We start from the raw sequence: 56738 nt of genomic DNA on the forward strand, positions 1-56738 counted from the left end.
GCGGCGTCTTCGTCGTGCCGTGGCCGGGATAATCCACATCGAAGACATGAAACGACTTGGCGAGTTGCGGCAGCACGCGGCTGTAGCTGAACCAGTCGAGGAACTGCGCATGCAGCAGCACCAGCGGCGGCCCATTGTCCGGTCCTTCCGCATAGCTCAGCTTGACGCCGTTGACCTCCGCCTCCTTGTGCACATAGCCGGCCTCCGCCACCCTCAGGTGATAGGGGTCCACATAGGTGGCGGTCCGCACCAGAAGCACGATCACGGTCGCCCCGATCGCCATCGCCGCAATGGCGACGATCCATCCCAGAATATGCAATGATTTTCGTCCCATGCTGCGTAGTGCGGGAGCCCCGCCATGCCTTGAAATCAATAGGAGTAAAGAATGCCTAAAGCTGCGCCGGCCTGTCGGTTCGCGCACTCCAGACATATCGGGGCTTTCAGGCTTTTCAATGCCCGTCGAGCAAACGCCGCAGGCCCACACCGCAAGCCGGCTGGCAACCCGATCGCTTGTACGGATCTGACTGCGACCCTACATTGGCCCGGCAATCCGCCGTAGACCCCAGGGGCCGAAACTCAATGATCCTTGATGCCACCCGCCTTGCCCTCGTCAACCTCCTCGCTCCCGAAACGCGCTCGGCCTTCTGGAAGACGCTGGGGCTGACGCTGTTGATCCTTGTCGGCCTGTGGGTGGCTCTCCGCGAAACCTTTGCCTTCTACATCTGGCCCTGGTTTGCCGATTTCTTCCCCGCCATGCCGGAATGGACCGGATGGCTGACACTGATCGGCGCAGTTGCGGCGAGTATCGGCCTGGCCCTTGGTCTCGCATTATTGATCGCCCCGATCACCGCGCTGATTGCCGGCCTCTTTCTCGATGATGTCGCAAAAGTGGTCGAGACCCGTGATTATCCCGCCGATCCGCCGGGACACGAATTGCCGCTCGGCAAGGCGATGATCGGCTCGATCAAGTTTCTGGGCGTCGTCATCGTCGGCAACATCATCGCGCTGATCCTGCTCCTGATCCCCGGCGTCAACCTCGTCGCGTTCTTCCTCGTCAACGGCTACCTGCTCGGACGGGAATTCTTCGAATTCGCTGCCATGCGCTTCCGCTCGCCGGAAGAGGCACGCTCGCTGCGCTCGAAATATTCCTCCACCGTCTTCATCGCCGGCCTCGTCATCGCCTGTTTCCTGGCGATCCCGATCGTCAATCTCCTGACGCCGCTGTTTGCAGCCGGCCTGATGGTGCATCTGCACAAGGCGGTGTCGAAACGCGATCCTAACTTTCAGGCTTATCCTTCGGCGCCCCCGATCACCTGAGGCGGCAATTCGACCAGCGGCGCCGGGATGTCGAATGTCTTTTCCGGCGAGCAACAGAGATCGGCGATGACGCAATGCTCGCATTCCGGCTTGCGCGCCTTGCAGGTATAGCGCCCATGCAGAATCAGCCAGTGATGCGCGTGGAAGAGATACTGTTCCGGGATTACCCTGAGGAACTGTTCTTCCACCTCGTCCGGCGTCTTGCCCGGCGCCATCAGGCAGCGGTTGCCGATGCGGAAGACATGCGTGTCGACAGCAAGAGTGGGAATGCCGAAAGCCATCGACATCACCACATTGGCAGTCTTGCGCCCCACGCCCGGCAGGCGCGTCAGCTCCTCGCGCGTCTTCGGCACTTCGGATCCGAACTCGTCGATCAGCATGCGACAGAGCGCGATGACATTCTTCGCCTTGTTGCGGTAAAGCCCGATCGTCTTGATATGGGCAATCACACCCTCTTCGCCGAGCGCCAGCATCTTTTCCGGCGTGTCGGCGATTTTAAACAGCGCCCGCGTCGCCTTGTTGACCCCCGCATCGGTCGCCTGCGCCGACAGCGCCACCGCCACGACCAGCGTGAACGGGTTCACATGCTCAAGCTCGCCCTTCGGCTCCGGTCGCTGGATCGAGAAGCGGCGAAAGATCTCCACCATTTCCTCATGGGAATAAGCGGGCTTGTAGCGCTTCGTCCTGCGGGCAGCGGCGGGTTTTGCCGCCGTCTTCGCCGCGATGCGCGTTGACTTTTTCGTGACGGAAGCGCTGGATTTGAGTTTGGGAATGGCCATCAGATTGTATAGTCACGCTCCATGACGGAAAGCAACGCGCAGATGCCGCAAGACGCCCCTGTCTTTGCCGCCGAACTCACCCCCTACCGGTCACTCGGAAAGACCGGCTTCAAGCTCGTGCTGGCGCTTGCCGGCGTGGTCTGCGCCTTCTACGGCATATTCTTCGCTGCAACCGGCGCATGGCCGATCGGCCTGTTCTTCGGGCTCGATTTCCTCGGCCTCTATATCGCGCTGAAACTCAGCTATCGCTCCAGCCGTCAGCGCGAGGAAGTCACCGTGTCGCGCAGCAATGTCTCGATCCGCAAGTTCTCGGCCCGCGGCCGGATGATCGAATACCGCTTCAACCCCTTCTGGGCACGCTTCAGCGTCGACCGGCACGCGGAATTCGGCATCACCGCCATGCATGTGACGGGCCAGGGCCGCCGCACCGATATCGGCTCCTTCCTCAACTCCGATGATCGCGAGAGTTTTGCCAGGGCATTCCGCAACGCGCTTTCAAGCGTCACGCGACGGCTGTGATCCTGTCGCGGGTCAAGCAAGAAACGGGTGGCATCGGCAGCATGAAAAGGCCAGATATGAGCGAAAGGAGAACCCCAATGGACGCCATCGCTCAGTTTGCCACGCCCGCAGTCGACGTTACCCCCGAAGGGTCCGATTACGAGACCGTGCGCAAGGTGATCGAGATGATCACGCTCGATTACCGCGACCAGCCCTCTCTCGACACGATTGCCGCCGAAATCGGCCAGTCGCCGACGCAGCTGCAGAAGCTTTTCACCCGCTGGGCGGGACTTTCCCCCAAAGCCTTCCTGCAGGCGGTCACGATAGACCATGCCAAGCGTCTGCTCGGCCAGGAGGGCCTGCCGCTGCTGGAGACCTCCTATGAGGTTGGCCTCTCGGGTCCCGGACGTCTGCACGATCTCTTCGTCACCCACGAAGCCATGTCGCCCGGCGAGTGGAAGGCGAAGGGCGGCGGCCTGACGATCCGCTACGGTTTTCATCCCTCCCCCTTCGGTATCGCCCTCGTCATGGCGACCGACCGCGGCCTGTCCGGCCTCGCCTTTGCCGATCAGGGTGGCGAACAGGAAGCGCTCGACGACATGACCCGCCGCTGGCCGAACGCCACCTACGTCGAGGACAGGGCTGCGACCGAACCCTATGTCGCCCGCGTCTTCGATCGCTCGAAATGGCTCTGCGACCGGCCGCTGCGCGTCGTGCTGATCGGCACCGATTTCCAGGTCCGGGTCTGGCAGAGCCTGTTGAAGATCCCCTATGGCAAGGCCGTCACCTATTCGGACGTCGCAAACGACATCGGCCAGCCGACCGCAAATCGCGCGGTCGGAGCAGCCGTCGGTGCCAACCCGATCTCCTTCGTCGTTCCCTGCCACCGGGCGGTCGCCAGAAACGGTGCACTGACCGGTTACCACTGGGGCCTTACCCGCAAGCGCGCCATGCTCGGTTGGGAAACCGGCGACTGAGCGGCGAGAACCCCCTCCGCCAACCCGAAAAGTGACAGGCTCGTTTGCGGGATTTCCTCTCCGCTGCCAAAAACGTTAGACTCTCTCCGATTTGACAGGTTTCAATTGAGTCCAATAAATTGCAGCAGCAGCGCAGATTTCCGCGATCGAAAGCCTTCCTCGGCGCCAAGATCTTATTCAATGATCACAACTCGGCCTTCGATGGCATCGTCAAGGAATTGTCCGAAGGCGGCGCGATGATCAAGGTCGAAAATGCCCTTGTCATCCCCGAAAGCTTCACGCTCGAACTCTCGGACGGCCGCCGTTTCGAATGCGATATCCGCTGGCGCCGCATGAATGCCATAGGCGTCGAGTTCCGCTCGCCGTGAACGCGATGGCCGATATCGGCCAGCCACTGTGTTGATGCCACCACCTCGGCCGTTCAGGTGGATGTCAGTTTAAAAGCCGATGCCTCGTGACAAGCGGCAGGGAAACCTGCCTTGTCCAACAAGGTGAAACGGCAAGATGGCATATACCGGCATGAAGAAATGGCTCCTTCGCGGAGCCGCTGCATTCGGCATCGCAACACTCGGACTTGGCGGCTATCTCGGCTACCTGCAACTGTCCGGCAATTTCCACACCGTCATCGCCGGAGAGCTCTATCGCTCCGCCCAGCCGAGCCCGCAGCAGATCGCCGAATATGCCAGGCAATACGGCATCCGCACCATCGTCAACCTGCGCGGCGAAGCTGAGGATTCGCGCTGGTATGACGATGAGGTGGCGGCAGCCGGCAAGCTCGGCATCAAGCATATCGATTTCGCCATGCTGGCTTCGAGACAGTTGACCGCAGCCCAGGCGGATGAACTGGTGGCAATCCTCAGGGATGCGCCAAAGCCGATCCTCATTCATTGCCGCAGCGGTGCAGACCGCACCGGCCTTGTCTCGGTCATCTACAGCCAGCAGATTGCCGGCATCCCCACCCATCAGGCGGAAAAGCAGCTGTCGATCTTTTTCGGCCATATCGGCCTGCCGGTCATCTCCGCGACCTATGCAATGGACGAGACCTGGGAAATGCTCGAGCGCCATTACGGCCTGTCGCGCAAGCACGTCGCCACCGCAAGCGAGCCCGCCCCGCTCTCCTGAAGACGGCAGGGCTGATCGCGGCGCATAGCGCTATCGCCAGATGACATAAGGCAGAAGCGCTTACCCCACCTGCACGATATGTCCGGAGGAAACCTCGCGATATTCACGCACCGGCGGCACGTAATCGACGGCGCGGACCGGGCTCTTGATCTCGTCGGTCGACATGTTGCGCTTGATCGACCGGCGCGACGGATCCGGTACCGGCACCGCCGCCATCAGCTTTTTCGTATAGGGATGCTGCGGGTTTTCGAACACCGCCGCCCGTGGCCCGATCTCGACGATCTCCCCGAGATACATGACCGCCACCCGGTGGCTGACACGTTCCACCACCGCCATGTCATGCGAAATGAACAGATAGGCGAGCTTCAGGCTCTGCTGCAGGTCGAGCAGAAGATTGCAGACCTGCGCCTTGATCGATACGTCGAGCGCCGAAACGGCCTCGTCGGCGACAATCACCTTCGGATCGAGCATCAGCGCCCTGGCAATCGCGATACGTTGCCGCTGGCCGCCGGAAAATTCGTGCGGAAAGCGCTTCATCATATCGGCGGAAAGGCCGACCTTTTCAAGAAACGCCGCCGCCTTGTCGCGCGCCTGGGCCTTCGTGCCGAGCCCATGCTCGATAAACGGCTCCATCACCGCCGAGCCGATGCTCATGCGCGGATTGAGCGAAGCGAACGGATCCTGGAAAATCATCTGGATCGACCGGCGCATGCGCCGCAGCGACGACTGGTCGAGCTTCATCACCTCGTAACCGTCGAGCACCACATTGCCGCTAGTGGGCGTGATCAGCCGCGTGACGGAACGTCCGGTCGTCGACTTGCCGCAGCCCGATTCGCCGACAAGCGACAGCGTTTCGCCTTCATGCAGCGTGAAGGACACCTTCTCCACCGCATGCACGGCTCCGCTCTTGCGACCGAACAGACCGGAATGGATATCGAAGCGCGTCGTCAGGTCCTTGACGTCGAGGATCGGCGTCTTCTGTTTTGCCACCGTATCCGTCACGTCGACGAGCGGCTGCTGCTCGCCGGTCTTGATGTCGATGACCGGGAAACGCAGCGGCAGCTTGCGATCGCCCATCGACCCGAGCCGCGGCACGGCCGACAGAAGCGCCCGCGTATAGGGATGCTTGCCGCGATGGAAGATGTCGTCGGTCGCACCCGCCTCGACCTGGTCGCCGCGGAACATCACGATCGTCCGGTCCGCGACTTCCGCCACCACGCCCATGTCATGGGTGATGAACAGGACGGACATGCCCTCCTCTTCCTGCAATTGCTTGATCAGGTCGAGGATCTGTCCCTGGATCGTCACGTCGAGCGCCGTGGTCGGCTCGTCGGCGATCAGAAGCTTCGGGCGCGAGGCGAGCGCCATGGCAATCATCACGCGCTGTCGCATGCCGCCGGAAAACTGGTGCGGATATTCGTCGAACCGGCCCTTGGCGTTCGGGATGCGTACCTTTTCGAGAAGCCGTATGACCTCTGCCTTGGCCTCCGCCTTGGAAATGTCCTTGTGGACGGTCAGCGCCTCGGAAATCTGCTTCCCGATCGGAAAGATCGGATTGAGCGAGGTCATCGGCTCCTGGAAGATCATCGAGATGTCGTTGCCACGCACCCGACGCATCTGCTCTTCCGGGAGAGAGACAAGCTCCTTGCCCTGCAGGAAGACCTGGCCTTCGAGCCGGCTGGTCTTCTTCGGCAGAAGTCGCATGATCGACAGCGAGGTGACGGATTTGCCCGAACCCGATTCGCCGACGATCGCCACCGTCTCGCGCGGTGCCACATCGAAGGAGATGTTGCGCACCACCGTCTTCCACTCGTCCCCGACCCGGAAGGACGTCGACAGGTTCTTCACCGAGAGAACGGGCGGGACCGAGCCGCCACCCTCTTCCATTGCATTTCCGGAAAGCAGCATCGGCCTCTCCCTGGTTCTCTGGATCGGATATGGGTGGATCAGGCCGCAAGCGCGGTTTCGGCAAGCGTTACCCAGTAGCTTATGCCAAAGGGAATAGCTTCGTCATTGAAATCATAGGCTGCGTTATGCAGGTTGGCGGTGTCGCCGTTGCCGATGAAAATGAAGGCACCCGGCCGCTTTTCCAGCATGTAGGAAAAGTCTTCGGCCCCCATATGCGGCGCAGTGTCGCCTTCGACTGCCTTGGGTCCGACCACCTTGCTGGCGACCTCGACAGCGAACTCGGTTTCCGCCGCATGGTTCATCGTTACCGGATAACCCCGGCGATAGACGACATCGGCCGTGGCACCATGGACAAGTGCGGTCGCCTGCGCCACAGCCGTCAGCCGCTTCTCGGCAAAATCGCGGGTTTCCGGCAGGAGCGTGCGCACCGTCCCGACCAGTTTGACGCTGTCGGGGATGACATTGTTGGCATCACCCCCATGAACGGACGCCACCGTCACCACCAGCGATTTCAGCGGGTTGGTCTCGCGCGAGACGATCGACTGCAATGCAATCACGATATGGGACGCGGTCAGCACCGGATCGATCGCGTTATGCGGCTCGGCGGCATGGCTGCCGCGCCCGTTGATGGTGATCTCGAACACATCGGCCGCCGCCATGATGCCACCTTTGCAGATGGCGAAATTGCCGACCGGCAAATGCGGCTCATTGTGCATGCCATAGACCTGCCGGATGTCGAACTTGTCCATGAAGCCATCATTGATCATCGCGAGCGCACCTGCACCGCCTTCTTCCGCCGGCTGGAAGATCAGCGCCACCGACCCCTTGAAGTTGCGCGTCTCGGCCAGATATTGCGCCGCGCCAAGCAGCATGGACGTATGCCCGTCATGACCGCAGGAATGCGCCTTGCCGGGCGTCTTGGACGCCCAGGGCTTGCCGGAGGTTTCGAAGATCGGCAGCGCATCCATGTCGGCGCGAAAACCGATCACCGGACCATCGCCGTGACGACCCTTGATGATCGCCACCACACCGGTTTTGCCGATACCCGTCTCGACCACATCGCAACCGAAGGATTTGAGCTTGTCGGCCACGAACTGCGACGTCTGTGGAAGGTCGTAATCGAGTTCCGGATTCTGGTGCAGGTGGCGACGCCACTCGGCGACCTGATCCTGCATCTCAGCTACTCGGTTGATCACGGGCATTACGGCACCTCTTTGATTTTTAACAACTTCCCACTCTGGTAGAAGGGATATTGCGACGCTTATGCGGCCTTTTGCAAGCTTCAATTTTGGCTCTTGAACGAAAAATAGGCCTATGCTTAGATGGCTCAAAATTTGGTCATACACGCCTGACGTGAAGGGATGGACGTGTCTTAGAGCGACTGAACTATTGATCACGGGCCGCTAAATTATGCCCGGCGGAGGAGCCTCATCAAGCGGAAAACCGCAAGGCTCCGGGAGACCGCCCGGCAGAGACCCGCAACCAATCACAAAACTCGTCAAGAGAACCACGAAGGGGAAAGTCAGCATGCATAAACTGAAACTTCTGTTGGCCGGAGCGGCCACTGCGCTGGCGCTTTCGGGCGCAACGGCGCACGCGGCGCGCGGCACGGACGGAGACCTGAAGATCCTGTTTTGGCAGGCGGTATCCACCATGAACCCGTTCCTGTCCGGCGGCACGAAGGAAGTATTCGCTTCCTCCATGGTCATCGAGCCGCTGGCTCGTACCGACGAAAAGGGCGAATTGGTGCCCTTCCTCGCGAGCGAAATTCCCACGCTGGCAAATGGCGGACTGTCCAAGGACCTGCTCAGCCTTACCTGGAAACTGAAGCCCGACGTCAAGTGGTCGGACGGCTCTCCCTTCACTGCCGACGACGTCATCTTCACCTGGAAATACTGCACGGCGCCTGACGGCGGCTGCGCCCAGAAGGCCCAGTATGAAGGCGTCAAGAATGTCGAGGCCATTGACCCGCATACGGTCAAGATCACCTTCTCTGAACCGAAGCCCTATCCTTACTCCGCTTTCGTCGGCGCCCAGTCGCCGATCATCCAGGCCAAGCAGTTCAAGGATTGCGTCGGCGCCAAGGCTCCCGGCTGCACCGCGGCCAATTTCGGCCCGATCGGTACCGGTCCCTTCGTCGTCGCAGACTTCAAGCCGAACGACGTGATCACCTTCAAGGCCAACCCGAACTATCGCGATCCGAACAAGCCGGCCTTCGCCTCGGCCACCCTGAAGGGCGGCGGTGACGCAGCCTCTGCCGCCCGCGCCGTTCTCGAAACCGGCGAATACGATTACGCCTGGAACACCATGGTCGAGCCGGAAGTGCTCGCCACCATGATGAAGGCCGGCAAGGGCAGGCTCGAATCCTCCTTCGGCACCAATGTCGAGCGTATCAACTTGAACTGGACCAACCCGGATCCGGCTCTCGGCGACAAGCGCTCCACCACGGCAGCAGGCCCTCACCCGGCCCTCAAGGATCCGGCAGTTCGCCGCGCCCTGTCGCTCGCTATCGACCGCGACGTCATCGTCGAGGCAGGCTACGGTGCAGCCGGCAAGCCGACCTGCGACATCGTTCCCGCCCCTGAAGCCGTCGCGTCCCACAAGAACGACAGCTGGTGCCTGAAGCAGGACATCGCCGGCGCCAACAAGCTGCTCGACGATGCCGGCTGGAAGATGGGGCCGGATGGCATCCGCGCCAAGGATGGCGTCAAGCTCTCCTTCCTCTATTCCACCTCGACCAACTCGGTGCGTCAGGCAACCCAGGAACTGGTGAAGGCCATGTGGGCCGAGATCGGCGTCGGCGCCGAACTGCGCAACGCATCCGCCTCGGTCTTCTTCGGGGGCGATCCGGCAAGCCCGGACACGTTCCAGAAGTTCTATGCCGACGTCGAAATGTACACCAACAACTTCGACGGTACCGACCCGGAGAAATACCTGGCCGAATGGCTGTGCGACCAGATGCCCGGCCCGTCCAACGGCTGGCAGGGCCAGAACATTCCGCGTTACTGCAACCCGGCATATGACAAGCTCGTCGGCACCCTCTCCAAGACCGCCGAGCCGGGCAAGCGCGCAGAGATTGCCAAGCAGCTGAACGACATGCTGACCGAAGACGGCGCCCATATCGCGCTCGTCCACCGCGGCGACCTGTCTGCTTTCGCCGTCTCGCTCCAGGGCGTCAAGATGAACTCCTGGGACAGCCAGCTCTGGAACGTCGCCGACTGGTATCGCCAGAAGTGATCCGGCCGTCGGGCCACAGGAACCTGTGGCCCGACACCTGCCTGCGATCCTGACATGATCGGCCCCGCTGTCCGGGCGGGGCTGGCTCATTGGCAATTATGCATCCTGCGTCGCCGTCCGGTCGAAGCCATCCTCTTGAGGCGGTCAAGGTCCAGGGCAATCGGGCAGACGCAGTCCGGAGAAAGTCCCATATGTTCACATACACGCTGCGACGATTGTTCTTCGCAATTCCGACGCTGCTCATTATCAGTTTCGTGATCTTTGCCCTTCTCGATCTCGCGCCGAACGACCCGACCGGCGAACTGCCGCTGACCATTCCCCCCGAAGTGAGGGAACAGATCCGCGCCTCGCTCGGCCTCGATCAACCCTTCTTCTTCCGCTATCTGGCCTGGCTGCACCAGTTCTTCATCAACGAGCCGCTCAACATCCTGGAAAGCCTGACCGGTTGGAAATTCGGTGACGGCGAGCGGCTGCGTGTACTGTCCTGGGCCACCCGCAGCCCGGTCGTCGATCTCATCGTCCAGCGCCTGCCGCAGACGCTCTGGGTCGTCGGCCTCTCCTATGTTTTTGGCGTCCTCATCGCCATCCCGATCGGCGTCATCTCGGCCTACAAGCAATATTCGATCTTCGATCAGGTCGGCACCTTCGTCTCGATGGTCGGCTATTCGGTTCCGACCTTCTTCACCGGCGTGCTGCTGGTCGTCATCTTCTCCTCCTATCTGCAATGGTTCCCATCGGTTTACGACACCAATCTCAAGGTGACGAACTTCACCACCTTCGTCGAACAGATAAGACAGATGGTGCTTCCGGTTGCGGTCCTGTCGCTCTATAACGCATCGCAAATCGCCCGCTTCGTGCGCGCCTCGATGCTCGACAACCTGCACCAGGACTATGTTCGCACCGCCCGCGCCAAGGGCGTCAAGGAAAAGGCCGTGCTGCTCGTCCACGTGCTGCGCAACAGCCTGATCCCGGTCGTCACCGTCATCGCGCTCGGCGTGCCGACGATCTTTTCCGGCGCCATCATCACCGAACAGATCTTCCGCGTGAACGGCCTTGGCCAATTGCTGATCACCGCCGTACAGGGCGCCGACATCCCGCTGGTGCAAACGCTCACCTTCATCTTCGCGGTGCTGATCGTTCTCTTCAACCTGATCGCCGACGTACTCTACGGCATTCTTGACCCGAGGATCCGTTATGACTGATGCGACCGCAACCTCGGCACCTGCTGTCGCGTCCACCCCGACGCGATCGGCCTTCAGCGACGTCTGGCGCCAGTTCCGCGCCCACAAGGGCGGCGTCGCCGGCCTCGTCGTCTTCGTCTTCATCGTCCTGTCCGTCTATGTCGGCCCCTATATCCACCGGGTGGCGCCCAATGCCATCAACATCAAGGACAAGAACCAGTGGCCGTCGCTGGCCCACCCGTTCGGCACCGACAATCTCGGCAAGGACATGCTGGCACAGGTTCTGGCCGGCGGCCGCATCTCGCTGGCCGTCGGCATCACCGCCATGCTGCTGGCGCTCTTCCTCGGCACGCTGGTCGGTGTCCTGTCGGGCTATTTCCGCAGGCTCGACGGCCCGCTGATGCGCATCACCGACCTGTTCCTGGCGCTGCCGCTGCTGCCGCTGCTGCTCGTCATCCTGCTTCTGTTTCGGGATACGCTGCGGGCGGCCTTCGGACCGGAAACCGGCATCTTCATCCTGATCGTCGTCGTCATCGGCATCACCAGCTGGATGCATACGGCCCGCATCGTTCGCGGCGACGTGCTGGCGGTCAAGAGCCAGGAATTCGTGCTGGCGGCCAAATCGAGCGGCATGCGGGAATACCGCATCGTGCTGAGGCATATCCTGCCCAACGTGCTGTCCTCGATCATGGTCTCGGCAACGCTCGGCATCGCCTCGGCGATCATCACGGAATCCTCGCTCTCCTTCCTCGGCCTCGGCTTCCCCTCCGACTTCCCGACCTGGGGACGCCTGCTGTTCGACGGCGCCAACTTCCTGCAATTGACGCCCTCGCGCGTGCTGTGGCCGGGGCTCGCTATCTCGCTCACCGTCCTCAGCGTCAACTATATAGGCGACGCCATTCGCGATGCGCTCGACCCGCGCGCCGTCAAACGGTGAGCCGCAGCGAACGATCATCGAGAAAACGGCGGCGAAAGCCGCCGTTTACATGTCCAGACTCGGAAAATCCGCCTCAAAACTTTTTTCGATAAAACGATGGAACCTTCTTCCGGACCGCTCGTTATCACAGTGTTCGAAGGCGCCCCCCCGTCCCCCGCCCTACAAAAGCCTTCGAACAACTCTTCAATCCCCCTCGAAGAGACGAGCCGGCTCGGTTCCAGCAGGAACCGAGCCGGATCTGTTTTATGGCTATGGAAAATGCGGGCGCTCTGGAAATAGCAGTCAGGCCGGCCGCAAGGCGGGCGAAAAGCTATTCGCCGCCGGCCTCGAGCGGGAACCGCAGGTGATAGCTGATCCCCTCATTGGAAATCGTATATTGAGCCTTGCCGTTGACCGAGGCAGGCACGACGCGTTCCAGCACCGTACTGCCGAAATGGGCCTTAAGCCCCTCTTCCGCCGCCTCGGTCTTCGCGGTTCCGACCAGCCGCTCGTCCCAGCTCATCTCCAGATAGTCATGCCCGTCGGCATGCAGCCGCGTACAGACGATCTCGACCGGCCGGGCGCCGCGCAAGAGCGAGCCGTGGCTGACCGCATTGACGATCAGTTCATGCAGGGCAAGGCCGAGATGCAGCGAAGCATTCGGCGTCAGCAGCACATTGTCACCCGAAACCTTGACCAGATGCCGGTTGTCGGGGAGGTATTTTTCCGTTTGCTGCTGCACCAGGTCGTTGAAATAGGCGCCGCGCCAGCTGGAATCGGTGATCAGGTCCTGGGATTGCGACAGCGAATAAAGCCTGCCCCGGAACTTGTGCAGGAAGAGATCGAGCGAGCCGGAATAACGCGCCGTCTGCAGCGCGATACTCTGGATGACGGCGAGCAGGTTCTTCGAACGATGGCTGACTTCTCTTAAAAGCGCGCGCAGCAGCCGCTCGCGATGCCGCTCCTCCGACCGGTCTATGATTGTCGTGACGAGATGCACGCCGCCCGACTGGAACTCCACCGCCTGGACGCGAAACTCGAAGATCTGGTCGGAGCCGACTGTCACTTCGACATGGCCCTTCTTGCCGCTCTCGCGGATACCTTGTTTCAGCGCCAGAAGCTTGCCGGCCACCTCTTCGCCGAACAGCCTCTCGTCCGTCGGATCGATGGCCTGTTCCACCGACCAGACGTCCGGCAGGTTGGCAAAATACAGATAATCGAGCTTTTCGTTCTGGATGATGATGCTGGCGCCGAGGTCGATGAGCGCGGGCATGAAAAACTCCCGCAGCCTGTCATCACTCTGACCAGCTTGCTGCCATGTCAGCGGACGCGCCAATGTGACCACTCCATCTACCGGCTCATCCGAGGATGAGAGATGCACCGCAAGACGCCCCGATGGCGACGCCGGATGCACATGTTGCTCTTGTGGGATCACCCGGCTGCATCGCAACCGGGCGGATCCGAAATACGCGGCGTGATGGAGACGGCCGCAAGCTCTTGCTTGGGACGCCCCGGCTGCGGCAAGTGAATGCCGAAACCCGCTGTGTCAGACCACCTTTAAGGATAGGCTCAAGACGATAAAGACAAGGGGTGACATGCCGCATCAACCGACATGCCACAACCTTGTGTGTGGAACATTGTTCCCGCCGCATCAAGGTGAGGGCCGAACCGCTCACGCGGCAGCCTTCACCGCCTCGTTGAAGAACAGCGCCTGGCTAATCAGCGCCTTGACCATATCCGGATTGAACGGCTTGGTCACCAAGAACGCCGGCTCGGGACGTTCGCCGGTCAAAAGCCGCTCGGGGAAGGCGGTGATGAAGATCACCGGCACGCTGGAGCTCTTCAGGATCTCGTTGACGGCATCGATGCCCGAGCTTCCATCGGCAAGCTGAATATCCGCCAGCACCATTTTCGGATGCGAAGACTGGAACAGCGAGATCGCTTCCTTGTGGGTGCGGGCGATGCCGGTGACCCGATGCCCGAGGTCCTGCACCATCTGCTCGATATCGAGCGCGATCAGCGGCTCATCCTCGATGATCATGATCTCGGTGGCGACCTGCCGCGAAATTTCGCGCGATGCTTCGTCGAGCAGCTTGTTCACGTCCGCGACGCTGACATCCAGCACTTCGGCGGCTTCCTCGGGGGTAAAGCCTTCGACCGAGATCAGCAGGAACGCATGCCGCGCCTGCGATGGAATGGACGACAGATTGGCCGACGCGCGCTGCTCCCATGCGAAAGGAGATTCGATCGGACGGATCTCGATCGCGGTGGAACCAAAAATTGCGACAAAGAGTTTATACAGCGAAACGCGATCCTTCGAGCTTTCCGGAAAGATGGAAACATCGGCAATCAGCGCTTCGAGAACGGCCGCCACATAAGCGTCTCCTGACGTCTGCGATCCGGTGACCGCACGGGCATACCGGCGCAGGTACGGAAGGTGTGACGCAACGCGCGTGGTGAGTGACATACAAATTCTCCCCTGGGCCCGACTGGGCATTGACGCTGGATTAACGTGGGTGAGCAAAATAAGTTCCGCAAGACGGAACTTTTTTTAATCTCATGCATTTTCCAACCGACAATTCGTAAGCAGGCGCCCGCGTGATGAGTGACGAGACCAGAAAAAAGCAGGATATGACGACACTTCAGCAACAAAAACCTGGCTCCATGGCGCCGAACGCTTCCATCTCGCGGAAGCTGAAGGAATTCTATGACGCGGTTCAGGAAGAAGGCATTCCCGACCGCTTCCTCGATCTGCTCGAACGGCTGGAAGAGGCCGAAAACGCCCAGAAGGCGCGGACCAAGGCGGTGGATGCAAAATGAGCAGCCAGGCCGAGCCCCCCAAGGCAGACACGGACGACCGCATCTTCAAGCGCGACCTGCTCGCGTCGCTGCCGAACCTGCGCGCCTTCGCCGTATCGCTCACCGGCCGCCACGACAAGGCGGACGATCTGGTGCAGGATACGATCATGAAGGCCTGGGCCAACCAGAAGAGCTTTACCGCCGGAACCAATATGCGTGCCTGGCTCTTCACCATCCTGCGCAACGAATTCTACAGCCAGATGCGCAAGCGCGGCCGTGAAGTACAGGATAGCGACGGCCTGTTCTCCGAGCGCTTTTCCGTTCACCCGGAACAATATGGCCGCCTCGACCTGCAGGATTTCCGCGAGGCGCTCGACAAGCTGCCGGAAGACCAGCGCGAGGCGATCGTCCTCGTCGGCGCTGCCGGTTTTGCCTATGAGGAAGCCGCCGAGATCTGCGGCTGCGCCGTCGGCACGATCAAGAGCCGCGTCTCGCGCGCCCGTACCCGCCTGCAGGAACTGCTCGGCGTTTCCGGCGAAAGCGACTACGGCCCCGATGCCGGCGATGCCGCCATCACCGCGAGAGCCTTCGGCAGTTGAGTTATCCAGATTAGCTCTACAAGAAAGGCCGCCTCCGGGCGGCCTTTCCGTTTGAATTCTAGAATGCCTCATCAAGAAGGCCCCTCATCCGCCTGCTCGCACCTTCTACGAGCCTTGTGACAAGCAGGTACTTGCCGAGACACCCCCTTCTGGCCTGCCGGGCATCTCCCCCACAAGGGGGAGAAGAACTGTGGCACTCACTCCGCCTCAAATGAATGACGGGCGGTTCGGCCGGGTTAAGCCCTCCCCCTTGTGGGGAGGGTTGGGAGGGGTTTTCCTTGATATATGCGCTCGCTTCCCAGTCTCTGTGCGCGACCCGCACACGCAAAAAAGCCGCCCGGACCCCGAGCGGCTTTCACCCTTCAAAACTGCTGCGGAAATCACTCTGCCGGTGGCGGTCCCTGTCGCGGTCCCTTGCCGCCCTGCATCATCAGGAAGCCGAGCCCGCCGGCTGCGGCGAGCAGCATCAGCGGCTTGGATTTCATCAGCAATGGCAAGGCGGAAAGTGCGGCCGTGGCGGCCAGCGCCTTCTGGCCGTTGATCGCCGCCTCACGCTTCCTGCGCCGCTCCTCCACGGCATTGAGGATCATCACAATGGCGATGATGACGAGTGCCATGACGATCATCCCGCCGGCAATCACCAGCATCGCAACCGGCAGGCCCCAGCGCTCACCCAGATAGATGGCAAGTGCAGCGACCAGCAATCCATAGGCGGTCCACAAAAACGCGGCCGCGATCCCGTAAAGGATCGCGTTCCGTTTGATTTTGCTTTTCAGCGCTGCCACATCCGTCGCGATGAAGGATGCGAGCAGCGGCCCCAATGTTGTCAGCATCGATGATCAGCGACGCGTCAGGAGCGCGAGAACGAATCCAAGACCGGCAGCGATCGCCACGGACTGGATCGGGTTCGCCCGGATCTGGCGTTCCAGATCCTGCTCCAGGCTGATCGCCTGGTTCTTGGCGGCCTCGGCAATCTGGTAGGATGCATCGGTCGCTTCGGCGGCGGCGCGCTTGGCCTTGCCCTTCACTTCGGATGCCTTTTCATTGCCGACTGCGGCAACGGTCTTGGCAAGAGATGCGATATCCTCACGCAGCTGTTCGAGCTGGAGCTCGATATCCTTGGTCGAGGCAGCCGATGCGCTGCGCGGAAATTCGGTCGTCGTGGAAGTCGATGCAGGCATGACGTTCTCCTGTTTGATCATGGTCGATTTGACTGCGGGCGATGCTTTGGTCTTGCGCGCGCTTACCTTGGTCCCATCCGTAGAGGAACGTTTCGGCGCGGCCTTGGACGAAGTCGTCGTGGCGGATGCCGAAGCCTGCGAAACCGGCTTTTTCCGGGCTCTCGTAGCCCTGGGCTTTTCTGCGACGTCGTTCAATGAATAACTCCCCTACCCGTCCGTAGCGTCAAGACAAAACCTGCATGCCAATGGCTGCGGTCTGTCAACGGCAAAGACCCGAGATTGTTCCAATCCTGCACGGTAAAAACCGAGAATGGCTCAGTCTGATCTCGAACGCGGGTCGAGAAGGTCGCGCAACCCGTCGCCCAGCATGTTGAGGCCGAGCACCGCCAGCGCAATCGCCAGCCCCGGCAGTATGGCAAGCCACGGTGCCTGGCCGAAAAACGTCTGGCTGTCGGCCAGCATCCGCCCCCAGGTCGGCGCCGGCGGCGGCATGCCGAGCCCGAGAAAGGAAAGGCCGGCTTCGGTGAGGATAGCCAGCCCGAGCTGGATCGTCACCTGCACGATGATCTGGTTGGCGATATTCGGCAGGACATGCACGAGCGTGATCCTTGCCCGCGAACGGCCGATGCCGATCGCCGCCGTGACATAGTCGCGCGCCCATATCTGCTTGGCGGCGGCAAGCGTCAGCCGCGCAAACACCGGCACCATGAACACCGCAATCGCGATGACGGCGGTAAACCGCCCCGAACCGATGAAAGCGCCGAGCATCATAGCCGACAAGATCGGCGGCACGGCAAAGATGATGTCGCAGAAGCGCATCACGACGAGTTCCAGAAAACCCCGCCGCATCGCCACGATGACGCCGACAGCCGAACCGACCGTAGCCCCGATCGCCACCGCCATGAACGAGGTGGAAAGCGAATTCCACGCCCCCACCATCAGCATCGAGGCAAGGTCGCGGCCGAACTGGTCGGTACCGAGAAACCCGCCCGGACCGAACGGTGGCTTCAGCCGCTGCAGGATGTTGATCTTCGACGGCGCCGCTGGTGTCCAGATCAGCGACAGCAGCGCCAATGCAATGAGAGCGAGCGTGATGACAACCCCGATGACGAAGACCGGTCGGCGCAAGGCTGACTTCATCCTGCCGCCCTCAGCCGCGGATCGATCGCCAGATAGGCAAGATCGACGAGGAAGTTCATGATGATCACCATGGCCGAGAAGAACAGCACCACGTCCTGCATGACGACGACATCACGCTGCGACAGCGCCTGATAGGCAAGCCGTCCGAGGCCGGGCAGGTTGAACACATTTTCCACCAGCACCGCGCCGGCGATGAGAAAGGTGAATTGCAATCCGATCATGGTGACGACCGGAATGAGCGCATTCGGCAGCGCATGGCCCCAGATCGCCGCCCGGTCGCTTAAGCCCTTGGCCCGCGCGGTACGGACGAAATCCTCGCTCATCACCTCCAGCACCGAGGTGCGCGCCACCCGTGTCAGCACGCCTGCCTGCGACAGCGCCAGCGCCACGGCCGGCATGATCAGCGCCTTGAACCCTGCCCAGAGCCCTGCATCCCAGCCAGGAAAGCCACCCGCCGGCATGAGGCCAAGCTTGGTTGAAAAGCCGATGATCAGCAGCAGGCCCACCCAGAAAGCGGGCACCGCGATCGACAGGTAGGAAAATAGCCCGGCAACAAAGTCGACAATGCCATTATGCCGCCTGGCGGCCGCAACACCGAGCGGCACGGCAATGACGATCGACAGCACCACCGCCATCAGCGCCAATGGCAGCGTCACGGAAAGCCGCTCGCCGATCAGCCCGGCCACCGGCACGCCATAGGTATAGGATTGCCCGAGATCGCCGTGCAGCACGCCGAACAGCCAGGCGAGGTAACGAAAAGCCAGCGGCTGGTCGAGCCCCATCTGGCTCCTCAGTGCCGCAAGCGTCTCCGGCGTCGCCGAAGTGCCCAGCATCACCGCCGCCGGATCACCGGGCAGAAGATCCATCACCACGAAGATCAACAAAGACACAACGATGAGCGTGACGATGAGGCTTGCGATACGGCGAGAGAGGATGGAGATCATGGGACGCGGGCTCCAGCGCATTCCTCATGCGGGCTAGCCGAATGACGCATCAAGAAAGACCCCTCCCAACCCTCCCCACAAGGGGGAGGGCTTAACCCAGCCTGACCGCCGAGGCCCGATTGAGGCAGGTGGGTGCCGCAGATCTTCTCCCCCCTTGTGGGGGAGATGGCCGGCAGGCCAGAGGGGGACTTTCTCCACATGACTGCAGTGAGATCCTTTGAAAAACAGGACCTCGGAATGCACACAGATGAAAAATAACCGCGGGTCACGCCCTCACTCTTCCCAATGCACCTTGGTCAGCACGTTGGACGGGATCGGCTCGTTTTCCCACAGGCCCTTGAGCTTCTTGTCCCAGATGCCGAGCTTCGGCATGACGAACAGGAAGAGCGCCGGCACGTCATTGGCAAGAATCGTCTGCGCCTCGCCATAGAGCTTCGCCTGTTCGGCCGGGTCGCTGCTCGCCTCGACCTTGGCCATCACCTCGTTGAAAGCCGGGTTCTTGTAATTGAAGTAATAGGGATCGCGGGCATAGATATCGATGTCCATCGCTTCCGCATGGGCAACGATGGTCATGTCGTAATTGCCGCCCTTGAACACGTCCGACACCCATTTGGCCGGAAACTCGGTCGTCTCGATATTCATCGTCACGCCGATCTCGGCAAACATCGCCTGCAGGATCTGCGATGTCCGTTGCGCATAGGCCATCTGCGGCGCCTTGATGGTGAAGGAGAAGCCGTTCGGATAGCCCGCTTCGCCAAGAAGCGCCTTGGCCTTCTCGACGTCATGCGGAAACACGCCGGTCAGGTCCTTGTAGCCGGGATCGTTCGGCGTGTAATGGCTGCCGATCGGCGTGCCGAGCCCCGACCATGCACCTTCGACCACCATCGCCCGGTCGACCGCCATCATCAGCGCTTGCCGCACCCGCTTGTCGGAAAACGGCTTGCGGCTGTTGTTCATGCCGGCCACGACCTTGAGCTCGGTATTGCCGATCACGGTCGCAAGCTTGTCGCTGCCCTTGAAACTGTCGACCAGTTCCGGCGCACCGAATTCGGGAAACGCATCGACATCGCCGGCCGTCAGCGCAGCGGCCTGCGCCTGCGCGTCGTTGATGAAGCGGAATTCCGCCTTGTCGAGCTTCACGTCCGCGCTCTTGTTCCAGTAATCCGGGTTTTTCGCCAGATCCACCTTGGCGCCCTTGGCCCAGCTGACGAACTTGAACGGACCGGTGCCGATCGGCGTCGTCTTGTTGTCGTCGGCCGATTTCGGCTCGACCATGACGGACGACGGCCAGCCGAGCCAGTAGAGCAGGCTGCCGGTCGGCTGCTTCAGCTTCAACACCAGTGTCGAGGCATCCGGCGTCTCGACGCTTTCGATCGAGGAATAGTAGCGCTTCTGCGGATTGACGCTGTCGGCGCCCCGCGCCCTGTCGATCGCGAATTTCGCCACCGCACTGTCGAAGGCCACGCCGTTATGGAAGGTCACGCCCTTCCTCAGCTTGAACGTATAGGTCTTGCCGTCGGGCGAGATATCCCAGCTTTCGGCCAGCTGCGGCTGCACCTTTCCCGTTTCGTCGACGGTCGTCAGCCCTTCGAATATGTTCTGCCAGGTTACCTGGCCGATCGCGACGGGAGCGGCAATCGTCGGGTCGAGACCGGTCGGCTCGATCGCCATGCCGATCGTCACCGATGTCTTCGCCGCCGCATAGGCCTGCGGCGCGACGAATGCCACGCCGGCGGCAAGCGCCAGTCCCAGCACGCTGCGCCTCAACACGCCATGACCACCGGCCGCCCGGAATATGGACCTCGACATAGATTGTTCTCCCCTGCCCTCTGCGGCTGCGCTCCAGCCTGTTATGTCGGCATCTACAGTATCGGCCCGACAATCGGATTCGATTTTCGGAAAGCGCGATGCGTAGATCTAAAGTCAATTCGCAGCTGCACACAATGCTCTTTTGGACCAATCCCAAGCCGGGTTTGGAGAGCACGCGTTCAGGTCCGGCGAAAACCTTCGCTGGCGACGAGCAGCTGCCGTGTATAATCCTGCGAGAAATCGCGGTTCTCGAGTGCTGCCGCCTTCACCGTCTCGACAACCTTGCCCGATTTCATCACCACCAGCCGCTCGCACATGTGGTGGATGACGCCGAGATCGTGGCTCACCATCACGAAGGTCAGGCCGCGATCCTTGCGCGCCTGTTCGAGCAGGTTGAGAATTTCCGCCTGGATCGAGGCATCGAGCGCCGATGTCGGCTCGTCGAGCAAAAGCACCTTCGGTTCGAGGATCAGCGCCCGCGCGATCGCCACGCGCTGCCGCTGGCCGCCGGACAACTGGTGCGAATAGCGAAAGCGGAAACCGGAACCGAGCCCCACCTCGTCCAGCGCCCGCATGATCCGCTGGTCGACATTGTCGAACCCGTGGATAGCGAGCGGTTCCAGAAGCAGCCGGTCCACCGTCTGGCGAGGATGCAGCGACCCATAGGGATCCTGGAACACCATCTGCACCGTGCGATAGAATTCCTTCGACCGGCCGCGTCCCGAATAGGGCTGGCCATTGATCGAAAGCGTCCCGGCGCTGAACGCATTCAGTCCCGCCACCGCCCTCAGCAAGGTCGACTTGCCCGAGCCGCTCTCGCCGACAATGCCGAAACTTTCGCCCGATGCGACATCGAGTGACACATGGTCGAGCGCCGTGAATTCATCGAAGGTCACGACCATATCGCGCACGGAAAGAACGGCGGTCATAGAGCCCACTCCTTCTTGCGGTCGAGAACCGGTAGCGGATGCCGGTCTGAGCCGATCACCGGCAGGCAGTTCAACAGCCCCTGCGTATAGGGGTGCTGCGCCTTGGAGAGGTCCGCCGATGGCAGTTCCTCCACCACGCGGCCCGCATACATGACCAGAACCCGGTCGCAGAAGGACGAGACGAGGCGCAGGTCATGCGACACGAAGATCAGCCCCATGCCGCGCTCGGCCACCAGTTTGTCGAGAATGCCGAGCACTTCGAGCTGCACCGTCACGTCGAGCGCCGAGGTCGGCTCGTCGGCGATCAAGAGCTCCGGCCCGCAGATCAGCATCATCGCAATCATCACGCGCTGGCCCATGCCGCCGGAGACCTCGTGCGGATAGAGCGAAAACACCCGTTCCGGATCGCGGATCTGCACTGCCTCCAGCATCGCGAGCGTGCGCGCCTTCGCCTCCGCAGCGGAGACTTTCTCATGGGTTCTCAGCGTCTCGATGATCTGCCGCCCGATCGTCGTCACCGGATTGAGCGAATATTTCGGGTCCTGCAACACCATGCCGATCCGTTTGCCGCGGATCTCCCGCCTCTCCTTGTCGGAAATCGTCAGGAGATCGCGCCCGGCAAAATTCAGGGTCTTCGCCGTGATCCTCGCATGTTTCGGCGTCAGCCCCATGATCGCCCGGCCGGTCTGCGACTTGCCCGAGCCGCTCTCGCCGACAATACCGAGCCGCTCCCGCCCCAGCGTGAAGGAGACGCCGCGCACCGCCTCCACCTCGCCGGTACGGGTCGGAAAGGTGACGCGCAGGTCCTCGACCGTCAGAAGCGTGTCGCTCATGGAAACACCACTCAATGGCCGCTCTCCTTCGGATCCAGCGCATCGCGCAAACCGTCGCCAAGCAGGTTGAAGCCAAGCGAGACGATCAGGATCGCCACACCGGGCATGGCCGCCACCCACCACTGGTCGAGGATGAAGCGGCGCCCGGAGGCAATCATCGCCCCCCATTCGGGCAGCGGCGGCTGGGCACCCAAGCCCAGGAAGCCGAGACCGGCAGCCGTCAGGATGATCCCCGCCATGTCGAGCGTCACCCGCACGATCAGCGACGAGACGCAGAGCGGCATGACATGCCTGAGGATGATGCGCAGCGGCGACGCCCCCATCAGCTTCACCGCCGAGATGAATTCGGAATTGCGGAAGGTCATCGTTTCCGCCCGCGCGATACGCGCATAGGGCGGCCAGGATGTGACCGCGATGGCAAGCACCGCATTCTCGATGCCCGGCCCAAGTGCGGCGACCAGCGCCAGCGCCAGAACGAGCTTCGGAAACGCCAGAAAAATGTCGGTGATCCGCATCAGGATCGCATCCACCCATCCGCCGGCATAGCCGGATACCGTGCCGATGATAAGCCCGATCGGTGCCGCGATGATCGCCACCAGCACGACGACGAAGAGCGTCAGCCGTGACCCATGGATCAGCCTGGACAGAATATCGCGCCCCTGATCGTCGGTGCCGAGCAGATAGCCGGGACTGCCGGGCGGCAGGAGGCGTGCCTTCATCAGGTCGCCCTGCACCGGATCATGCGGAGAAATCACGTCGGCGAAGATCGCGATCAGCACCAGGGCCAGGATGATGCCGAGCCCCGCCAGCGCCAGCCGGTTGGCGGAAAACCGCCGCCAGATCACATAGGCCCGGCCGAGCCGCGCCTGATGCCGCGAGGTCGGCTGTTCGCAGAGCAGCCATTCGCGGCTATAGGGTTTCAGGTTCGTGCCAAGGTCCGTGGAGGGCATGGTCATCGGCTTCTCGTCCTCGGATCAAGCGTCCGGTAGAGAAGATCGGACAGGATGTTGATGGCGATGAACACGGCGCCGATGACGATCGTGCCGCCAAGCACGGCATTCATGTCGGCATTCTGCAGCGAACTGGTGATATAAAACCCGAGCCCCGGCCAGGAGAAGATCGTCTCCGTCAGCACCGAGCCTTCGAGCAGCCCGGCATAGGAAAGCGCGATCACCGTCACCAGCGGCACGGCGGCGTTTCTGAGAGCATGGAACCAGATGATCCGCGACTCCGACAGTCCCTTGGCCCGCGCCGTCACCACATATTCCTGGCTCATCTCGTTGAGCATGAAGGAGCGCGTCATACGGCTAATATAGGCGAGCGAGAAATAGCCGAGCAGCGCGCCGGGCAGGATGATGTGGCGGAACAGATCCCAGAGCACGTCCCACTGCCCCTGCCAGATCGCATCGATCAGGTAGAACCCGGTGATCGGCGTGAACGTATATTCGTAGACGATATCGATACGCCCCGGATAGGCGACCCAGTTGAGCTTGGCGTAGAAAAGGACGAGCGCCAGCAACCCCAGCCAGAAGATCGGCACCGAATAGCCGATCAACCCGATCACCCGGACGATCTGGTCGGCGATCGAACCGCGCTTGACCGCCGCCAAGACCCCGAGCGGCACGCCGAACAGCGCCCCGATGATCGTGCCGACGGTCGCAAGCTCCATCGTCGCCGGAAACACCCGCGCAATATCGGTCATGACAGGATTGGTGGTCAGCACCGACGTGCCGAAATCGCCCGCTAGCGCATGTTTCACATAATAGTAGAACTGCTGATAGAGCGGCAGGTTGAGCCCGAGTTCCTCGCGCACCCGCTCCACCACATGCGCCGGCGCCCGGTCGCCGACAATGGCGAGCGCCGGATCGATCGGCACCACGCGGCCGATGAAGAAGGTGACGGCCAGAAGGCCGAGAAAGGTGGTGACGACCGTGACCACGAAACGGACCACCGCCATCCCGAAGGAGGAAGCCCGCCGCCGGTTCCGCCGCGTCGCTGCCGTTGTATCGGTAAGGGTCAAGGAGCTCTCCTTTGAACCACGCGAAGGATCTGCGGCGTTAAAGTGCACCCCGCTCCGCCCGAGACGGACGAACCGCATCTGGAAGAAGCCCCCTCCCAACCCTCCCCACAAGGGGGAGGGCTTAACCCGGCCGCACCCACCAAAACGAAAGTGAGGCTGGCGGTTTCCGCGGGTCCTCTCCCCCCTTGTGGGGGGCTCGACCCCGGTAAGCCGGCAGGCCAGAGGGGGACTTTCTTTCTGCAGTCGCTCGCCCGGCAACGGGGAGGCGGACGGATGCGGCACCGCCAGCAGCCTTCTAAGCCCCGCCTACTGCTTCGAAACCGGATAGACGAAGTTCGTATCGAAGCTCGGGCCAAGCTTGAAATCCTTCAGCTTCGACGAATAGCCGGCAACCTCGGTCTTCTGGTAGATGATCACGAACGGGCTGTCCTTGAGGAACTTCTTCTGGATGTCCTGATAGACGGCCGCACGCTTGTCGGCGTCCTTCTCTTCCAGCGCGCCGAGCGTCTCCTGGCTCAGGTCCTTCGGCACGTCCCAGGCATTACGCCAGGCGAGCGTCTTGTTCTTGCCCTCGTCCGAATTGTCGTAGTTGACGGTGAAGGTCTCGGCATTGGAATGCGGATCGAAATAGTCCGAACCCCATTCGCCGATATAGATGTCATGGGTGCGGGCGCGGTATTTGGTCAGCGTCTGCTTGCCGTCGCCGGGCAGGATCTGCAGCTTGATGCCGGCCTGCGCCAGCGTCTGCTGGATGTTTTCGGCAATGCCGGTCACCGGCTGCGTGTTGCGCACGTCCATGGTCACGGTGAAGCCGTCCTTCAGCCCGGCCTTGGCCAGCAGTTCCTTCGCCTTGGCGACATCGAGCTTGTAGGGGTTCTCGTCCAGCGCACCGAGCTGGCCCTTCGGCAGGAAGGTCTGGTGGATCTCGCCGATACCCTTGATCAGGGTGGCGCCGATCGCGTCGTAGTCGACCAGATACTTGAACGCCTCGACCACTTCCGGCTTGGCCAGGTTGGGGTTCTTCTGGTTGAGGCTGATATAGTAGATCGTGCCCTTGGGCGCCGAAGTGACCGAAAGGCCATCCTTCTTCGACACGGCATCCACATCGCCCGGCTCGAGATTGCGGGCAACGTCGATATCGCCGTTCTCCAGCGCCAGCCGCTGGCCGGAGCTTTCCTTCATATAGCGATAGATGACCCGCTTCAGCTTCGGCTTTTCGCCGTAATAATTCGGATTGGCCTCCAGGATGACCGCCTCATTGGCGCGCCATGCCATGATCTTGTAGGGGCCGGAACCGGCATAGCCGGTCTTCATCCATTCATTGCCGAAATCGGTGTCGTATTTGTAGTCGCTCGAAGGCGTCACCGCCTTGGCATGCTGCATCACCACCTTCTTCTCGACCACGGATGCGACCGTCGCGGTCAGCACGTTGAGGACGAAGCTCGGTGCATAGGGCTTGTCGACGGTGAAGGTGAACGTGTCGGGCGCGGTCGCCTTGGCCTTTTCCGTCACGTTGTCGCCATTGATGCCGAACTGGGTGATCAGGAAGGCCGGCGACTTGTCCATTTTGACGACGCGTTCGAAGGTGAAGGCCACGTCGTCTGCGGTCAGCGGGTCGCCGGAGGCGAACTTGAGGTCCGGCTTCAGCTTGAACGTATAGGTCATGCCGTCATCGGAAATAGTCCAGCCGGAGGCGAGATCGCCAATCACCTTGGACGTATCTGCCGGGTCGAGCATGACGAGCTTGCTGTAGCTGTTGGCCGTCACTTCCGCGGTCGAAAGCTCGAAAGCCTCGCCCGGATCGACCGAGATAATGTCGTCGATGGCAAAGCCTTCGACCAGCGTATCGGCTGGCGTCGCGGCAAAGGCTGCCGTCGGAAGAGCAAGCGGCGCAGCAACCAGAAGCAGCGAAAGCGCTGCCCCTGCCGAAAGCGCGCGCATGGAAGCCGAAAGTGAATGAATCATGCCCTTATCCCCTCTTATTCAGGCACTTAAATGCCTGTTATAGATGATTATTCATGCCAGGCCTTACCCAGAACCCTCAACCAGTTCTCACGGCAGAGTTTGGACAATTCATCGTCAGCGTAGCCCGCCGATTTTAGCGCTGCAACCAGATTTTGATTGCCCGACGCATCGCGGATTTCGAGCGGCACGGTGCAGCCGTCGAAGTCGGAACCGAGGCCCACATGGTCGATGCCCATCCGCTTCACCATGTAGTCCACATGCCGTACCATGTCGGAAAGCGGCGTCGCTGCCTTATCCAGCCCGTCATCGCGCAGCATCGTCACGGCATAGTTCAGGCCGACGAGCCCGCCGCTTTCCTTCACCGCATCCATCTGCTTGTCGGTGAGATTGCGCGCGACCGGCGTCAGCGCATGGGCATTCGAATGGCTGGCGATCAGCGGCTGGTCGGAAACCCTGGCCACGTCCCAGAACCCCTTTTCGGTGATATGCGACAGGTCGATCAGGATGCCGAGCCGGTTGCAGGCGCGCACCAGTTCGAAACCGAGCGCCGTCAGCCCCGGCCCGGTATCCGGCGACATCGGGAAGGCAAACGGCACGCCATGGCCGAAAATGTTGTTGCGGCTCCATACCGGCCCAAGCGAACGCAAGCCGGCGGCATGAAACACGTCGAGATTGTCGAGATCGCGATCGATCGCCTCGCAGCCTTCCATATGCAGCACGGCCGCAAACACGTTATCTGCAATCGCCTGACGGATATCCGCAGTCGAGCGGCAAAGCTTCCAGGCGCCCGCACGATCGAGCCTGACGGCGATCGCGGCCTTTTCCAGCGCGATGTCGAGCGACGGCGCATAGTCGAGCGGCGCGGCAAGCGGGGTGGTGTAATGCCCGCTGGCGTCGGGATCGCTGAGCACAAGATCGCCGGAAGGGATGTAGATGGCGCAGAGACCGCCCGCCAGCCCGCCGGCACGCGCCCGCGGCGCATCGATATGGCCTTCCGGTGTCCCCTTGGAAAATTCAATGACGGGATCCGCCCCCGCCTTCATGTTCCGCCAGAGCCGCAACAGAACGTCGTTATGGCCGTCGAACACCAGTTCCATCAAAGTCTTCCTGAAATATGATTGCCTGAGGGTGGGTGACGGCGATCCTAGTCAGCCAGCGCGGATGCGCAAGGGTGAAGTGGGTTGAGGTTGGGGCTGCTATAGCCAGAAAGACCCCTCCCAACCCTCCCCACAAGAGGGAGGGCTCAACCTGGCCTAACCGCCGAACCTCGACTGAGGCTGAAGATCGCGGCGAAGTCTCTCCCCCCTTGTGGGGGAGATGGCCGGCAGGCCAGAGAGGGACTTTTCATCGAACGCAGCCTCAGCTCGTCCAAAGCCCCTCGCCGGCTTTGGTCAGCATCGGCGTGCGGAAACAGGCAACGACCCGCCCCTTCCACTGGGGCCCGAAACCACCGAGCTTCGCCTCCCAGCGGTCCGATTGCAGCATGGCGGCGCCGATCACCACCGGCTCTATGCCGAGCGATGTCATCAACGACAGTCCCGCGACGATCGAAGTGCCGGAGGAAATCACGTCATCGACCAACGCCACCCGCTTGCCCTTAATCAGTGGCAGCATGCGGGGGTCGACATAGAGACGCTTCTGCTGGTCAGGCGTGGTGATCGACGAAAGCGGCACCGAAAGCGCATCCTCGTACCAGAATTTCTTCGAGGTCCCGAGCGGCACATAGCGGGGAAATCCGAGCATGCGGGCCACGGCTGCGGCAAGCGTTAGCCCGAGCGTCGGCAGGCCGATGATCACTTCCGGCCGAAACGCCGCGATCTTCGGCGCGAGATCGGCCGCCAACGCGTCCTGCACCTCGAAACTCGCCTGGTTGATGATCAGCGAGGCCAACGCATGCTTCCCATCGGCAAGCGGCCGGATCGGCAGAGCGATCTCTTCGCCATTGTCGAGACGGGCCGGAAAACGACTGGAAAACGGACCGGCTTCGTCGAACTCTCCGGGCGCATGCACCCGCTGCCAGAACTCATGCGGCGCGATCGCCTGATCCATTTGCCTTCATCCCTATTGAAACACCTCGATGATCGGGCTTTCCAATAGCGTGCCGGATGTAACATCGGCAATGCCCCGGTCGGTCTGGTGCGGGCCGGCATTGCAGGCAAGCGTCGCACCGAAACAGGCCTTGAAGATCAGATAGGGCGGCTGCCATTCGACGATATCGTCCATCGCCGCCCGCATTGCACGGAAACCCTCCGCCACCTCGCGGGCCGATGCTTCGGAAACCAGGCCGGCAAGTGGCAGCGGCAGTAGGCTCGTCACCTTGCCGTCCTGGACCGCCGCCATGCCGCCGCCGGCAGCGATCACCGCATTGGCGGCTGCAGCCATATCGGCAGGGTTCGAACCGAAAACCGTCAGATTGTGGCTGTCATGGGCAAGCGTGGTGGCAAACGCCCCCTTCCACTCACCCCAGCCGGTCAGGAAACCCAGACGGGTGCGGCTGTCGGCCCGGCCATGGCGGTGGGTGACGGCAATCATCACCGTTCCCTCCGGGGGTACCATGTATCCGTCCTCGACAGCCGCGTCCGCCTCTCCCCAGCGCGTGAAGCGCGGCCGGTCGATGGTCGCGATCCGCACCCGGGAGCCCTGCGAAGCGAGCCTGAAATCCTCCTCGCCAAGCGGCTGAAGCTTGACGGTACCGCGCAGCGGATTGGTATCCATCCGCACGACATCGATGGCCATTTTGCCATCGCGCGAGACGATCTGGCCGCTGGCCACCACCGCTCTGGTGCGGAACCCGGCAAGATCGGCAAACAGCACGATATCGGCACGCCGGCCGGCAGCGATCAGGCCGAGATCGGCCCGACCGATCCTTGCAGCCCCGTTGATGGTCGCCGCCTGCAGCGCCCATTCCGGCTTCAGCCCGTAACCGACCAGCCGCCGCACGACGTCATCGAGACCGCCGCCATGGACAAGATCATCGGGAAACACGTCATCGGTACACAAGGTCACCGTCTGCGGCATGCGGCCGAGCCGGTTCAGCACCTCGACGAATTCCGGCAGGAGGTGATCATGCGAGCCGCGCATTTCGATCGTCAGCCCGGCCCTCAGCTTCTGCAGCAGGTCATCGCCGGAGGTGAGTTCGTGATCCGACGTGATCCCTGCCGCCATGAAGGCGCAGAGATCCCCACCTGCAAGCCCGCGCGCATGGCCGTTGACCAGCTTTTCGGATTCGAGCGCCGTCTGTACGATGGCGCTCATCCGCTCTTCGCGGTCGATAACGCCGCGCATGTTCATCACTTCCGCAAGGCCGGCGATCTTCGGCCACATCAGCATTTCGTCGATCGCCTCGACATCGAAATCCGCCCCGGAAACCTCGTAGCCGGGCGCCGACGGCACCGAGGACGGCGCCATGATCACGGCTCTCAGCGGCAGGCCGCGCGCCGCTTCCACCGACCAGCAGACGCCGTCTATGCCGCAGACATTGCCGAATTCATGCGGGTCCCAGACCGTCGTCGTGACGCCGCGTGGAACGACCTCTTCCGCATAGGCGGCCGGCGTCACCATCGAGCTTTCGATATGCATATGCGTATCGATCAGACCGGGAGAAACGAAGGTGCCGGTGGCATCGATCACCTCTGCAGCGTCCGAACGCGCGCCGCGCTCGTGCACGCTGGCGATCAGCGGTCCGACAATGCCGATATCGGCCGGCCTCAATTCGCCGGTGGCGACATCGACCAGCGTGCCGCCGGCAATCAGGATGTCGAAAGGTGCATCTCCTCGTGCCGCCGTGACCGCCCGATCACGCAGGGAGGGTTCGGTGAACTCCGCTACCGTTGAGAGAATATGCTTCACCAGCTTGCCTCCGCCCTCAAGGCCTCGAGGATGATCGTCTTGGCTTTGTCCGCATCGATATCGGCGGCAAAACTTGCATTGAATTCGCCTCGCCCAACACGCGTCTCGACAACCGTCCGGCCACGGGTCAGGGTGCCGGCAAGCTCGATATCGATCCGTGCCGCCTGCCAGGTCGCGAGGTCGGGCCGGACGAAGCAGACCGCCGCGACTGCATCGTAGAGCGACATCGCCTTACGCCCATTTCGCGTGGCAATCGCCACGAAACCGGCCAGCAGGTCGGCGAGCAGCACGGCATTGCGCCCACCCGCTTCTCGCACCGGCAGGACATCCTCCGGCGTGCATAAAACCTTGCGGCAGAGATCGAGATCGACCATCCGCAACGGAATGCCATGCGAAAGCACGATCGCCGCAGCTTCAGGGTCGGCATAGGCGTTGAATTCGGCCGATGCTGTATGATTGCCGGCAGTCAGCCCGCCGCCCATCCAAACGAGATCGGTGATTTTTGCAGCCAGATCCGGCCGTGCCAGCGCCACGGCGGCAATATTGGTCAGCGGTCCAAGCGCCAGGATACGGCGTTCACCATCGCTGCCTTGCAACCACGAACAGAGCGCCTCGAACCCATCTTCGGCAAATGTGTCGGGCGCGGCGGGAAGTGCCTGACCGATGGTCGGCATACCCGCTTCGCTCAGCACGGAGACAGCCGTCTCCAGCTTGCCGACAACCGGCTTTGCCCGCCCGGCATGGATCGGAAATGGCCACACGAAGGCGCTTGCCGCACCGGCAGCATTGCGACGGACCTGCGCGATAGGCGCATTGCCGAAGACCAGCGAAATGCCGTCTATGGCCATGCCCTCATGCGCCGCAACCATGATGGCGGCGAGGTCGTCAAATCCCATGTCGGTATCGATCCAGACACCCATTTTACGCGAGCCCCATGGATGCAACCATCGAATTCATTGAAGTTGCACCATATACGTAAAATTGAGCATGACGGATCACTGACATCATCATCGATCGGCGGACATTCATTGTCTTGCAGCGCTTCCAGGCATCACGAACCGAAGACCGGCAGGGGTTTTCGAATGTCCGTAGGCATTTTTTAAGGGTTACAGCGCCAGCATGACCTCAAGATCACCCGCAAGTGCTATAGTTGACTAATCATTTAATCAATCATAAGCACAAACCGGCTTGCATGTCGAGCCCAATACAACTTTTCATATAGACAAAATTAGCATCGCCTGTGGTCACCAGGCCACGATTTCCTGGTTGTAACGGGCCACCTCTTCGATAAGCCATGCCCGAAAGGCAACCGCCGGGGGAAAGCCGCTCCGCCCCTTGGGCGCAACCGCATAATAGGCACTCGGGCTGACCACCTGATGCGGCGATGCTTCCACCAGCTGGCCGCCGGCAAGCTCCGTATCGATGAGGAAAAGCGGCATCAGCCCGACCCCGAGACCGGCGATACAGGCCTGCGTCACGCTGCCGAACTGCTCGAAGCGCATGCCCTCGCCGATATGACCCGCAACCCCGAGGCTCTCGAACCAGTGCCGCCATGCGCCAGGCCGCGAAGCCATGTGCAGAAGCGGCAGCCGGAGAAGATCGTCCGGCCGCCCGACCGGATGGACAGCCAGAAAAGCCGGCGAGCAGACCGGCGCCACCATCTCCTCCATCAGGAAAGTGGATTCGGCCCCCGGCCAGTCCGGCCCGTCCTCCCCTTTCGGCCCCACGTGAATGGCCATGTCGATCCCGTCGCGGTCGAAATCGAACATGCCGATGCGGGTGGCGAAATTGAGCGTCACCTCCGGGTGTCGGGCGACGAAGCCGGGAATGCGCGGCATCAGCCAGCGCGTGCCGAAGGTCGGCAGAATGGCGAGGTTCAGCTGGTCACTATGCCGTTTGGTCATGGCATGCAGCGAAGCCGAACGGATCTGCGATAGCGCTGCGGCAATCGCCACGGCAAAATCCACGCCCGCGGGCGTCAACACCACGCCGCGGCTCGTACGATCGAACAAGCTCACGCCCAATTGCTCTTCAAGCCCGGAAACCTGCCGGCTTATCGCCCCTTGCGTCAGCGACAACTCATCCGCCGCCAAGGAAAAACTGCCGAGCCTTGCGACGGAATCGAAGGCTGCAAGTGCGGATGTCGATGGCAGGAGTTTGCGCGAGAGATTTGTCATGGCTTATTACTATCCGTCATGGCCGGTTGAGTAAACCAGCCTTGCTCCTGTCGTATCGGCAGCGTAATCCGACTGACGAATGCCAATAATTCCGCAATCTGCGACCCTGGAGGATCCCTTGGCCTTTATCTGGAACGACCCTTTTCTCATCGACGACCAGCTGACCGAAGAAGAGCGGATGATCCGCGACGCGGCGGCAAGCTTTGCCAAGGCGGAACTTCTGCCACGCGTCGAGGAAGCCTATCTGGAAGAGAAGACCGATACCGGCCTGTTCAGGCTGATGGGTCAGGCCGGCCTGCTCGGTGTCACGCTGCCGGAAGAATATGGAGCAGCCTCAGCCTCCTACGTCGCCTACGGCCTCGTCGCCCGGGAAATTGAGCGCATCGATAGTGGCTATCGCTCGATGATGAGCGTCCAGTCATCGCTCGTCATCTACCCGATCTTTGCCTATGGCTCCGACGAGCAGAAAAAGAAGTATCTGCCCGGCCTCGTCTCGGGCGAACTGATCGGTTGCTTCGGCCTGACCGAGCCGGATGCCGGCTCCGACCCCGGCGGCATGAAGACCCGCGCCGAAAAGATCGACGGCGGCTATCGCCTGCGCGGCTCCAAGATGTGGATCTCCAACGCCCCGATCGCCGATGTCTTCGTCGTCTGGGCAAAGTCCGAAGCCCATAACAACGAGATCCGCGGCTTCGTGCTGGAAAGGGGCATGAAGGGCCTCTCTGCCCCGAAGATCGGCGGCAAGCTGTCGCTGCGCGCCTCGATCACCGGCGAGATCGTCATGGATGGCGTCGAGGTGGGCGAGGATGCGCTTCTGCCCAGCGTGTCGGGCCTCAAGGGTCCGTTCGGCTGTCTCAATCGCGCCCGCTACGGCATTTCCTGGGGGGTCATGGGTGCCGCCGAAGACTGCTGGCACCGCGCCCGCCAGTATGGCCTCGACCGCAAGCAGTTCGGCAAGCCGCTCGCCGGCATGCAGCTCTACCAGAAGAAGCTCGCCGACATGATGACCGAGATCGCGCTTGGCCTGCAGGGTAGCTTACGCGTCGGCCAGCTGATGGACCAGCACCGGATGGCGCCGGAAATGATCTCGATCGTCAAGCGCAACAATTGCGGCAAGGCGCTCGATATCGCCCGCCAGGCCCGCGACATGCATGGCGGCAACGGCATCCAGGTCGGCTACCACGTCATGCGCCACGCCCAGAACCTCGAGACGGTCAACACCTACGAGGGCACCCATGATGTGCATGCCCTGATCCTGGGTCGTGCCCAGACCGGCATCCAGGCGTTTTTCTGAGTGTAACCTGCTATCTGACCCGTCCGGCATGATCTGACATGCCGGACGGGCAAAGGTGGAGCCGCTGACATCGCGCTGCGGGCACCGATATCCGCCGCCGGGATCCCGGATCAGGCAGGCTGTGGCTGCACCAGCCTTTGCGCAATCCCCGCCACGCGGGCTCCGTAGAGAAGCGCGGTTTCGAGATCGCCGCGGGACATGTCTCCGGGCGCCGCATCCGCATCTGACTGCGCCATCGGCGCGATATAGGAGCCCATCCGGTTCACGTCGTCTCGCTTGGCTGCCTTGGTATTAGCCGGCATGATGCCGAGGCTCACCCACAGACCACCGTGCTGCCCCGCCAGAAGAACGAAATATTCGAGCGTGTTGAGCTTGTCGCCGTTCAGGCTGGCGCTGTTGGTAAACCCGCCGAACACCTTGTCCTGCCACTTGAGGGTGAACCAGGCCTTCGACGAACTGTCAGCGAACTTCTTAAACTGCCAGCTCGGGCCGCCCATATAGGTCGGCGAGCCGAAGATGATGGCATCCGCCGCGTCGAGTGCCGACCACCCCTCATCGGAAAGATTGCCTTCCGGATCGATGGCATAGAGCCTGGCCCCCGCGCCCTCGGCGACGGCTTCCGCCATCCGCTGTGTATGGCCGTAGCCGGAATGATAGACGACAACTGTATTTGCCATGGAAAATTGGCCTCCTTCGGCCGTTGCTGTTTCCTGAGAGAGATCGCGACAGAGGATATTAACGCGCTGCCGCCCATGTCAGCGCCGACATCCGTTCTATTTTCTACTATCGATAATTAATCTAGCATCGCTAGTTTGTCAATCACCGTCTTATCTGCTAGTTCCGGCGATCGACACAATGGGGTTCGGCACCGGTGGGGATCAGCGAGCGTAAGGCGAGAGAACGCGATGAACGCGAGCGGCGGATCGTCGTCACGGCAAGAGCGATTGCTGAACGCGAGGGCTGGGCTGCCGTCACGATCCGGCGCCTTGCCGACGAGATCGAATACAGCCAGCCGGTGCTCTATTCGCACTTCCAGAATAGAGACGAGATTGTCGGTGCGGTCGCGCTCGAAGGGTTCGGCGAACTGGCCGAATTGCTTGGCGATGCACGCCGCCCCGCCTCCACGCCGGCCGAACAGGCGCAAGACGTGGCATGCACCTATCTGGATTTCGCCTTTGAACGACCGGCACTCTACGACGCCATGTTCGTGCTTCCGACGGGACTGCGCTTCGCCAGATCCGACACGCCGGCACAACTGCGCGCGACGTTCGGCGCCATGCTGGCCGTGATCGCGCCGTTTGCCGATGAAGCCACCGCCGAGACCGAAACCGAGACATTCTGGGCAGCCCTGCATGGATTGGCCCAGCTGGAGCGTCACGGCCGCATAAGGCCGGCCTTCCGCGCCATCCGTCTGGCACTCCTCGTAGAGATGATATCGGGCGGCGGCCACTAGAGGCATTACAGCAAAGGCGAGAACCGGTTTCGCATCCGGAGCGGATTGCCACATTGCGCGTGCAGGCCACGACCAGGCGGCTCCTGTCGCGTGACCGGGCCTCATCTGTTGCGCTGGAATGCCCTCACAGCCGGCGCCGTTATTCGTCATTGGCCAAAGCCGCGCCATAGGTGTATCAGTGCGGTGCAATTCTTGATGGGCCACCGGCCGTTTTTTCGCCGGAGACAGGGAAGACCACGAAAAGCATGCACGCCACGGGTAGTGCGGCAGATATCGCCGCTCCAAGCAATGCCGAAGGCGAGTTCGACGTCGGCGACCGGCTGCGCCTCGTGCGTCAGAGCCATGGGCTTTCGCAGCGCGGGCTAGCGGTCAAGGCCGGCGTCACCCATTCGCTGGTCTCGCTGATCGAGAAGAACAAGGTCTCACCCTCGGTCGCGTCGCTGAAGAAGATCCTCGAGGCGATCAACTATCCGCTCACCGATTTCTTCGCGCTGACCCTGCCGCCCGTCGACCAGATATTCTTCCGCGCCGACGAGCTCACGCCCCTGTCGAAAGGCCCTCTGACGCTGCTGCAGGTGGGCGACGCGAAATCCCACAGCGTCCAGATCTTTCACGAGTTCTACGACCCCGGCGCCGATACCGGCGAGACCATGCTGGCCCATGAAGCGGAAGAAGGCGGCGTCATCGTCGCCGGCGAACTGGAAGTCACCGTCGGCAGCCAGACCCGCATATTGAAACGCGGCGACGCCTATCTGTTCAACAGCCGCCTGCCGCATCGTTATCGCAATGTCGGCACCGAACGCTGCGAAGTTGTCAGCGCCGTGACGCCACCCTATCTCTGACTGGCCTATCTGCGATTGCCTTGCCTCTTACTGAGAGAGGCCATAATTTTTTATCCGATTAGTATGACTATTTTTGACAATGCTGCCGTTGATTGTCCGGCACCTTTGTCTTAACTCAGCTACCGGAACCAACCAGCCATCTGCCAGCGGCCCCCTGTTTCCTCGGAGCCGCGCGACCCGACGTTCTGTAACGAAAGTGGACCCCCATGCAGACCTATCCCGACGTAAAGCTCTTCATCAACGGCGAATGGCGCGATGCCATTGCTGGCGAGACGATCCCCGTTGTCGATCCGGCAACCGATGAAGTCATCGGCAAGATCGCCCATGCCCGTCCGGCCGATCTCGATCTCGCGCTGGAAGCCGTCGAGAAGGGCTTCAAGATCTGGCGTGATACGCCAGCCTTCGAGCGCTCCAAGCTGATGCGCAAGGCCGCCGACATCCTCCGTTCGCGCGCCGATGCCATCGCCTTCATGATGACCCGCGAACAGGGCAAGCCGCTTGCCCAGTCGAAGATGGAAATCATGGGCGCAGCCGACACGATCGACTGGTTCGCCGAAGAAGCCCGCCGCACCTATGGCCAGATCATACCGGCCCGTTTCGGCGGCGTGCAGCAGATGGCGATCAAGTTCCCGGTCGGCCCGGTTGCCGCCTTCACGCCGTGGAACTTCCCGATCAACCAGATCGTCCGCAAGCTTTCGGCCGCCGTTGCAACCGGCTGCTCGATCATCGTCAAGGCACCGGAAGAAACGCCGGCTTCACCTGCCGAACTCATCCGCGCCTTCGCCGATGCCGGCATTCCGGCTGGCGTCGTCAACCTCGTCTACGGCATCCCGGCCGAAGTCTCCGAATACCTCATCCCGCATCCGGTCATCCGTAAGATCTCGTTCACCGGCTCCACCCCGGTCGGCAAGCATCTCGCAGCACTCGCCGGCAAGCACATGAAGCGCGCCACGATGGAACTCGGCGGCCATGCGCCGGTGATGATCTTCGACGACGCCGATCTCGACAAGGCGATCGAAGTCACCGCCATGTCCAAGTACCGCAATGCCGGCCAGGTCTGCGTCGCGCCGACCCGCTTCCTCGTGCAGGATGGCATTGCCGACAAGTTCCTCGAAGGTTTCGTCAAGGCTGCTGAAGCCATCAAGGTCGGCAACGGCCTGGAAGACGGCATCGGCATGGGCCCACTCGCCAACGAGCGCCGCATCCCGGCCATGGAAGCCATGATCCATGACGCGGTCTCCGTCGGCGGCACACTCAAGACCGGCGGCAAGCGCATCGGCAACAAGGGCAACTTCTTCGAGCCGACCGTGCTCTCCGAAGTCCCGACCTCGGCCAAGATCATGAACGACGAGCCCTTCGGCCCGATCGCGATCGTCAACCGCTTCTCGAAATTCGAGGACGCGATCGAGGAAGCCAACCGCCTGCCCTTCGGCCTTGCCTCCTACGCCTTCACCGGCTCGGTCAAGACCGCCCACGCCCTCGGCCGCTCGGTCGAGGCCGGCATGCTGACCATCAACCACAACGGCCTGGCGCTGCCGGAAGTCCCCTTCGGCGGCATCAAGGATTCGGGCTACGGCACCGAAGGCGGCTCGGAAGCCGTCGAAGCCTATCTCGAAACCCGCTTCGTCAGCCAGATGAACTGATCGATCGGACAAACGGTCCAAATGCAAACGGCCGGGGTGAAAGCCCCGGCCGTTTTTCGTTGCATATTCATGTTGGGGAAGCCGCAGTTCGCCGCGCCCCCCCTGGCCTGCCGGCCATCTCCCCCACAAGGGGGGAGAAAGCTCGCGGCAACCAACTGCATCATTGACCCACAGCGGCGCGACTCGGTTAAGCCCTCCCCCTTGTGGGGAGGGTTTTGGAGGGGACTTTTTCCTGCCCTATACTTTTGAAGAGCTCACGGCAAAAGCTACGAGTTACTTCCGCTTCTCAAACCCGCCCTTACCGGCAGGCTTCTTCTTGAAAGGCTTGTCGCCATCGGCCTTGGCGAAGGGCTTATCGCCGAACGCCTTCTTCTTGAATGGCTTATCACCGTAGGGCTTGTCACCAAATGGCTTGTCGCCGCCCTTCTTGGCAAAACCGCCCTTCGGCTTTTCGCCCCAGACGTCGTCGTCCATGCGGCGTTCGGCGCTTATCTTTTCACCCTTCGGCTTCCAGTCCTTGCGCGGGCCATCGCCGTAAGGCTTGTCGCCATAGGGCTTCTTGTCCCCATAGGCCTTATCTCCACGCGGACCATCCTTGGCAAACGGCTTGTCCTTGCGGAAACCGTCCTTCTTCGGCCCATCGTTGAAAGGCTTGTCCTTCCAGGGTTTGTCCATGCGCGGACCTTCGCGCTTGGTAAACCCTTCATCGTCCGTGCCACGGGAGAACTTGGAAAAATCCGGCGCGGCATCGAGGCGTGTCACGCGGATACCGCGGTCCATCATCCTGTCCTTGCCGAGCTTGGCCATGAACTTGTCGGCATGGGCTTCCGCGATCTCGACGAAGGTCTCGTCGGCCTGCATCTTGATCGCGCCGATCTCGTTCTTGCTCAGGTCGCCGTTCTTGCAGATTGCCGGGATCAGCCAGCGCGGTTCGGCGCGCTGTTTGCGACCCACGGAAAGAGAGAACCACACGGCCGGGCCGAAATCGCCGCGCGGCGTCAGTGGCCGCGAGGCCGGGTCACCGGGCTTGCCCTCGCGCGGCTTGCGCGCCTCGAGCGATACAACATTGATCTCTTCCGGCGCGGAATTCTTGCCGCGATAGAGCGCCACAAAGGCCGAAGCGAGCGTGCCGGCATCGAAACGCTCGGTCAGCTTGGCGATCAGCGCCTGTTCGTCCTCGTCCGTCGTCACCTCGGTGAAGATCGGATCGGCAAACAGCCGCTCCTCGTCGCGCAGCGTCACCTCGTCTGCCGAAGGCGGGTTGGCCCAGGTCGGCTCGATCTTGGCGCCGAACAGCAGACGCTCGGCCTTGCGGCGCTGGGTGACCGGCACGATCAGCGCGCTCACACCCTTGCGACCAGCACGGCCGGTACGGCCCGAACGGTGCAGCAGCGTTTCCGAATTGGTCGGCAGATCGGCATGGATGACGAGTTCCAGACCCGGCAGGTCGATACCGCGGGCGGCAACATCGGTCGCGATGCAGACGCGGGCGCGGCCGTCGCGCATCGCCTGCAGCGCATGCGTACGCTCGTTCTGCGTCAGCTCGCCCGACAGCGCCACGACGGAGAAATTGCGGTTGGAAAGCCGCGCATGCAGATGGTTGACGGCAGCGCGCGTCGAGCAGAATACGATCGCATTCGGCGCCTCGTAATAGCGCAGCACGTTGACGATGGCGTTTTCGCGGTCGGACGGCGTCACCAGCAGCGCGCGATAATCGATATCGACATGCTGCTTGGCTTCCGCCTGGGTGGTGATGCGAACGGCATCGCGCTGGTAGCTCTTGGCAAGCTTGGCGATGGCCGCCGGAACGGTGGCGGAGAACATCAGCGTGCGCCGGTCTTCAGGTGCCGATTCCAGAATAAATTCGAGATCCTCGCGGAAACCGAGATCGAGCATCTCGTCGGCCTCGTCGAGCACGGCCACGCGAACCTCGGACATGTCGAGCGCATTGCGGCGGATATGGTCGCAGATACGCCCCGGCGTGCCGACGACGATATGCGCACCGCGCTCCAGCGCCCGGCGTTCGTTGCGGATATCCATGCCGCCGACGCAGGAGGTGATCACTGCACCGGCTTCGGCATAGAGCCAGTCGAGCTCGCGCTTCACCTGCATGGCAAGCTCGCGGGTCGGCGCAATCACGAGCGCCAGAGGTGCTGCCGCGCGGCCGAAACTGTCGGCGCCGTCAAGCAGCGTCGGTGCCATGGCAATGCCGAAGGCAACGGTCTTGCCCGAACCCGTCTGGGCGGAAACCAACGCATCGGCAGTCGTGAGCGCCGGGTCCAGCATGGCCTGCTGCACGGGGGTCAGCGTCTCGTAACCACGCTTCTGCAAAGCCTTCGCGATCGCCGGAACGGCGCCGTTGATATCGGTCATCAAATCTGTCTTTCGGAATGTACCGCGCCTGAAAGCGCCTTGGCTGCAACGATCGCAGCCGAACGTTTGCGCCGTCCCTATAGACTAAGCTGCAAAAAGTCAAAGCATGGGTGGTTTGCGTTGAGCAAAGGAGCCTTGACGAACCAAGTCCCCCTCTGGCCTGCCGGCCATCTCCCCCACAAGGGGGGAGAAGACCCGTGATAACCGCCTTAACCCAATGGCGCCTCGGCGACGCAGCCCTGTTAAGCCCTCCCCCTTGTGGGGAGGGTTGGGAGGGGTCTTCGCCAAGTTCGCTGCGCTTGCTTACCCTGCGCCAAACACCTTCGCCCTTCTCAGCGTCACAAACCCTGCATCGCCAGCCTTGACCACCCTCTCCGGCTCGACATCGAATTCAAGCGCCTCACCGGCCTGCGTCTCCGCCAGCACGCGCCGACCATCGGCGCGATCGAGCACGCGGGTAATCCTGGCGGCAATCCCCGGCCCTTTACCCGACCAGTCGAGATCGCCCGGCCGCGCATAAAGCTCGGCCCTGCCGTCCGCCACACCCGGCGCCTCCACCGACACGTCGCCGGCATAGGCCCGGCCATCCTTCACCTCGGCGGCAATCACATTGGCATCGCCCAAAAACTTCATCACGAAGGCCGATTTCGGCGCGCGGCACACCTCTTCCGGCGTGCCCTGCTGAATGATTTCGCCATCCTTCAAAATTACCACCCGGTCGGCCAGATCGAGGGCCTCTTCCTGGTCATGGGTGACGAACAGCGTGGTGATGCCGAGTTCGGAATGGATCTCGCGCAACCAGCGTCTGAGATCCCGCCGCACATTGGCATCGAGCGCTCCGAACGGTTCGTCGAGCAGCAGAACCTTGGGGTCGACCGCAAGCGCGCGGGCAAGCGCCACGCGCTGCCGCTGGCCGCCGGAAATCTGTGCCGGGAACCGGTCCCCCAGCCCTTCGAGCCGCACCAGACGCAGAAGGTCGGTCACGCGGGCGTAGATCGCTGCCCGGTCACGTTTTACCTTCGAGACCTTCATGCCGAAGGCAATATTGTCGGCAACCGTCATATGCGGGAAGAGCGCATAATGCTGGAAGACGAAGCCGACGCCGCGGTCGCGCACCGGAATGTCGGTCGCGTCCTGATCGCCGAAATGGATCGCCCCGCCATCGGCATATTCGAGCCCGGCCACCATGCGCAGGATCGTCGTCTTGCCCGAACCGGAAGGCCCGAGCAGCGCCACCAGCTCGCCGCTCTCGATATCGAGCGACACGCCCTTCACCGCGCGAAAGGTCTCGAAGGTTTTGACGACGTTTTCGAGATGGATCTTCATGATATTTTCTCTGCCGGGTTGGCCTGTTTGCGGATACGGCCCGCACCCTGCCTCTCGAGCAGGACCTTGGCGATGATGGTGATGACGGCGATGGTCGCGAGGATCGAGGCTGCCGCGAACGCACCCGTCGCCTGATAGTCGTGATAAAGCAGTTCGATATGCAAAGGCAGCGTATTGGTCTGGCCGCGGATATTGCCGGAAACCACCGAGACGGCACCGAACTCGCCCATCACGCGGGCATTGCACAGAATGACGCCATAAAGCAGCGCCCATTTCACATTCGGCAGCGTCACCGAGAGGAAGGTGCGGAAGCCGGAAGCACCGAGCGAGGTCGCCGCCTCTTCGAGATCCCGCCCCTGCGCCTGCATCAGCGGGATCAGTTCGCGGGCAACGAAGGGTGCGGTGACGAACATCGACGCGATGATGATGCCGGGGATCGCGAACAGGATCTTGATGTCATAGGCATCGAGCAACGGCCCGAACAGGCCCTGCAGGCCATAGACGAACAAATAGGCGACGCCGGCGACGATCGGCGACACCGAGAACGGGATCTCGATGACGACGAGCAGGAGCCGCTTGAAACGGAAGTCGAACTTGGTGATCGCCCAGGCGGCGGCAATGCCGAACACGGTATTGACCGGCACCGCGATCAGCGCGGTGAGCACCGTGAGCCCGATGGCGCTCTGCGTGTCCGGATTGACGATCGTCTCGCGATAGACGTCCCAGCCCTTGGCAAACGCCTCGAAACCGATGACGAGAAGCGGCGCGACGATGACGAAGGCGACAAGGATGAGCACGATGCCGATCAGCACGCGGCGGAAGACCGGATTGTCGCCGACACGCGGCGGTTTTCTGCGGTTGGAGAGAGCGCTCATGATCAGCCCTTCACCGTATAACGCAGCGCCCGCGCCTGTAGCCAGTTGGTGACCGCGAGCATAGTGAAGGCGGCAATCAGGAGTACCGAGGCGATCGCCGCCGCCGCCTGATAGTCATATTCCTCCAGCCGGATGAAGATCAGAAGCGCGGTAATCTCCGTCGACATCGGCTGGTTGCCGGCAATGAAGATGATCGCCCCGAACTCGCCGAGCGAGCGGGCGAATGAGAGCGAAACGCCGGCCAGCAGCGCCGGCGCCAGAAGCGGCAGGATGACCTTGGCGAAAATCGTCCAGTCGGAACCGCCGAGCGACTGCGCCGCCTCTTCCAGCGCCGGATCGAGATCTTCCAGCACCGGCTGCACCGTGCGCACGATGAAGGGCAGCGAGGTGAAGCACATGGCGACCATGATGCCCAAGGGCGTATAGGCGACCTTGATACCGTAGCTTTCCAGGATGGAGCCGAACCAGCCATTGTTGGCAAACAGCGCCGTCAGCGCGATACCGGCGACAGCCGTCGGCAGCGCAAACGGCAGGTCGACGATCGCATCGACGATCCGCCGGCCGGGAAAGCGGTAGCGCGTCAGCACCCAGGCCAGCGCCAGCCCGAAGACGAGGTTGAACAGCGTCGCGCCGAGCGCAGAAAGCACCGTCACCCGATAGCTCGCGAGAGCCCGCGACGACGAAACGATCCGCCAGTAGTCTTCCGGCCCGAGGCTTGCCGCCTTGATGACGAGTGCCGCGAGCGGCAGCACCACGATCAGGCCGACATAAAAAAGGGTCACCCCCAGGGATAATGGCAATCCCGGCAGGACATTGCGTCGTCTCACGCGGTCGGTTCCTTATCAATGCAAAGCCGGCGAACCGAATGGCGGCCGGTCGGGTGTCGCAAAGCGTGACTTCCCTCATTCCTGTGCTTGTCACAGGAATGAGGGAGTTTAAGGCGGCGGCCCCGCTAAAAGGCCGCATTGGAGAGGAAGTTACCGGCTGCCATAGAGCCTGTCGAGCGTGCCACCGGAGGCGAAATGCTCGGACTGGACCTTGTCCCAGCCACCGAACACGTCCTCGACCTTGACCAGGCGGATTGCCGGGAACTGGTCTTTGAACTCCCCGACGACCTTCTCGTCATGCACACGATGGCCGAACTGGGCAGCGATGCGCTGGCCATCTTCCGAATAGAGGAAATCGAGATAGCTCTTGGCGAGTTGTTCCGTGCCGTGCTTCTTGGCAACCTTGTCGACCACCGCCACCGGGAATTCGGAAAGCAGGCTGACCGACGGGATGACGCCCTCGACCTTGTCCTTGCCATACTGCTTTTCGATGCCGCGGGTCTCGGCTTCGAAGGTGATCAGCACGTCGCCCTGGCCGCGTTCCACGAAAGTGGTGGTAGCGGCACGTCCGCCGGTATCGAAGACCGGAACATTGTTGAAGATCTTGGTGATATAGGCCTCGATCTTTTCCTGGTCGCCATTATAGGCTTCCTTCGCCCAGGCATAGGCGGCGAGATAAGTATAGCGCGCATTACCTGACGTCTTCGGGTTCGGGAAGACGGCATGCACGTCGTCACGGGCAAGATCGCCCCAGTCCTTGATGTTCTTCGGATTGCCGGCACGCACCAGGAAGGACGGGAAGGAATAGAAGGGCGAGGCATTGTTGGGGAACTGCTTGGTCCAGTCCTTGGCGACGAAACCCTGCTTGGCAAGGAAATCGATATCGGTCGACTGGTTGAAGGTCACGACATCCGCCTCGAGCCCTTCGACGATCGAGCGCGCCTGCTTCGACGTGCCGGCATGCGACTGGTCGATGGTGACGCCCGGTTGCTGCTTGATGAAAGCCTGGTTCTCGGCGACGAAAAGCTCGCGGGCAACGTCGTAGGAAGCGTTCAGAAGCTTGTTCGGCTCATCCGCCATGGCCGGCTGGACGAAGAGTGCAACGGCAAGCGGCGCGATGAGTGCGGTGCCGAGAAGAAGAAGGCGGTTCATCAAAAGTCTCCGGAAACGGGCCATGGTTGGCAATGTAAGCGGAAACTAACGGGACGATCACCAATTCGCGAGAAACCGCCCTCCCCGGCGCGAGAGGCGGTTAGAATTTTCGTCCATTTTTCGCCACATTCCGCAACGGTTTTGCCTCCGCTGCCCATTACGCCCCATGGTGGTGCATAGCACCTGCGCGGATATAGTCATGGCACAACTTTCCGTGACCATGTAGGACCAGCAATATATTAGTCTCGCGCATATCCGGATCGGGATCGCGCTGCCCGTCAAAGTCAATCCGATGCAAAACAAAAGCTTTGGTTATCTCTACGTTCTCCTCGCCATCACTATTTTTGCGGCGCAGGACGGATTGTCCAAATATCTCGGTGAACGATACCCGGTGATCATGTTCACCATGGTTCGTTTCTGGGCCTTTGCCATCTTCGTCGTCGTGCTGGCGGCGTTTTCGCCGGGCGGCCTGCGCAAGGCGGTCGTCACCCGCAGGCCCTTCCTGCAGATGCTGCGCGGCCCTCTGCTGATGCTGGAAATCGTTCTCGTCGTCATCGCCTATAACAAGGCGGGCCTCGCCATGACCCAGGCGATCTTCCAGTCGACGCCGCTGATCATCACCGTCCTGTCGGTCCCGTTGCTGGGCGAAAAAGTCGGCTGGCGGCGTGGCCTCGCCATCCTTGTCGGGCTTTTCGGCGTGCTCGTCATCATCAACCCGATCGGCATCCGCTTCGACGTCAATCTCCTGTGGTCCTTTGCTGGCGCCCTCTCCTATGGTCTTTACGGTATAGCCACGCGCGCCGTCGGACGGGAGGATTCAGCCGTTACGAGCGTGCTTTATACGGGCATATTCGGCGCCATCGTCGCAACCGCGATCGGCGTCTTCTACTGGACCCCGATCGCCATGGAACACTGGCCACAGCTGATTGCGCTCTGCATCTGTGGGGCCACCAGCCATTACTTCCTCATCAAGGCCTATGCGACGCTGACCGCCGTCGAGGTCCAGCCGCTGACCTATTTGCAGATCGTGTTGAGCGTCGCCGTCGCCACCATCTTCTTCGACGAAACCATCACCATCAACATGGTGGCCGGTGCATTGATCGTCGTTGCTGCAGGCCTTTTCACCGTCTGGCGTGAACACCGGCTGGGGATCAAGCAGGACTGGAAATCGCCCTTCTGGCAACGAGTTGACCCACTGCAGCGACACCGAAAACAACCGGGAAACCAAGCAGATACATACGGGAAACATTCGGAAACAAAACTGTACGGGAAAGTACCATAAATTCCTTGCACCGTTACTTGCAATCTGTTGCTGTGCGGCAAAAGCCATGGAGGGTACTTTGTTGCCGACTGACAAGACGAAGATCGATCTCGATGAAAAGAAGGTGGATCAGCGTGTAGGCGAAAACATCCGCCACATCCGTCTCCTGCGGGGATTGTCGCAAGGTGCGCTCGCAGAAGCGGCCGGCATCACCTTTCAGCAGGTCCAGAAATACGAGAAGGGCACCAACCGGGTATCCGCCTCCCGCCTCGTGCAGTTCTCGATCGTCCTATCCTGTTCGCTGGACGATCTCTTCGAAGGCACCAAGGACGAGATGATGGATGGCCTCGGCATCGACGGCAAGCCGGTTTCGGTGCTGAGCAGCGAAGCGACATCGATCGCCTTGAAATTCGACGATATCAGCGACAGCGACATCCGCCGCAGGATCAAGGCACTGATAGCGACGCTCGCAAAGAGTCGCGAAGAAACCGAAGAAGACGAACTGCAAGGGGCATGATCGCTCCCGCGTAGGGGCGCCACCGCCCGGCCTTCAGCCTTCTGCAATATGCTTCCGAAAAAAATGCGGACCTGATCATCCCCACCGGCGCACAAGGCCCGATAATCACATCGTCATCGGACGGGAAACCGGGTTCGCGAACCGGCCTCCTTCACGGGCTCTGAAGCTGCTCGGTTGCCGGTGATGGTCGATGAACAGGTTCGGGCGGGAATTGACAAGTCCTCTTCGAACCGGATGAAGCGACCGGGGCAGGCAGACCAAAATCTACCTTCCACCCCAATGCCACTGCCTGCCCCATTCCCGAACCCTAGGGGTTCGATGGCAATGCAGTCGAACCACACGGCATGGCCGATGTGGCTACCCGTGCTGACGGAATTGCAAGCCGGCGCCCCCAACGATCGCCTCAAAGCCTGTGCTCGGCAAACAACACCGGATGGTCGCTTTCGAAATACCGGTCCAGCTCCGCCTCCGTCACTTCGGCAAGCGTTGCCGGATGCCATTTCGGATTATGGTCCTTGTCGATCAGCACGGCGCGCACGCCCTCGTAGAAATCCTCATGCCGCAGGATTTCCGTCGCGGCGGTCAGCTCCCGCTCTAGACATTCGACGAGGCTCGAACTGTCGCGCCCGGCCCGCAGCAGACGCAGGGTGAGCTTGAGGCTGGTCGGCGAACGCCTGGCGATCACCGCCCGAGTGGCCTCGGCGAACGCTCCGTCTTCCCTGTGAAGGGCCGCGACGATCTCCTCGACCGTATCGTGGCGGAACGCCCGGTCGATCACGACACGATTGGCCTGCAATCGGCTTTCGCCCGGCACGACCGCGAAACCGTCGATGACGGCCTCGACATCGGCATGGGACACACCCGGCTTCAGTCCCGAGAGCGCTTCGACGATCTCGCCCAGACTGTCGGATGGAACCTGATGATCCGCCAGCCCGGCATGGATGGCATCCGCGCCATCGATGAAGTCACCGGTCAGCCCCATCCATGTCCCCGCCTCGCCCGGCGCCTTCGGCAACAGCCACGTGGCACCGACATCGGGAAAATAGCCGATCCCGGTTTCCGGCATGGCAAGCTTGGTGCGTTCGGTGACGATCCGGTGGCGCCCATGCGCGGAAAGCCCGACGCCGCCGCCCATCACCAGCCCGTCCATCAGCGCCACATAGGGTTTGGGATAATGCGCCAGCTGGTAGTTGATCGGAAATTCGTCGCGCCAGAAGCCCGCGACATCCGGTTCCCCGGCACGGCTCAGGTCATGGATCGCCCTTATGTCGCCGCCGGCCGAAAGCCCGCGCTCCCCCTCGCCTGTCAGGATCACACAGGCGATCGTGTCGTCCTCGACGAAGCGGGCAAGCGCTACGCCGATCGCGTGGATCATCACCAGATTGAGGCTGTTGAGCGCTTTTGGCCGATTGAGCCGGATGATGGCAGCATTGCCGATACGGTCGATGAGAATGTCGTTGGTCTGGACTGGGTGATCGGTCATGCCGTGCCCGTTGCAAGATGCGGTCACCGATCATAGCCGCCCGGCCATCGGTCTTGCCAGATGCTAAATCGGGCGCGATTGACGCATGCCCCCTGCACCATCGGCAGGCTGTCGAGCCTGCCATCGCATATTCGAAGCCGGGGCGCCTTCATGGGAACTGGTTAGGTCTGAAGACGCCCCGGCGGTTATTCGGCAGCCATCGGAAGGTCTCGCTGGCCGTCGAAAAGATCGCCCTGCTTGCCGGGCGTGGTATTGCCTTCATTGTCCTTCGTCTTCGGTTCACGACCGAAGAACAGCGCATAGGCAGCCGGCAGTACGAGCAGGGTCAGCACGGTCGCGACAAGAATGCCGCCCATCATCGCATAGGCCATCGGCCCCCAGAAAAGGCCGCGCGAGATCGGGATCAGCGCCAGCACGGCGGTGAGCGCCGTCAGCATGATCGGCCGGAAGCGGCGGACGGCAGCACCGACGATCGCCTCCTGCCGGTGCATGCCGGCAGCGATATCCTGGTCGATCTGGTCGACGAGGATGATCGAGTTGCGCATGATGATGCCAAGCAGCGCGATGACGCCGAGGATCGCCACGAAGCCGAACGGCGCGCCAGTGATCAAAAGCGCCATCGCCGCGCCGATAATGCCGAGCGGACCGGTGGCCAGCACCAGCATCGCCTTGCCGAAATGCCTGAGCTGGATCATCAGAAGCACGAGGATAACGAGCAGCATGACCGGCATCTTTGCCGCGATCGACTGCTGGCTTTCGGCCGAGTCCTCGGCGCCGCCCTGGATGTCGACATGATAGCCGGCCGGCAGTGCAGCCCTGATATCCGCAAGGTTCTGGTAGAGATTGAGCGACACCTGGGTCGGCTCCATGTTGTCGGGCAACGTAGCCTTGACGGTGATCGTCGGCAGGCGGTTGCGCCGCCATTCTATGCCCTGTTCCATGATCGGCTCGATACGCGCCACCTGCGAGGCCGGCACGAAGCCGCCGAGATCGGAGGGGATATAGACCGAGTTGATCGCCGACAGGAGATTGCGGCTGGCATCCGGCTCACGCAGTACGACCGAGACGGTTTCCTCGCCGTCGCGGAAATCGCCGAGCGGTGCGCCGGAAACGGCGGCCTGCAGCATCTGCCGCACGCGCTGCGAGGTAATCCTGAGCGCCCTGGCGCGATCCTGGTCGATGACCAGCTTCACCGCCGGCACCGGTTCCATCCAGTCGTCATGGATCGCGCCGAAACCCGGCTGCTGCTCGAAGCGTTCCTTCACCTGGTCGGCGATGCGGCGCACCTCTGCCTTGTCCGGCCCCATGACGCGCATCTGCACCGCCCAGCCGACCGGCGGGCCGAGGAACAGGCGGTCCACCTTACCGCGCACCGTCGGGAAATCATTGGCGAGAATATCACGCAGCTTGACGATCAGCCGCTCGCGCTCTTCCAGCCCCTTGGACATGACGAGCAGCTGGGCATAGTTCGGGTTGGCGAGCTGCTGGTCTAGCGGCAGGAAGAAGCGCGGCGCGCCTTGGCCGATGAAGGTGGCGACGAACTTCTGGTCCGGATCGGCCATGATCTTCTGCTCGAGCGCCTTGGCCTGCCGTTCCACCTCGTAGACGCTGGTCCCTTCCGGCAGCCACATGTCGACCAGGATTTCCGGCCGCGACGACTGCGGGAAGAAGCTCTGCGGAATGAACTTGAAAGCGTAGATGCTGCCACCGAAGGCGACGAAGGTGAGCGCGATGACGATCAGCCGGTGGCGCACCGCCCAAGAGACCGTGCCGCGCAGCCGCCTGTAGAAGCGGGTATCATAGGCGTCCTTGTGGGTTCCCACATGCGCCCGCTGCTTGAGGATCATGTAGCCGAGCCACGGGGTGAAATAGACCGCGACGAACCATGACGTGACGAGCGCGATGCCGACGACGAAGAACAGCGAGCGTACATATTCACCGGCCGTCGAGGCCGCAAAACCGACCGGGATGAAGCCCGCGGTGGTGATCAGCGTGCCGGTCAGCATCGGGAAGGCTGTCGATGAATAGGCAAAGCTCGCCGCTTCGAGCCGCGGCAGCCCCTCTTCGAGCTTCCGCTCCATCATCTCGACGACGATCATCGCATCGTCGACCAGAAGACCGAGCGCGATAATCAAGGCGCCGAGCGAGATGCGCTGCAGCTCGATGCCCATGTAATACATGATGGCGAGCGTGGCTGAGAGGACGAGCGGAATGGCAATCGCGATGACGATGCCGGAACGCCAGCCAATCGAGATCAGCGACACGACCAGCACGATCACCAGCGCCTCCATCAAGGCCTGGGTGAACTCGCCGACGGCTTCGGTGACGACTTCCGGCTGGTTGGAGACCTGGTGCACCTCGACCCCGACCGGCAATGTCTTTTCGAACTGCTGATAGGTCGCCTCGACCTGTTTGCCGACATCGGTCACCTTGTAGCCATTGGCCATGACGACGCCGATCTCGACCGCATCCTCGCCGTTGAAGCGGAACTTGTTGTCGTAGGGATCCTCGAGCCCGTCCTTGACGGTGGCGATATCGCCAAGGCGGAACACCTGGTCGCCCGACCGGATCCGCAATTCGCGCACGTCGGCCGAAGACTTTATCCCGCCCTCGACGGAAATGCGCACCGAACGATCATGCGTCTCGACGCTGCCGGCCGCATCGACATCGTTTTGCCCTGACAGCGCATTCTGGATATCGGTGACCGTCAGCCCCCGTTCGGCCAGCGCCTTGGAGGAAATGTCGATGAAGATCTTCTGCGCTTGGTCGCCAAGGATCGTCGCCTTTTCGACGCCGGGCGTGGCAAGCAGCATGTCACGCGCCTGGATGGCGAACTGCTTCAGTTCCGGATAGGTATAGCCGTCACCGACGATCGCATGCAGCGTGATGAAAGTGTCGCCGAATTCGTCGTTGAAATAGGGACCCTGGAGACCGGAGGGGAGATCCTGCTTGATGTCGCCGACCTTCTTGCGCACCTGATAGAATGCATCCGCCACCTGCTGGGCATTGGTATCGCCCTTGATCTGCAGCGTGGTGATCGACATGCCGGCGCGGGTATAGGACTTGATCCAGTCGAGATGCGGCGTTTCCTGCAGCTTGCGCTCGATCTTGTTGACCACCTGGTTCTGCATGTCCTCGATCGAGGCGCCCGGCCAGGAGGTCTGCACGACCATGACGCGGAAGGTAAAGTCCGGGTCTTCCTTCTGACCCATGTTCATCACCCCGAGCGCGCCCATGATCAGGATCATGCCAAAGATGAAACGGCCGATGCTCGGATGCTGGATCGCCCAGCGCGACAGGTTGAATTTTTGACGATCCGGCCCGCCGGCCCCGTGAGGCGCGTGAGGCAGCTGGGGATCATGACCCGCAGACGGCGTTGGGGTGTGAGACGACGACATTGTCTTGGTCCTTCGATCAGAAGAAAACGGCCGAAGCCACACGGGGGTCAGTTGCCGGCGGATACGCCGACGGATGCGGCCGTCATGCTGTTGACGCTGCCGAAGCGCGAGGTAACCGTTTCCGGTAGCCGCACCTTCATGTCGTCCTTCATGAACTGGGTGCCGGCCGAGACGACGAGGTCACCAGTCGAAAGCCCCTTGGAAATCCGGACACCATCGTCGGAGAAATCGGCAATCGTCACCGACCGCGCATTGACCGTGCCCTTCTGGCGGTCGACCACCCAGACGATCGACTGCTCGCCCTTCTTGGCGAGTGCTGCAAGCGGCACTGAATAGGCCGGAGAGGAATTGTCGAGCGAAGCAGTGATCGTTGCCGTCATACCGAGCAGCACCCGGTCGTCATCCGGCAATGCGACACGCACCGCGAATGTGCGCGATTGGCTGTCGGCGCTGCCGGCCACCTCACGCACCTTGCCGTCGAGCGCCAGATTGTCCGACGACCAGAAATTGGCTTTCACCGCCTTGCCGGGCTTGAACTGCGCCACATCCATCTCGGGCACGGCGACCAGCACTTCCTTGGAACCGTCGACCGCAACCGTCAGCACCGCCGAACCGCTTGCCACCACTTGGCCGACATCGGCGCTGACGGCGGTGACGATACCCGGCCTGTCGGCCTTCAGCTCGGTATAGGCGACCTGGTTCTTCGCCTGGTCGAGCGAGGCTTCCGCCGAATGCTGTGCCGCAATCGCCTGGTCGCGGGAGAGCGTTGCCTGGTCGAGATCGGCCTGCGAGGAAACGTTCTTGTCGCGCAGCGTCTGGGCACGCTTCAGCGCGATCTGGGTGATCTCGGCCTGCTTTTGCGCCGAGGCCAGATTGGCGTCGGCACTGTCGAGCGACAGCTTGTAGTCGGTCTCGTCGATCCTCGCCAGAACGTCGCCGGCCTTCACCCGGTCGCCGACATCGACGAGCCTTTCGGTGATCTTGCCGGAAACCCTGAAGCCGAGATTCATCTCGGTGCGCGCCTTGACCGAACCGGAATAGACGAGCTTGCGCCCTTCATCCGGTGGACCGATCTCGGCCACCTTCACGGGACGAACGACTTCGGGGGCCTCGGCCTTCTTCTCCTCCGAGCAGGCGGAAAGTGCGGCCAGCGCTGCGGCGACGAGCAGTCCCCTGGCGAAAACGGAAGAACGTCGATGAGAGGTAACGGTCATGGCCCCCACTCCGGTGGCGATTGATGATGGCGCCTGTCGGCACCGGCTATTCATTTCGAGAGTTCTACTTCAGCGCCCTCAGGGCGAAATCCACCAGATCGGCCGGCGTCGTGCGGCGGTTCTCGATCAGGCATTCGGCGATGATCTGCGGATGACAGAGCGTCACGACGCAATCACAGAGGCATTCGGCAGCAGCATCTGCATCTTGAGCGCGAAATTCGCCTGCGGCAATACCCTCGCGCACAAGCCCCGTGACGATCGCCCGCATCTGCATGATATGGTTTTCGATCACCGACCACTGTTCCTCAATCGCCACCACGACCATTTCGTGAACCTTGTTCTCATGCAGCAGCATTTCGACGGTGATCCGGTGCTGCCCGAGGAAATGATCCCGCAGCCGTTCATGGGCACTGACCGGCCGCGCTGCATTGGCAAGCGCGACATCCCGCGTCACTTCCAGCATACGGTTGCACAGCGCCTTGTGGATCTCCGCTTTGGAGGAGAAGAACCGGTAGATATTGGCCGGCGACATGCCGAGGTCTTTGGCGATGTCGGCAACATTGGTCTTTGAATATCCGTAATGCTTGAACAGGCGCTCGGCGGCATCGAGAATCCGCTGCACGTTCTCCTGCCTCACCATCTCCGCATGGGGGTCGCCGATGTCCATTAGGCCTCACGATTTACGACTGACGAATTTAAATGTTCGTCAGTCGTAAATCGTGAGTTTCAGTTTGTCAACCTTGCCGCGCAATTTCACTTGTCGCTAATGTTCGCAACTGGCATTGAATTTGCTGCCGCGCCCTATATTTCTGGCAATCCGGCCGCATGAATGGGGCGACCGAGGGGGACATGTATGTAATGACCGAAAGTCCGGACGTTTCGCTGCTCGACCAGGAGCGTTATCGCCTGCTGGTGGATGCGATCTCGGACTATGCCATCTACATGCTTGACCCTGCGGGCCATGTGGCGAGCTGGAATGCCGGCGCACAGCGCTTCAAGGGCTATGAGGCCGCCGAAATCCTCGGCCACCACTTCTCCCGCTTCTATACCAACGAGGACCGCCTCGCCCGCCTTCCCGAACTGGCGCTCGAAACGGCGACCACCGATGGCCGCTACGAAAGCGAAGGCTGGCGCGTGCGCAAGGATGGAACCCGTTTCTGGGCCCATGCGATCATCGATCCGATCTGGGACCGCAATGGCCATCTTCTCGGTTTCGCCAAGGTCACCCGCGATCTGACGGAGAGAAAGAAGGCGGAGGCGGAACTGCGCCTCAGCGAGGAAAAGTTCCAGCTCCTCGTCAACGGCGTCAGCGACTATGCCCTCTATATGCTCGATCCCGAAGGCCATGTAAGCAATTGGAATGCCGGCGCCGCCCGCATCAAGGGATATACCGCCGACGAGGCGATCGGCAGGCATTTCTCGCACTTCTATACCGAGGAAGACCGCAGGAAGGGCGAGCCGGAACGCAATCTCGACATCGCCCGCCGCACCGGCAGGGTCGAACGCGAGGGGCTTCGGCTGCGCAAGGACGGAACGACCTTCCTCGCCCATGTCGTCATCGACACCGTTCGCGACGAGACCGGCCAGGTGCTCGGCTTCGCCAAGATCACTCGCGACATCACCGAAAAGGTCGAGGCCCAGAAGGCGCTGACCAAGACCCGCGAGGATCTGTTCCAGGCGCAGAAGATGGAGGCGATCGGCCAGCTGACCGGCGGCATTGCCCACGACTTCAACAACCTGTTGATGGCGATCATGGGCAGCCTCGAAATCCTGCGCAAGCGCATGCCGGATGACCCCTCGCTTCTGCCCCTGATCGACAATGCCATGCAGGGTGCCGAACGTGGTGCTGCGCTGACCCAGCGCATGCTGGCCTTCTCGCGCCGCCAGGAACTCAACATGACGCCGGTCGACGTGCCGGCGTTGGTTGCCGGCATGAAGGACTTCCTCGAACGCTCTCTGCGCTCGACGATGCGCATCGAGACCGAGTTCTCCCCGGCGCTGAAAAGCGTGCTGACCGACAGCGTGCAACTGGAAACCGCGCTCCTCAATCTGGTCGTCAATGCCCGCGATGCGATGAACGAGCAGGGGACCGTCACGATCGGCGCCCTTCCCCATCATGTGCCCGACGACAGTGGAAAACTGCGCAGCGGAGACTATCTGCGTATCTTCGTGCGTGACACCGGCGAGGGCATGGACCCGGAAACGGTGACGCTTGCCACGACCCCGTTCTTCACCACCAAAGGGGTCGGCAAGGGAACAGGACTGGGACTGTCCATGGTGCAGGGACTGACGGAACAGTCGGGCGGTATGATCGCCATCGAAAGCGTCAGGGGCCAGGGCACCACCGTGTCGCTCTACCTGCCCACGATCGACAAAACAGATTGCCCCAAGGAGAAGGCTGTGGCGACAGGCAACAGCGAAAAGATCGGCGACCGACCTCTGACCGTGCTTGCGGTCGATGACGACGCCCTGGTTCTGATGAACACGACCCTGATGCTGGAGGATCTCGGCCATCAGGTGATCGAGGCCTATAGCGGCCAGGAAGCGCTGTCCGCCATGCGGCGCGACGACGTGCGCATCGATCTCGTCATCACCGACCATTCCATGCCGCGCATGACCGGTGCGGAACTGGCAGCCGAAATCGCCGTGGAGTGGCCGGGCCTGCCCGTCGTGCTGGCGACCGGTTATGCCGAGCTTCCCGAAGGCAGCGGCAACCACTTGCCCCGTCTGCCAAAACCCTTCTCGCAACAGCAGTTGAGCGAAATGATCGGCACGGTGACCGGCACTGCCGGATGATAGCCGGCGCATCCGTCTTCTGAACCAATTTGAAAGGCCCGCGTTGTTCTCCGCCAGAAGAGGAGAACTGGACATGGTCTTCAAGCATCAGCAGTTTTACGAGACGCCGCCGGAAATCGAGGTCGAATTTCCGCCCCATGCCGTGCTGGAAGGATTGGTTTCCGATGCGCTCGCTTCCGCCGGCGGCATCGACGCGAGCGATGTGACGGTAACCGCGACAGGCTCGATCATCACGCTTGCCGGCGCTGTCCAGCGCCAGGAAGAGATCCCCCGCGCCACCGAGGTGGCGAAGGGCATCGCCGGCGTCGGCGAGGTGCGAAACGAGATCAAGGTCACCGGAACGGAACAGTCGCGAAGAGCGATCTGAGAGCCGCGGAAAGGCCTTCGGCGGCTAGCCGCAGGGTAAAGGCTCAGCGGGCCGGCAACCGGCCCGCGGCTTTTCAGGCTCAGGCAGCTATTGCCCGGTAATCCATGGCGTCGAGATCTTCGAGCAGGCTCGGACCCGTCGGCTGCCAGCCGAGGATTTCGCGCGTCCTGGCGCTGGACGCCGGCATATCGAGCCCGGCAAACATGGCCATCCAGCCGAAATGCTCACCGGCCTTTTCCGCCGGGATGGAGGCGACGGGCAGGTTCAAACCGCGGCCGAGCGCTTCGGCGATGAGCTTCACCGGAACACCTTCCTCGCCGACCGCATGATAGCGTGCACCCGCCTCCGCCCGCTCGATCGCCAGCCGGTAAAGCCGGGCGACATCGACGACATGGCCTGCCGGATAGCGGTTTGAACCGTCGCCGAAATAGCCCGAGACACCCTTGGCGCGGGCGATCTCGACGAGCGGCGTGATCAGCCCCTGCTTAACCGGATCATGCACCTGCGGCAGGCGCACCACAGACAGATTGATGCCCGCGTCGAGCAGCGCATTGCCGGCGATTTCGGAGGCGACGCGCGGATTGGGATGGTCGAGATTGCAGACATCTTCGACCGCCGGCTGGCCATGCTCGGCAATGCCGAGGCCGGTGCCCGAGGTGATGATGATCGGCCGGTTGGAACCCTTGAGCGCTTCGCCCATCGCCGCGATTACCCGCGTGTCCTTGGCGCAGTTTTCAACAAAACGCGAAAAATCGTGGTCGAATGCGGTATGGATGACGGCGTCAGCCTTCTCCGCCCCGCGGCGCAGGCTCTCGGGCTCCTCCAGCGTGCCGCGATGCACTTCGACACCGGCGGCTTCGAGCGCCTTCGCACCGGCGTCTGAACGGGTCATGCCGATGACCTGATGTCCCGCGCCGATAAGTTCCGGCACGATCCTGGAGCCGATAAAGCCGGTCGCGCCGGTCAGAAAGATGCGCATGTCATGTCTCCTGGTTGAAAGAGAACCCCTTATTGCGCTAGTCTTCATGCTGTTAAAGTAGTGACTTTATCCTATTATAATGACCAATAGGACAATCCGTACGGGATCGGAAGCCAGATCATGACTGCTGACAACAATGCATTGGGTGTTTTTCTGCGCGATCGCCGCGCCCGTCTCGATCCGGCAAATTTCGGCCTCGCCGGCCGCCGCCGCACGCCCGGTCTTCGCCGTGAGGAAGTCGCCCAGCGTGCCAATATCAGCCCCACCTGGTACACCTGGCTGGAACAGGGCCGCGGCGGCGCCCCCTCTGCCGATGTCTTGAACCGCATCGCCTCCGGCCTGATGCTGACCGAGCCGGAACGCGAGCATCTCTTCATGCTCGGCCTCGGCCGTCCGCCGGAAGTTCGCTACCGGGCCGTCGAAGGGGTCAGCCCGCGCCTTCAGCGGCTGATCGATCTGCTGGAGACGAGCCCTGCCCTGATCAGGACCGCCGCCTGGGACATTCTGGCCTGGAACAAGGCCGCAACCGTCGTCATGACCGACTATAGCCAGCTTGTACCGACCGAGCGCAACGTGCTGCGCATGCTGTTCCTCAGGCCGGGTGTGAAGGAGCACCAGCATGATTGGGAGGCCATGGCCCGCTTCGTCGTCGCCGCCTTTCGCGCCGATGCCGCACGCGCCGGCGCCATATCGGAAATTGCCGACCTGGTCGACGAATTGTGCCGCAAGAGCGAAGAGTTCGAAAGGATCTGGCAGGA

At 61.8% G+C, this 56738-nt stretch carries 52 protein-coding genes (2 of these 52 running past the window's edge); 20 read left to right on the top strand and 32 right to left on the bottom strand.

Annotation, left to right across the window (positions count from 1 at the left end; genetic code table 11):
- Positions 1–319 carry the beginning of an alpha/beta fold hydrolase gene (locus NCHU2750_RS14945; RefSeq protein WP_205583856.1) on the bottom strand. It extends 734 nt beyond the left edge of the window, so the window shows 319 of its 1053 coding nt (coding positions 1–319); the start codon lies at positions 317–319; its stop codon lies beyond the left edge, outside the window.
- A gap of 260 nt (positions 320–579) precedes the next feature.
- Between NCHU2750_RS14945 and NCHU2750_RS14950 the strand changes: the two genes are divergently transcribed.
- Positions 580–1317, top strand: a complete 738-nt coding sequence (locus tag NCHU2750_RS14950) for a sulfate transporter family protein (RefSeq protein ID WP_119941227.1) — start codon at positions 580–582, stop codon at positions 1315–1317.
- Here NCHU2750_RS14950 and nth read toward each other — a convergent pair.
- Positions 1290–2096 (bottom strand): endonuclease III, encoded by an 807-nt coding sequence (gene nth, locus NCHU2750_RS14955; RefSeq protein WP_119941228.1) that lies wholly within the window; start codon positions 2094–2096, stop codon positions 1290–1292. The two genes, NCHU2750_RS14950 and nth, sit on opposite strands and share 28 nt — an antisense overlap.
- A 21-nt stretch (positions 2097–2117) precedes the next feature.
- On the opposite strand from nth, the gene NCHU2750_RS14960 reads away from it, so the two are divergent.
- The 4 genes from NCHU2750_RS14960 to NCHU2750_RS14975 all read left to right on the top strand — a co-directional run bounded on the left by NCHU2750_RS14960 (position 2118) and on the right by NCHU2750_RS14975 (position 4693).
- Positions 2118–2615: a DUF2244 domain-containing protein gene (locus NCHU2750_RS14960; RefSeq protein ID WP_119941229.1), complete on the top strand. Its 498-nt coding sequence runs from the start codon at positions 2118–2120 to the stop codon at positions 2613–2615.
- A 77-nt stretch (positions 2616–2692) separates the two neighbouring features.
- Positions 2693–3571 carry a methylated-DNA--[protein]-cysteine S-methyltransferase gene (locus NCHU2750_RS14965; RefSeq protein WP_119941230.1) on the top strand — a complete coding sequence of 293 codons (879 nt, stop codon included), beginning with the start codon at positions 2693–2695 and terminating at the stop codon, positions 3569–3571.
- Positions 3572–3690: 119 nt separating this feature from the next.
- A complete protein-coding gene (locus tag NCHU2750_RS14970) occupies positions 3691–3939 on the top strand; it encodes a PilZ domain-containing protein (RefSeq protein WP_119941231.1) in 249 nt (82 codons plus the stop codon).
- 136 nt (positions 3940–4075) lie between these two features.
- Positions 4076–4693 carry a dual specificity protein phosphatase family protein gene (locus tag NCHU2750_RS14975; protein ID WP_502703794.1) on the top strand — a complete coding sequence of 206 codons (618 nt, stop codon included), beginning with the start codon at positions 4076–4078 and terminating at the stop codon, positions 4691–4693.
- Between the two features lie 60 nt (positions 4694–4753).
- On the opposite strand, the gene NCHU2750_RS14980 is transcribed toward NCHU2750_RS14975, so the two are convergent.
- Together NCHU2750_RS14980 and NCHU2750_RS14985 are read right to left on the bottom strand one after the other, a co-directional pair.
- Positions 4754–6601 (bottom strand): ABC transporter ATP-binding protein, encoded by a 1848-nt coding sequence (locus NCHU2750_RS14980; protein ID WP_119941232.1) that lies wholly within the window; start codon positions 6599–6601, stop codon positions 4754–4756.
- Positions 6602–6639: 38 nt separating this feature from the next.
- A complete protein-coding gene (locus NCHU2750_RS14985; RefSeq protein ID WP_119941233.1) occupies positions 6640–7803 on the bottom strand; it encodes a M20 aminoacylase family protein in 1164 nt (387 codons plus the stop codon).
- Positions 7804–8128: 325 nt separating this feature from the next.
- Between NCHU2750_RS14985 and NCHU2750_RS14990 the strand changes: the two genes are divergently transcribed.
- The 3 genes from NCHU2750_RS14990 to NCHU2750_RS15000 all read left to right on the top strand — a co-directional run bounded on the left by NCHU2750_RS14990 (position 8129) and on the right by NCHU2750_RS15000 (position 11956).
- Positions 8129–9838, top strand: a complete 1710-nt coding sequence (locus NCHU2750_RS14990) for a peptide ABC transporter substrate-binding protein (RefSeq protein ID WP_119941234.1) — start codon at positions 8129–8131, stop codon at positions 9836–9838.
- A gap of 191 nt (positions 9839–10029) precedes the next feature.
- Positions 10030–11040, top strand: a complete 1011-nt coding sequence (locus NCHU2750_RS14995; protein ID WP_119941235.1) for an ABC transporter permease — start codon at positions 10030–10032, stop codon at positions 11038–11040.
- Positions 11033–11956 carry an ABC transporter permease gene (locus tag NCHU2750_RS15000; protein WP_119941236.1) on the top strand — a complete coding sequence of 308 codons (924 nt, stop codon included), beginning with the start codon at positions 11033–11035 and terminating at the stop codon, positions 11954–11956. Before NCHU2750_RS14995 ends, NCHU2750_RS15000 begins: the two co-directional genes overlap by 8 nt.
- Before the next feature lie 310 nt (positions 11957–12266).
- Here NCHU2750_RS15000 and NCHU2750_RS15005 read toward each other — a convergent pair whose 3' ends face one another.
- Both NCHU2750_RS15005 and NCHU2750_RS15010 read right to left on the bottom strand, forming a co-directional pair.
- Positions 12267–13208, bottom strand: a complete 942-nt coding sequence (locus NCHU2750_RS15005; protein WP_119941237.1) for a sensor histidine kinase — start codon at positions 13206–13208, stop codon at positions 12267–12269.
- Between the two features lie 399 nt (positions 13209–13607).
- Entirely contained in the window at positions 13608–14402 is a 795-nt protein-coding gene (locus tag NCHU2750_RS15010; RefSeq protein ID WP_119941238.1) for a response regulator, read from the bottom strand.
- A gap of 164 nt (positions 14403–14566) precedes the next feature.
- On the opposite strand from NCHU2750_RS15010, the gene NCHU2750_RS15015 reads away from it, so the two are divergent.
- Entirely contained in the window at positions 14567–14755 is a 189-nt protein-coding gene (locus NCHU2750_RS15015; RefSeq protein ID WP_162939716.1) for a NepR family anti-sigma factor, read from the top strand.
- Entirely contained in the window at positions 14752–15333 is a 582-nt protein-coding gene (locus tag NCHU2750_RS15020; RefSeq protein WP_119941240.1) for an RNA polymerase sigma factor, read from the top strand. Before NCHU2750_RS15015 ends, NCHU2750_RS15020 begins: the two co-directional genes overlap by 4 nt.
- A 380-nt stretch (positions 15334–15713) precedes the next feature.
- Here NCHU2750_RS15020 and NCHU2750_RS15025 read toward each other — a convergent pair whose 3' ends face one another.
- Both NCHU2750_RS15025 and NCHU2750_RS15030 read right to left on the bottom strand, forming a co-directional pair.
- On the bottom strand, positions 15714–16166 hold the full coding sequence (locus tag NCHU2750_RS15025; protein ID WP_119941241.1) for a hypothetical protein: 453 nt from the start codon (positions 16164–16166) through the stop codon (positions 15714–15716).
- 6 nt (positions 16167–16172) lie between these two features.
- Positions 16173–16514 (bottom strand): ElaB/YgaM/YqjD family protein, encoded by a 342-nt coding sequence (locus NCHU2750_RS15030; protein WP_119941242.1) that lies wholly within the window; start codon positions 16512–16514, stop codon positions 16173–16175.
- Between NCHU2750_RS15030 and NCHU2750_RS15035 the strand changes: the two genes are divergently transcribed.
- Complete coding sequence (locus NCHU2750_RS15035; protein ID WP_162939642.1) at positions 16495–16716, top strand: hypothetical protein; 222 nt, start codon at positions 16495–16497, stop codon at positions 16714–16716. The two genes, NCHU2750_RS15030 and NCHU2750_RS15035, sit on opposite strands and share 20 nt — an antisense overlap.
- 113 nt (positions 16717–16829) lie before the next feature.
- Here NCHU2750_RS15035 and NCHU2750_RS15040 read toward each other — a convergent pair whose 3' ends face one another.
- From NCHU2750_RS15040 to NCHU2750_RS15100, 13 genes are all read right to left on the bottom strand, one after another.
- Positions 16830–17654 carry an ABC transporter permease gene (locus NCHU2750_RS15040; RefSeq protein ID WP_119941244.1) on the bottom strand — a complete coding sequence of 275 codons (825 nt, stop codon included), beginning with the start codon at positions 17652–17654 and terminating at the stop codon, positions 16830–16832.
- Positions 17651–18598 carry an ABC transporter permease gene (locus tag NCHU2750_RS15045; protein WP_119941245.1) on the bottom strand — a complete coding sequence of 316 codons (948 nt, stop codon included), beginning with the start codon at positions 18596–18598 and terminating at the stop codon, positions 17651–17653. The genes NCHU2750_RS15040 and NCHU2750_RS15045 overlap by 4 nt, the downstream gene beginning before the upstream one ends.
- A gap of 273 nt (positions 18599–18871) precedes the next feature.
- Positions 18872–20407: an ABC transporter substrate-binding protein gene (locus NCHU2750_RS15050; RefSeq protein WP_119941246.1), complete on the bottom strand. Its 1536-nt coding sequence runs from the start codon at positions 20405–20407 to the stop codon at positions 18872–18874.
- 179 nt (positions 20408–20586) lie between these two features.
- Entirely contained in the window at positions 20587–21336 is a 750-nt protein-coding gene (locus NCHU2750_RS15055) for an ABC transporter ATP-binding protein (RefSeq protein WP_119941247.1), read from the bottom strand.
- Entirely contained in the window at positions 21333–22169 is an 837-nt protein-coding gene (locus NCHU2750_RS15060) for an ABC transporter ATP-binding protein (RefSeq protein ID WP_119941248.1), read from the bottom strand. Before NCHU2750_RS15060 ends, NCHU2750_RS15055 begins: the two co-directional genes overlap by 4 nt.
- Positions 22170–22180: 11 nt before the next feature.
- On the bottom strand, positions 22181–23125 hold the full coding sequence (gene nikC / locus NCHU2750_RS15065) for a nickel transporter permease (RefSeq protein ID WP_119941249.1): 945 nt from the start codon (positions 23123–23125) through the stop codon (positions 22181–22183).
- The gene (locus NCHU2750_RS15070) at positions 23122–24126 is read right to left on the bottom strand and encodes an ABC transporter permease (RefSeq protein WP_502703852.1); all 1005 of its coding nucleotides are present in this window, start codon (positions 24124–24126) and stop codon (positions 23122–23124) included. The genes nikC and NCHU2750_RS15070 overlap by 4 nt, the downstream gene beginning before the upstream one ends.
- 369 nt (positions 24127–24495) lie before the next feature.
- Positions 24496–26154, bottom strand: a complete 1659-nt coding sequence (locus NCHU2750_RS15075; protein WP_119941251.1) for an ABC transporter substrate-binding protein — start codon at positions 26152–26154, stop codon at positions 24496–24498.
- Positions 26155–26201: 47 nt separating this feature from the next.
- The gene (locus tag NCHU2750_RS15080; RefSeq protein WP_119941252.1) at positions 26202–27251 is read right to left on the bottom strand and encodes a dipeptidase; all 1050 of its coding nucleotides are present in this window, start codon (positions 27249–27251) and stop codon (positions 26202–26204) included.
- 262 nt (positions 27252–27513) lie between these two features.
- Entirely contained in the window at positions 27514–28203 is a 690-nt protein-coding gene (locus tag NCHU2750_RS15085; RefSeq protein ID WP_119941253.1) for a phosphoribosyltransferase, read from the bottom strand.
- Positions 28204–28215: 12 nt separating this feature from the next.
- Positions 28216–30003 (bottom strand): adenine deaminase, encoded by a 1788-nt coding sequence (locus tag NCHU2750_RS15090; RefSeq protein WP_119941254.1) that lies wholly within the window; start codon positions 30001–30003, stop codon positions 28216–28218.
- Complete coding sequence (locus tag NCHU2750_RS15095) at positions 30000–30923, bottom strand: nucleoside hydrolase (RefSeq protein ID WP_119941255.1); 924 nt, start codon at positions 30921–30923, stop codon at positions 30000–30002. Before NCHU2750_RS15095 ends, NCHU2750_RS15090 begins: the two co-directional genes overlap by 4 nt.
- Before the next feature lie 324 nt (positions 30924–31247).
- Positions 31248–32180 (bottom strand): LysR family transcriptional regulator, encoded by a 933-nt coding sequence (locus NCHU2750_RS15100; protein ID WP_119941256.1) that lies wholly within the window; start codon positions 32178–32180, stop codon positions 31248–31250.
- Between the two features lie 79 nt (positions 32181–32259).
- On the opposite strand from NCHU2750_RS15100, the gene NCHU2750_RS15105 reads away from it, so the two are divergent.
- Positions 32260–33474, top strand: coding sequence for an acyl-CoA dehydrogenase (locus NCHU2750_RS15105; protein WP_162939643.1), 1215 nt, complete (start codon positions 32260–32262; stop codon positions 33472–33474).
- Between the two features lie 110 nt (positions 33475–33584).
- Here NCHU2750_RS15105 and NCHU2750_RS15110 read toward each other — a convergent pair whose 3' ends face one another.
- A complete protein-coding gene (locus tag NCHU2750_RS15110) occupies positions 33585–34151 on the bottom strand; it encodes a flavodoxin family protein (protein ID WP_119941257.1) in 567 nt (188 codons plus the stop codon).
- Between the two features lie 194 nt (positions 34152–34345).
- Between NCHU2750_RS15110 and NCHU2750_RS15115 the strand changes: the two genes are divergently transcribed.
- The 3 genes from NCHU2750_RS15115 to NCHU2750_RS15125 all read left to right on the top strand — a co-directional run bounded on the left by NCHU2750_RS15115 (position 34346) and on the right by NCHU2750_RS15125 (position 37412).
- Positions 34346–34927, top strand: a complete 582-nt coding sequence (locus NCHU2750_RS15115) for a TetR/AcrR family transcriptional regulator (protein WP_119941258.1) — start codon at positions 34346–34348, stop codon at positions 34925–34927.
- A gap of 245 nt (positions 34928–35172) precedes the next feature.
- Positions 35173–35769 (top strand): cupin domain-containing protein, encoded by a 597-nt coding sequence (locus tag NCHU2750_RS15120; protein ID WP_119941259.1) that lies wholly within the window; start codon positions 35173–35175, stop codon positions 35767–35769.
- 206 nt (positions 35770–35975) lie between these two features.
- Positions 35976–37412 carry an NAD-dependent succinate-semialdehyde dehydrogenase gene (locus tag NCHU2750_RS15125; RefSeq protein ID WP_119941260.1) on the top strand — a complete coding sequence of 479 codons (1437 nt, stop codon included), beginning with the start codon at positions 35976–35978 and terminating at the stop codon, positions 37410–37412.
- 273 nt (positions 37413–37685) lie between these two features.
- Here the strand turns inward: NCHU2750_RS15125 and NCHU2750_RS15130 are convergent, their stop codons facing one another.
- The 5 genes from NCHU2750_RS15130 to cysP all read right to left on the bottom strand — a co-directional run bounded on the left by NCHU2750_RS15130 (position 37686) and on the right by cysP (position 43965).
- Positions 37686–39785 carry a DEAD/DEAH box helicase gene (locus tag NCHU2750_RS15130; protein ID WP_119941261.1) on the bottom strand — a complete coding sequence of 700 codons (2100 nt, stop codon included), beginning with the start codon at positions 39783–39785 and terminating at the stop codon, positions 37686–37688.
- A gap of 303 nt (positions 39786–40088) precedes the next feature.
- Positions 40089–41111, bottom strand: a complete 1023-nt coding sequence (locus NCHU2750_RS15135; RefSeq protein WP_119941262.1) for a sulfate/molybdate ABC transporter ATP-binding protein — start codon at positions 41109–41111, stop codon at positions 40089–40091.
- On the bottom strand, positions 41108–41986 hold the full coding sequence (gene cysW / locus NCHU2750_RS15140) for a sulfate ABC transporter permease subunit CysW (RefSeq protein WP_119941263.1): 879 nt from the start codon (positions 41984–41986) through the stop codon (positions 41108–41110). The genes NCHU2750_RS15135 and cysW overlap by 4 nt, the downstream gene beginning before the upstream one ends.
- Positions 41987–41988: 2 nt before the next feature.
- The gene (gene cysT, locus NCHU2750_RS15145) at positions 41989–42813 is read right to left on the bottom strand and encodes a sulfate ABC transporter permease subunit CysT (RefSeq protein ID WP_119941264.1); all 825 of its coding nucleotides are present in this window, start codon (positions 42811–42813) and stop codon (positions 41989–41991) included.
- A 150-nt stretch (positions 42814–42963) separates the two neighbouring features.
- Entirely contained in the window at positions 42964–43965 is a 1002-nt protein-coding gene (cysP, locus tag NCHU2750_RS15150) for a thiosulfate ABC transporter substrate-binding protein CysP (RefSeq protein ID WP_119941265.1), read from the bottom strand.
- A 292-nt stretch (positions 43966–44257) separates the two neighbouring features.
- Between cysP and NCHU2750_RS15155 the strand changes: the two genes are divergently transcribed.
- Together NCHU2750_RS15155 and NCHU2750_RS15160 are read left to right on the top strand one after the other, a co-directional pair.
- Positions 44258–45247: a DMT family transporter gene (locus NCHU2750_RS15155; protein ID WP_119941266.1), complete on the top strand. Its 990-nt coding sequence runs from the start codon at positions 44258–44260 to the stop codon at positions 45245–45247.
- A 61-nt stretch (positions 45248–45308) separates the two neighbouring features.
- Entirely contained in the window at positions 45309–45743 is a 435-nt protein-coding gene (locus NCHU2750_RS15160; RefSeq protein ID WP_245480253.1) for a helix-turn-helix domain-containing protein, read from the top strand.
- Between the two features lie 403 nt (positions 45744–46146).
- On the opposite strand, the gene NCHU2750_RS15165 is transcribed toward NCHU2750_RS15160, so the two are convergent.
- The 4 genes from NCHU2750_RS15165 to NCHU2750_RS15180 form a co-directional block, all read right to left on the bottom strand.
- Positions 46147–47226, bottom strand: a complete 1080-nt coding sequence (locus NCHU2750_RS15165) for an enoyl-CoA hydratase/isomerase family protein (protein WP_119941268.1) — start codon at positions 47224–47226, stop codon at positions 46147–46149.
- A gap of 185 nt (positions 47227–47411) precedes the next feature.
- Entirely contained in the window at positions 47412–50624 is a 3213-nt protein-coding gene (locus NCHU2750_RS15170) for an efflux RND transporter permease subunit (RefSeq protein ID WP_119941269.1), read from the bottom strand.
- Between the two features lie 47 nt (positions 50625–50671).
- On the bottom strand, positions 50672–51847 hold the full coding sequence (locus NCHU2750_RS15175; protein ID WP_502703853.1) for an efflux RND transporter periplasmic adaptor subunit: 1176 nt from the start codon (positions 51845–51847) through the stop codon (positions 50672–50674).
- A gap of 55 nt (positions 51848–51902) precedes the next feature.
- A complete protein-coding gene (locus tag NCHU2750_RS15180) occupies positions 51903–52505 on the bottom strand; it encodes a TetR/AcrR family transcriptional regulator (protein ID WP_119941271.1) in 603 nt (200 codons plus the stop codon).
- A 191-nt stretch (positions 52506–52696) separates the two neighbouring features.
- Between NCHU2750_RS15180 and NCHU2750_RS15185 the strand changes: the two genes are divergently transcribed.
- Both NCHU2750_RS15185 and NCHU2750_RS15190 read left to right on the top strand, forming a co-directional pair.
- Complete coding sequence (locus NCHU2750_RS15185) at positions 52697–54634, top strand: hybrid sensor histidine kinase/response regulator (protein ID WP_502703795.1); 1938 nt, start codon at positions 52697–52699, stop codon at positions 54632–54634.
- A 73-nt stretch (positions 54635–54707) separates the two neighbouring features.
- Complete coding sequence (locus NCHU2750_RS15190; protein WP_119941273.1) at positions 54708–55001, top strand: BON domain-containing protein; 294 nt, start codon at positions 54708–54710, stop codon at positions 54999–55001.
- A gap of 79 nt (positions 55002–55080) precedes the next feature.
- On the opposite strand, the gene NCHU2750_RS15195 is transcribed toward NCHU2750_RS15190, so the two are convergent.
- A complete protein-coding gene (locus tag NCHU2750_RS15195) occupies positions 55081–55980 on the bottom strand; it encodes an SDR family oxidoreductase (RefSeq protein WP_119941274.1) in 900 nt (299 codons plus the stop codon).
- Between the two features lie 120 nt (positions 55981–56100).
- Between NCHU2750_RS15195 and NCHU2750_RS15200 the strand changes: the two genes are divergently transcribed.
- Positions 56101–56738 carry the 5' portion of a helix-turn-helix transcriptional regulator gene (locus NCHU2750_RS15200; RefSeq protein WP_119941275.1) on the top strand. Its footprint extends 187 nt past the window's final position, so 638 of the gene's 825 nt are visible here — the first part of the coding sequence; the start codon lies at positions 56101–56103; the stop codon falls past the right edge of the window.

Origin of the sequence: Neorhizobium sp. NCHU2750 (assembly GCF_003597675.1) — a bacterium.
Classification (GTDB): domain Bacteria; phylum Pseudomonadota; class Alphaproteobacteria; order Rhizobiales; family Rhizobiaceae; genus Neorhizobium.

Excerpts from the sequence above, each read along its gene's own strand:
- NCHU2750_RS14950 (WP_119941227.1), top strand. The coding sequence starts at position 580 with ATGATCCTTGATGCCACCCGCCTTGCCCTCGTCAACCTCCTCGCTCCC.
- nth (WP_119941228.1), bottom strand. The coding sequence starts at position 2,096 with ATGGCCATTCCCAAACTCAAATCCAGCGCTTCCGTCACGAAAAAGTCA.
- NCHU2750_RS14960 (WP_119941229.1), top strand. The coding sequence starts at position 2,118 with ATGACGGAAAGCAACGCGCAGATGCCGCAAGACGCCCCTGTCTTTGCC.
- NCHU2750_RS14965 (WP_119941230.1), top strand. The coding sequence starts at position 2,693 with ATGGACGCCATCGCTCAGTTTGCCACGCCCGCAGTCGACGTTACCCCC.
- NCHU2750_RS14975 (WP_502703794.1), top strand. The coding sequence starts at position 4,076 with ATGGCATATACCGGCATGAAGAAATGGCTCCTTCGCGGAGCCGCTGCA.
- NCHU2750_RS14980 (WP_119941232.1), bottom strand. The coding sequence starts at position 6,601 with ATGCTGCTTTCCGGAAATGCAATGGAAGAGGGTGGCGGCTCGGTCCCG.
- NCHU2750_RS14985 (WP_119941233.1), bottom strand. The coding sequence starts at position 7,803 with ATGCCCGTGATCAACCGAGTAGCTGAGATGCAGGATCAGGTCGCCGAG.
- NCHU2750_RS14990 (WP_119941234.1), top strand. The coding sequence starts at position 8,129 with ATGCATAAACTGAAACTTCTGTTGGCCGGAGCGGCCACTGCGCTGGCG.
- NCHU2750_RS14995 (WP_119941235.1), top strand. The coding sequence starts at position 10,030 with ATGTTCACATACACGCTGCGACGATTGTTCTTCGCAATTCCGACGCTG.
- NCHU2750_RS15000 (WP_119941236.1), top strand. The coding sequence starts at position 11,033 with ATGACTGATGCGACCGCAACCTCGGCACCTGCTGTCGCGTCCACCCCG.
- NCHU2750_RS15005 (WP_119941237.1), bottom strand. The coding sequence starts at position 13,208 with ATGCCCGCGCTCATCGACCTCGGCGCCAGCATCATCATCCAGAACGAA.
- NCHU2750_RS15010 (WP_119941238.1), bottom strand. The coding sequence starts at position 14,402 with ATGTCACTCACCACGCGCGTTGCGTCACACCTTCCGTACCTGCGCCGG.
- NCHU2750_RS15015 (WP_162939716.1), top strand. The coding sequence starts at position 14,567 with ATGACGACACTTCAGCAACAAAAACCTGGCTCCATGGCGCCGAACGCT.
- NCHU2750_RS15020 (WP_119941240.1), top strand. The coding sequence starts at position 14,752 with ATGAGCAGCCAGGCCGAGCCCCCCAAGGCAGACACGGACGACCGCATC.
- NCHU2750_RS15025 (WP_119941241.1), bottom strand. The coding sequence starts at position 16,166 with ATGCTGACAACATTGGGGCCGCTGCTCGCATCCTTCATCGCGACGGAT.
- NCHU2750_RS15030 (WP_119941242.1), bottom strand. The coding sequence starts at position 16,514 with ATGCCTGCATCGACTTCCACGACGACCGAATTTCCGCGCAGCGCATCG.
- NCHU2750_RS15040 (WP_119941244.1), bottom strand. The coding sequence starts at position 17,654 with ATGAAGTCAGCCTTGCGCCGACCGGTCTTCGTCATCGGGGTTGTCATC.
- NCHU2750_RS15045 (WP_119941245.1), bottom strand. The coding sequence starts at position 18,598 with ATGATCTCCATCCTCTCTCGCCGTATCGCAAGCCTCATCGTCACGCTC.
- NCHU2750_RS15050 (WP_119941246.1), bottom strand. The coding sequence starts at position 20,407 with ATGTCGAGGTCCATATTCCGGGCGGCCGGTGGTCATGGCGTGTTGAGG.
- NCHU2750_RS15055 (WP_119941247.1), bottom strand. The coding sequence starts at position 21,336 with ATGACCGCCGTTCTTTCCGTGCGCGATATGGTCGTGACCTTCGATGAA.
- NCHU2750_RS15060 (WP_119941248.1), bottom strand. The coding sequence starts at position 22,169 with ATGAGCGACACGCTTCTGACGGTCGAGGACCTGCGCGTCACCTTTCCG.
- nikC (WP_119941249.1), bottom strand. The coding sequence starts at position 23,125 with ATGACCATGCCCTCCACGGACCTTGGCACGAACCTGAAACCCTATAGC.
- NCHU2750_RS15070 (WP_502703852.1), bottom strand. The coding sequence starts at position 24,126 with ATGGCGGTGGTCCGTTTCGTGGTCACGGTCGTCACCACCTTTCTCGGC.
- NCHU2750_RS15075 (WP_119941251.1), bottom strand. The coding sequence starts at position 26,154 with ATGATTCATTCACTTTCGGCTTCCATGCGCGCGCTTTCGGCAGGGGCA.
- NCHU2750_RS15080 (WP_119941252.1), bottom strand. The coding sequence starts at position 27,251 with ATGGAACTGGTGTTCGACGGCCATAACGACGTTCTGTTGCGGCTCTGG.
- NCHU2750_RS15085 (WP_119941253.1), bottom strand. The coding sequence starts at position 28,203 with ATGGATCAGGCGATCGCGCCGCATGAGTTCTGGCAGCGGGTGCATGCG.
- NCHU2750_RS15095 (WP_119941255.1), bottom strand. The coding sequence starts at position 30,923 with ATGGGTGTCTGGATCGATACCGACATGGGATTTGACGACCTCGCCGCC.
- NCHU2750_RS15100 (WP_119941256.1), bottom strand. The coding sequence starts at position 32,180 with ATGACAAATCTCTCGCGCAAACTCCTGCCATCGACATCCGCACTTGCA.
- NCHU2750_RS15105 (WP_162939643.1), top strand. The coding sequence starts at position 32,260 with ATGCCAATAATTCCGCAATCTGCGACCCTGGAGGATCCCTTGGCCTTT.
- NCHU2750_RS15110 (WP_119941257.1), bottom strand. The coding sequence starts at position 34,151 with ATGGCAAATACAGTTGTCGTCTATCATTCCGGCTACGGCCATACACAG.
- NCHU2750_RS15120 (WP_119941259.1), top strand. The coding sequence starts at position 35,173 with ATGCACGCCACGGGTAGTGCGGCAGATATCGCCGCTCCAAGCAATGCC.
- NCHU2750_RS15125 (WP_119941260.1), top strand. The coding sequence starts at position 35,976 with ATGCAGACCTATCCCGACGTAAAGCTCTTCATCAACGGCGAATGGCGC.
- NCHU2750_RS15130 (WP_119941261.1), bottom strand. The coding sequence starts at position 39,785 with ATGACCGATATCAACGGCGCCGTTCCGGCGATCGCGAAGGCTTTGCAG.
- NCHU2750_RS15135 (WP_119941262.1), bottom strand. The coding sequence starts at position 41,111 with ATGAAGATCCATCTCGAAAACGTCGTCAAAACCTTCGAGACCTTTCGC.
- cysW (WP_119941263.1), bottom strand. The coding sequence starts at position 41,986 with ATGAGCGCTCTCTCCAACCGCAGAAAACCGCCGCGTGTCGGCGACAAT.
- cysP (WP_119941265.1), bottom strand. The coding sequence starts at position 43,965 with ATGAACCGCCTTCTTCTTCTCGGCACCGCACTCATCGCGCCGCTTGCC.
- NCHU2750_RS15155 (WP_119941266.1), top strand. The coding sequence starts at position 44,258 with ATGCAAAACAAAAGCTTTGGTTATCTCTACGTTCTCCTCGCCATCACT.
- NCHU2750_RS15165 (WP_119941268.1), bottom strand. The coding sequence starts at position 47,226 with ATGACCGATCACCCAGTCCAGACCAACGACATTCTCATCGACCGTATC.
- NCHU2750_RS15170 (WP_119941269.1), bottom strand. The coding sequence starts at position 50,624 with ATGTCGTCGTCTCACACCCCAACGCCGTCTGCGGGTCATGATCCCCAG.
- NCHU2750_RS15180 (WP_119941271.1), bottom strand. The coding sequence starts at position 52,505 with ATGGACATCGGCGACCCCCATGCGGAGATGGTGAGGCAGGAGAACGTG.
- NCHU2750_RS15185 (WP_502703795.1), top strand. The coding sequence starts at position 52,697 with ATGACCGAAAGTCCGGACGTTTCGCTGCTCGACCAGGAGCGTTATCGC.
- NCHU2750_RS15190 (WP_119941273.1), top strand. The coding sequence starts at position 54,708 with ATGGTCTTCAAGCATCAGCAGTTTTACGAGACGCCGCCGGAAATCGAG.
- NCHU2750_RS15195 (WP_119941274.1), bottom strand. The coding sequence starts at position 55,980 with ATGCGCATCTTTCTGACCGGCGCGACCGGCTTTATCGGCTCCAGGATC.